Origin of the sequence: Curtobacterium sp. PsM8, assembly GCF_030433875.1 — a bacterium.
Lineage (GTDB): Bacteria > Actinomycetota > Actinomycetes > Actinomycetales > Microbacteriaceae > Curtobacterium.
In genome coordinates this window covers 1-57,671 of sequence record NZ_JARUXD010000004.1, presented here as the reverse complement: position 1 = coordinate 57,671, position 57,671 = coordinate 1, and the positions used below count along the sequence as shown (strand labels likewise).

The following is a 57,671-nucleotide window of genomic DNA, read 5'->3' as shown; positions in this document are numbered from 1 at the left end:
CCGGTTCATGCGGGTGAGGTCGGCCACGACGCCGATGGTGATGGAGAGCACGGCCGTGATGATGAGCACGAGCCCGAGGATCAGCGACTGCAGGTGGTTGCCGCCCGAGTCCGCCCAGAGCAGGACCAGGTACCGCACGAAGGGGATGAGCCCACAGGCGGCGAGCACGGCACTGACCGACGCGAAGAGCGCCATCGGCCGGTACATCAGGTACACCCGGGCGATCGCCGACCCGGACTGGAACATGTGCTGCCAGATGTTCTTGAAGAGCCGGGACTCGCGGGTCTTGGCGTTCGTCGTGATCGGGATGCTCGCGATCGCCAGACGCTTGTAGCCCGCCTGCACGATCGTCTCCATGCAGTAGCTGAAGCGCGTGACGATGTTCAGCCGGATGAGCGAGTACTTCGAGTAGGCGCGGAACCCGCTCGCGGCGTCGGGCAGGTCCAGCCCGGCGGCACGGCTGGCGACGAAGGACCCGAAGCGCTGCATGAGCTTCTTGAAGCCCGAGAAGTGCTCGATCGTCCGCGTCTGGCGGTCGCCGATGACGATCTCGGCGTCACCGCGGAGGATCGGCTGGACGAGGTCCGCGATCTGCGACTGCGGGTACTGGTTGTCGCCGTCCGTGTTGACGACGATGTCCGCCCCGTGCAGCAGCGCGTAGTCCACGCCGTCGCGGAACGACCGCGCCAGACCCATGTTCGTGGTGTGGCGCACGAAGTGCCGGACGCCGAGCGACGCAGCGACCTCGACGGTCCGGTCGGTCGACCCGTCGTCGATGACCAGGATCTCGATCTCGTCGATGCCGGGGATCGACGTCGGGATCGTCTCGAGGACGGACGGGAGCGTCTGCTCCTCGTTGAGGCAGGGGATCTGGACGAACAGTTTCACGAGGTGATGGGTCCCTGGGATGTTCACGGTCGGCGGGTTCCGGCCCGGAAGTCGCGCATCATCCTACGTGGGCGACGCGACGGCACGGGGGCACGGAACGTCGAGTCTACTGAGCCCCTGCCCGACCGCGCGGGGCGTCGCCCCCGCCGGTCCGCCGTGTCACGGGCCGCCGTGTCACCATGGCGACGTGGCTTCCCTCCGTTCGTCCGTCGCCCGCCTCCTCGGACGGGGCGGTGCACCCCGGCCCACGGCCGTCGCCGACCCGACGGGCGTCGCCGCGCCGCCGCCCCTGGTCGGCTTCGTCGTGCACGGCGCCGGCGGCGTGCACCCGGCCTCCGCGCACATCCGCGTCACCGGCCGGATGTCGGCGCTCGCCGCCTCCGGAGCGGCCCGCGTCGCCCAGGTCGAGCCGGTCCGTTGGGCGGACGGGACGGACACGGCCCACCTCGACGTGCTGCTCGTGCAGCGCGACGCCTTCCCGCTCGCCTCGCTCGACGCCGCGATCGAGCGCGCGCACCGCGAGGGCACCCGCATCGTCGCGGAGGTCGACGACGACTTCTTCAGCCGGGAGGCCCGTGCCCGGCTCGTCCGCGCCGAGTACGACCCCGACCGACTCGCGTCCGTCGAGCGCCTGGTGGCGGCCGCCGACGTGGTCGTCACGTCGACGGAGCCGCTCCGCACGGTGCTCGCGGCGTCGGGCATCCCGGCGGTGGTCGTGCCGAACGCCGTCCAGCCGGGGCTGTGGGGGACCGGCCCGTCCCGCCCGGACCCGACCGGCCCTCGCCGGGTCCTCTACATGGGGTCCGCGACGCACGGCGACGACCTGGCGCTGCTCCGGCCCGCCTTCGACGGGATGGTGGACGACGACGGGCGCGCGGTCCGCCTCGAGGTGGTCGGCGTGACGGACTCCGACGCCGACTGGTTCGACCGCCTGGACCTGCCCGAGGGGGCGACGCACTACCCCGAGTTCGTGGCGTTCCTCCGGGACAACGCGCACCGCTGGTCGGCGGGGGTCGCACCGCTCACCGCCGACCCGTTCAACGACGCCAAGAGCGACCTCAAGTTCCTCGAGGTCAGCATGCTCGGGCTGCCGTTCGTCGCCTCGGACCGGCCCTCCTACGCCGGCATCGACGCGCACGGCGGTCTGCTCGTCCCGAACGAGCCGGCCGCGTGGCAGCAGGCGCTGCGGACCGCCTTCCGGGAGGCCGACGACCGGGTGGCGCAGGCCCGGTCGTACGTGCGTGCCGAGCGGCTCGTGACGGCCGACGGCGACTGGCGAGGAGCCCTCGGCCTCTGAGCGCAGCCGTCTTGCTAGGCTGCCCCGGTGCAGATCCGAGAACTGAAGATCCAAGGCGCGTGGGAGTTCACCCCCGTCCAGCACGGTGATGCCCGGGGTGCGTTCCTCGAGGCCTACCGTGCGGACGTGCTCGAGGAGACCGTCGGTCACCCGCTCGACCTCCGTCAGGTGAACATGTCGATCTCGTCGCGCGGCGTCGCGCGGGGGATCCACTACGCCCTGGTCGCACCGAGCCAGGCCAAGTACGTCACGGCCGTCCGCGGTGCCTTCATCGACTACATCATCGACATCCGCGTCGGTTCGCCGACGTTCGGCCAGTGGGACTCCGTCCGGATCGACGACGTCGACCGCCGTGCCGTGTACCTGTCCGAGGGGCTCGGTCACGCCATCGTCGCGCTCGAGGACCAGTCGACGGTGAACTACCTGGTCAGTGCGCACTACGACCTCCAGCGCGAGAAGGGGATCAGCATCCTCGACCCCACCGTCGGGCTCGAACTGCCCGACGGCATCGGTGAGCCGGTGCTGTCCGAGAAGGACACCAGCGCGCCCACCCTCGAGCAGGCCGCCGAGCAGGGGCTGCTCCCCACGTTCGAGGAGTGCCTCGCCTACACCGAGTCCCTCCGGACCACGACGAAGTAAGGACGCACCCCCATGAAGGGCATCATCCTGGCCGGTGGTTCCGGCACGCGCCTCTGGCCGATCACCAAGGGCATCAGCAAGCAGCTCATGCCGATCTACGACAAGCCGATGGTCTACTACCCGCTGTCGACGCTGATGATGTCCGGCATCCGCGAGGTGCTGATCATCACGACGCCGGAGTACAACGACCAGTTCAAGGCGCTGCTCGGCGACGGGTCGGCCCTCGGCATGGACATCCAGTACGCGGTGCAGCCGTCCCCGGACGGGCTGGCCCAGGCGTTCGTCATCGGTGAGGACTTCATCGGCGACGACAGCGTGGCGCTGGTCCTCGGCGACAACATCTTCCACGGCACCGGGCTCGGTACGAACCTCCGCAAGAACACCGAGGTGCAGGGCGCGACGATCTTCGCGTACCACGTGGCCGACCCGAAGGCGTACGGCGTCGTGGAGTTCGACGACGACTTCACCGCCGTCTCCATCGAGGAGAAGCCGGCGGAGCCGAAGTCGAACTACGCCGTGCCCGGCCTGTACTTCTACGACAACAAGGTCATCGAGATCGCCAAGACCATCGAGCCGAGCGCCCGCGGCGAGCTCGAGATCTCGACCGTCAACGAGCGCTACCTCGAGGCGGGGGAGCTCGGCGTGCAGGTCCTCGACCGTGGCACCGCCTGGCTCGACACCGGCACGTTCGAGTCGATGATGCAGGCGTCCGAGTACGTGAAGGTGATCGAGGACCGGCAGGGCTTCAAGATCGGCTGCATCGAGGAGATCGCCTGGCGCAACGGCTGGATCGACGACACGCAGCTCGACGACCTCGCCGCACCGCTCGTCAAGGGCGGCTACGGCGTCTACCTGCAGAACCTGCTGCGCGGCTGACGGTGGCCCGGCCCGGGTGGCGCCGGCTCCTCGGCCGGTCCGACGGCCCTGGCGCGAGCCCGTCGGCGACTGACGGTGCCCCATCGACACCCGACGCGACCCCGTCGGGACCGGTGCCGACGCACCCGGACGAGCCGCGCCTCCCAGTCGACACGTCGCTGGTCACCGGGCCTGCACGAGCCGGTGACCACGGCGTCGACGTCGTCGTCACGGTGGCGGAACCCGCGTTCCGTGACGGCGCCCACCTGCCGGCCGTCCGGGCCGCGCGGGACGCCGGCGCCACGACCGTCGTCGTCAGCGTGTACGACGTGCACGCGGGGCCCACGAGCGTCTACCCGCCGGTCGTCGCCGGGGCGGACCACGTCGTCGCCCGCGCGACCGTCGCGGCGACCTGGGGCGGTGCCGTCGCTGCGGCGCGACCGCTCCTCGGCAGCGCCGTCGTCGTCGTGCAGGACGCGTCCGTGACGATGCCCGTCGGCGGGTACACGACGCTGACGGCGGCACTCGACCGCGCGGCCGTCGCGGTGGGTGTGGTCCGGACCGGTGACGACCTCGTCGCCAGCGCCGGAGCCGTGCTGGTCCGCGGCACCGCGCCGGTCGCCTCCCTGCTGCGCGGACACCCCGCCGAGGACGCGGACCTGCTCGACGGTGCCGAGGTGTTCGCCGCCGACGAGCCCTGCTTCGCCGTCCGCACCCGGGACCTGGCGCTGCCGGTCCGGACCGTCGACACCCGGACCGCCATCGCGCGACTCACGCGGGACAGTGCGGACGCTGCCGACGGGCCCTGCGTCGCCGTCGCACTGGGACGGGTGTACCGGACCAGCGTGCTCCGTGAACGGCGCTACGACACGGATGCGGCAGCGGCGCTCGTGCACTGGCGGACGCGGACCGACGACACCGCGGCTGTGGCCCTCGCCCGCGCCGGACTCGTACCGGGCGTCCCCACCGCCGACCCGGCAGGCGCCCCCGTCGCCCTCCGCGAGCCCGTCGTCCGAGCCGAACGCGGCCCCGAACGGCTGGCGCTGCGTGACCGCGGTGCCCGACTGCGCTGGTCGATCCGGATCGCGGCCCACCCGGGACCCGGTGGCGACGACTGGGGTGACACCTTCTTCGCGCGCGACCTCGCGACGGCGCTGCGGTCGCTCGGACAAGAGGTCGTCGTGGACCACCGCGAGTCGCACGTCCGTCCGTCGTCCGAGCACCTCGACGACGTCGCGCTGACGCTCCGCGGCCTCGACGACACCCCGGTGCACCCCGCGGCGACGAACGTGCTCTGGGTCATCTCGCACCCCGACCTCGTGTCGGCGGACGAACTGGCCCGCTACGACCTGCGTTTCGCCGCAGGGCCGGTGTGGGCGGCCCGGGTCTCCGTGGAGACCGGCCTCGAGGTGGCACCGCTCCTGCAGGCGACGGACCCGGCCCGGTTCCACCCGGGGTCCGCCGCACCGGAGTACGCCGACCTCGACACCGCGTTCGTCGGCAAGACCCGCGAGGTCTTCCGCCCGGTGGTGCGCGACGCGGTGGCCGCTGGACTCGACCTCGCCGTCTGGGGCGAGGGGTGGGAGGGGCTGCTGCCGGACGGGGTGCACCGCGGGGTCTTCGTCGCGAACGACGCGCTGCCGTCGCTGTACCGCAGCGCCCGGGTGGTGCTCAACGACCACTGGGACGACATGGCCCGCGACGGGTTCGTGTCCAACCGGCTGTTCGACGCCGCCGCCACCGGTGCGCTCGTGCTCACCGACCCGGTACCGGGCGTCGACGAGTTGTTCCACGGTGCCGTCCGGAGCTACCGGGGCGTGGACGAACTCCGCGAGCTGGTCCGGCAGGGGGAGACCGCGTCGGCGGCAGACCGGGCCGCACGCGGGGCGCGGGTCGGGTCGGAGCACGCGTTCGTCCGCCGGGCCGAGGTGCTCCTCGACGCGGTGCGCCGGCACCGGGGCGTCTGACGGTCAGCGCTGCACGTAGGCGCAGGACGCCGCGAGCTTCCAGTTCGGATTCGGGGCTGCCGGGATCAGGATCGTCGTGTCGGCGGGCTTGCCGACGCACTGCTCGGTCGCCGTCACCACGCCGTCGCTGAACAGCGGGCCGACGTCGCGGGTGGACCACGGCACCGTGAAGTTGACGACCGCACTGACGACGAGCGTCGCCGTCACCACGCCGCCGAGGACCGGACCGGTCCAGCGGGGCAGTCGGGACCACCGGGTGCCGGCTGCGACGTCGACGACGACGAGCAGCGCCATCATGATGAACATCGACGCGATCGCGGTGTAGCGGACGACGTGGAACTCGCCGAACTGCTCGAGCGTGTAGTGCGCGAAGAGGAACCCGGTCGACGGGGTGATGATGAGCGGCGCCGCCCACGACGCCGCCGATCCGACGACCAGCGAGCCGAGGATGATGCGCTGCGGCGCGACGCCCCGCCAGAACCCGACGGCGACCACCAGGAGCACCACCGCGAAGGGCACCGCGAGGACCCACCAGCCGTGTCGGAAGACGATCGAGCCGACGCGGGCCGCGTCGGTCGTCCACGTGCTGGCGAACGGCTGCACGAGGTAGCCGGCCGCGATGTCGGAGAGGCCGAGGTCGACGTCGTTGCGCCCGGTCCGGGGCGCCAGGTTCAGGGAGATCAGCTGCGTCGCGAGCCCGAGGACGGCACCGACCACGACCGGCGACTTCCGGACCCGGTTGATGCCGATGAGCAGCAGCGGCACGAACAGCAGGGTCTGCGTCTCGGACAGTGTCATGAGCATCGCCGCGACCCCGAGCAGGCCGCCGGAGACCCAGTGGCGCGGGACGAACGCGAACAGGAACGGTGTGGCCACCAGGATGTACCAGTGCAGGTTCGCCAGGTTGCCGGCGGTCTCCATCGGGATCGTCGGGACGAACGCCGGCACCAGGCCGATCAGCACCCGGACCCAGGTGTGGCGGACGAACTGCGATGAGAGCACGAACACCAGAGCGGCGAAGAGCCCGGCGATGCCGCAGGAGACGATGGTGACGTCACGCGCCAGCCCCGCGAAGTCGCCGGCGCGGAGCGCCAGCCACCCGCCGATGCGCGGGACGAACTGCAGGTACCCGCCGTAGGGGATCGTCAGTGACTCGAGCAGACCGACCCGGATGTTCTCGCCGACGAAGCGGGACGCGTCGTCGGCCCACATCGTGTTGCGTGCCGTCTCGGGGATCCGGACGAACGTGACGAGGGCGACCACGACGGCGATGGCGGCGGCGGCGACCGGGGTGAGGACGCGACGGGAACGGGCCTCGAGAGTCAACTGCACCCGATGACAATACCGGCGGCGAGGACGGCTCAGTGCCCGCGGAGGCGGCGCGCCATCGCCTGGGCCTTGTCGGCGTAGCGCACGGCTCGGCGCCCGCGCATCGCGGCGAGCTCCGACTCCAGCCCGGCCGCCCGGTGCAGCGCGGCCTCGGCGCGGTCCCGCTCGAACTGCACGGTGGCCCGCAGCATCTCGGCGGTCTCCTCGCTCGCGCGGAGGGCGTCCTCGAGCGTCTCGATCCGGTGGTCGCGGCCGACGACCGCGTGGCCGACGGCCTGCAGACGGCGCAGCTCGCCCTCCGGCACGACCGGGTCCGGAGCGGCGTCCAGGGCGGTCGACCCGACCGAGCGCAGCACCTCGGCGATGCCGTCGTCACGGGTGAAGGGCCCGGCAGCAGCGTCCTCGTCGGTGACGAAGCGCAGCGCGAAGGTCGCCTGCAGCACGCCCTCCCGCAGGCGGTGGAGGTCCCGCATGCCGTGGTGGCGAGGGCTCGGGGTCAGGTCGGGGTTCGCCTCGTACGCCCGGCCGCTGACGTCGACCCGGTGCTCGTACTGGGCCCAGGACCGCCAGGGCAGGTGCAGGACCTCGAGCCGGAGCCCGTCGGGCACCGGGGCGCCGTTCGCGACGCTGACCTGGTGGTTGCCCTGCACGACGGTCACGTCGGGGTCCCCGACGTGCACGGCGTTGGTGCTCGGGGGACCGATCAGTCCGATCGCCTGGAGCTCGGGCACCGATCGCTCGTCGCGCCAGTGCAGCCGCTCGATGCCGCCGCCGGACTCGGCGAGCATTCCGGTCATGTTGACCACCGGCACCGTGAACGCACCGACCGCCGGGTCCAGACGCTCGAACACCTGGCGCACCGTCAGGGAGCGGTCGACCGGCAGGATGAACTCGTCGGCGTCGGCGTTGACGACCCAGTCGGCGTGGTGCGTGCGTGCGGCGTCGCGGGCCATCCCGGTGACGACGGTGCCCTGCTGCTTCCGGTGCACCGGGTCGTGCCGGAGGTCCACGGTGACGTCGGTGCGCGCGGCGAAGGCGGTGAGGAGTTCCGTGGTGCCGTCGACCGAGCCGTTGTCGGTGATGACGAAGACGTCGAAGCCCTGGGCCACGTGGTGGTCCAGCCAGGCCGGGACGACATCCGCTTCGTCGCGGACCATCAGGGTGACAGCGAGGGTCATGGGTGGGGCTCTTCCGGGTTCAGGGTCGCCGGGGGAGGCGGTCGGATCGAGCGACGATACCGTGTCAGCGGGTCTTCGTGGCGTGGGCGCGCACAGCGAGGGCAGCACGCAGCACGAGCCGGAGCGGCCACAGCCACCAGGCCGGGTACTTCCGCGCCAGGAAGCGGTACGCGCTCTCATGGTGTGCGCGGCGCATCCGCTCGGAGGACCCCTGCGTCGCGGTCCCGCCGATGTGGGTCGCGGTCGCGGCGGGCTCGTACACGTTCCGGAGCCCGAGACGCCCGATGCGCCAGCCGAGGTCGACGTCCTCGAAGTACATGAAGTAGCCCTCGTCGAAGCCGCCGAGCCGGTCGAGGACGTCGCGGCGCACCAGGACGCAGGCTCCGGAGAGCCACCCGGCGTCGCGCTGCCCGTCGTGTTCGCCGTCCTGCCGGTACCGCCGGGTCCACGGGTTGCCGGGCCAGACGTTCGCGAAGACCGCGTGTCCGAGCCCGGTCCGGAGGGACGGCACGAGGCGGGCGGAGGGGTAGACCTCGCCGGTGGGTTCGAGCAGCCGGGGACCGGTCGCACCGATGCCCGGGTCGCTCTCCGCGGTGGCGACGAGCCGGTCGAGCGCGCCCGGCTCGAGGACGACGTCGGGGTTCGACACGAGGACCCACCGCACCGCCGGGTCGAGCGTGGCGACGGCCCGGTTCACGGCGCCGCCGTAGCCGCGGTTCTCACCGAGTGCCAGGAACCGTGCGCCGGCGGCCTCGGTCACGGCACGCAGCGCGTCGGCGTCGGCCGAGTCGTTGTCGGCGACGACCACCGGGACGGCGTCCGTGCTCGCCGCGGGCACGGAGGCGAGGAACGCCGGCAGGACGTCGCCCGAGTTGTAGGAGACGGTGACGATCGCCGCGCGTGCCGCGGCCTCGCCGCTCACCGGTACACCCCGAGGTGCGCGCGGGCACAGGCGGCCCAGGTGAACCCGTCGGCTCGCCGGCGTGCGCGGGCTATCCGGTCGGCCCGGTCGGCGGGGTCGCCGTCGAGCAGTCCGGCCAGCGCGGTGCGGATGGGGCCGGCGTCGGGCTCGGTGTACGTGACGGTGTCCCCGCCGACCTCGGGGATCGCCAGGCGGTCGGTGGTCAGGACGTCGGCACCGGAGGCCATCGCCTCGAGCACCGGCAGGCCGAAGCCCTCCGCGATGCTCGGGTAGGCCACGACGCGCGACCCGCCGAGCAGCGCCCGCAGCTCGTCGACGGGCAGGTACCCGAGGTGGCGCAGCGGTGCTCCCGGACGGTCACCAGCAGCCGTCAGCTCGCGTTCGGCAGCTTCGTCCCAGCCGAGCCCACCAGCGACGAGCAGCGCGGGGACGTCGGACCGCTCGGCGCCGAGCGCCCGGTGTGCCGCGATGAGTTCCGGCACGCGCTTGCGCGGTTCGACGGTGCCGAGGAAGGCGATCCACTCGGCGTCCGCCGCCAGCTCGTGCGCCGCGCGGAAGGCGGCGAGGTCGGCGTCGGTCGGCGGGTGGAACAGCGAGCGGTCGACGCCGAGGTGCGCGACGACGGTCGCGCGACGCGGTCGGCCGGCGAACCGGTCGAGTTCGCGGACGGTCGCCGCGCTGGGCGCGACGGTCGCCCGGGCGAGACGGCGGGCCAGTCGCGTCCACGCGCGGAAGAACCGCACCTTGAGCGTCGAGTGCGCTGCCGGGTCGCTGAAGAAGGTCGCGTCGTGCAGGGTGACGACGGTCCGGGAGGCCCGGATCACCGGGAACGTGTAGTGCGGGCTGTGCAGGACCGCGGCTCCCACCCGCCGGGTCAGGGCGACCAGGCCGGTCTGCTCCCACACGAGGCGCAGCGGCCGGGAGGCGGTCCACCCCGGAGCGGCGTGGTAGCGGTGTCCCGGCGCCAGCCCGCGGAGCCACGCGACGTCGTCCGGCTTCGCCACCACGTCGACGTGCTCGCCGAGTTCGTCGAGCCCTGCCAGGAGCCCGGAGATGTACCGGGCCACGCCGCCGCGGTTCGGTGGGATCGACGTGGCGTCGACCAGCACCGGGAGTCCGCCCAACGTCAGCCCTTGACCTGGCGCTCGGTGGTCTTCGTCCAGGCGATCCCCGACTGCGTGTCCTCGTCGACCACGACGAAGCGGGCGGCCTCGCGCTCCATGACGATGTGCTCGCCGTTCGTCTTCGCCAGGAACACGTGGACGAAGTACTGCCCACCGCCCAGGCGCAGGTCACTGAGGTGCCACTCGACCGTCGCCGTCCCGCGGAGCGGGTCGTGCCGGACCTGGGTCTGGCGGCTGTCGATGCCGAAGGCCGGGTTGCCGAGGTGGTTCTCGATCTTGATGCCGGCACGCCACTCGGGCAGGACGTCCTTGTGCGAGAACGTCGCGCGGATGACGAGGTCGTCGCCGTGGTGGTGCTCGGCGCCGGGCGCACGGCCCGGGATCGAGAGCTCGACGTGCTCGACCTTGCCGGGGTTCGCGTCCGCTTCCGGGTGCGCGGCCTCGGCCTCGGCGATGCGGCGGCCCTCGAGGATCTCGCGGAAGTTCTTCACCGCCAGGCGCGCGGAGCCCTGGAACTTCACCTCGCCGTGGTGCAGCACGACGGCGGAGTCGCAGAGTTCCTGGACCTGTCCCAGGGAGTGCGACACCAGGATGATCGTGCGGCCCTGCGCCTGGAACTCGCGGATCTTGTCGAGGCACTTCTTCTGGAACTGCTCGTCACCGACGGCCAGGACCTCGTCCACGAGCAGGACGTCCGGGTCGGTGTTGATCGCGACCGCGAAGGCGAGTCGGACGTACATGCCGGATGAGTAGAACTTCACCTGGGTGTCGATGAAGTCGCCGATGCCGGAGAACTGCAGGATGTCGTCGAAGCGTGCCTCGGTCTCCTCCTGCGTCTGGCCGAGGATCGCGGCGTTCAGGTAGACGTTCTCGCGACCGGTCAGGTCGGGGTGGAAGCCGGCGCCGAGCTCGATGAGCGCGGCCAGGCGACCGCGACGCTCGACGGACCCGGTGGTCGGTTCGAGGATGCCGCCGATGGTCTTCAGCAGCGTCGACTTGCCGGAGCCGTTCGGGCCGAGCAAGCCGATCGTCGTGCCGGCGGGGATGTCCAGGCTGATGTCCTTGAGTGCCCAGAAGTCCTCGCTGTGGCGGCGTCCGGCGCGACCGAGCGTGACGATGCGCTCCTTGAGGGAGTTGTCCTTGCGGATCGTGAAGCGCTTCGAGACGTTCTTCACCGTGACCACGGCGGGGGCGTCCGAGAACGGGGAGCGGGTCTCCTGCGTCAGGTTGGCGTCGATGGTCATCGGATCAGATCTCCTGGGCGAAGTTGCCCTGCAGCTTGGCGAACACGCGCTGGCACAGCAGCAGCGCGACGAGGCCGACGAGCCCGGCGACGCACAGGCGCAGCAGCAGGTGTGCCGGGTACTCCGAGTCGGGGCCCGCGGTCCAGAAGGCCCGGTGGATGCCGAGCACGGCCAGCGTGATGGGGTTGGACGTGTAGAGGGTGAGGAGCCACTCCGGTGCCCGCGTCGCGACCATCTGCCAGGCGTAGACGATGGGGGAGCCCCACATGAGCAGGAGCACCAGGACCTCGACCAGGTACTGCATGTCGCGCAGGTACACGTTCGCCGCGGCGAGCAGCAGCGCGAACGCGGTGGCCCAGATCAGGATCACCAGGGTCGCGGGGAAGAAGTAGAGCAGGTCGAGCCGCACCCAGGCGAAGCCGCTCTGCAGGATCGCGGCGGCGAGGAGCACGACGAGCTGGACGCCGAAGTTGAACAGCGCCGCGCCCACGCTCGCCAGCGGGTAGATCTCACGCGGCAGGTAGATCTTCTTGATCAGCCCGCCGTTCGAGACGATCGACGCCGTCCCCGCCGCGACGATCTCGCTGAACAGGCCGTAGAGCGTCAGACCCGAGAACACGTAGATCGCGAACTCGGGGATGTTGCGGGACGCGCCGAGGATCTCGCCCAGGACGAAGTAGTAGATCGCCAGCTGCACGAGCGGACGGATCAGCGTCCACGCGAACCCGAGCGCGCTGTCCTTGTACCGGGACTTCAGGTCACGACGGATCAGCAGGTCGAGCAGCTGCCGGTGCGCGAAGACCTCTCGGATCGACCCGATGACGGCGGTGGCCGGGCGACCGGCCGGGATCATCCGCTCCTGGCGGAGCCGATCGAACCGCTCGGTGACGATGTTGCTCAAGGTGTTTCCTCACATTCGACGCGGGCGACGGACAACTGTACATCGGCGGCCACAGGGGGCCGCCGGACGTCAGCGCCCGTTCTTGCTCTCCCGCATGATGCGCACACGGTTCTGGACCTTGTCCCGGAGCCCGGTCACGCCGTTCTCGCGGAGGTACCAGGTGGCCAGGCGCACGTCACGCGAGATGCCGTGCCGGCTGTTCGCGATCTGGTGGAACTGGAGCTCGCGCTGCCGGGCCGGGCTCAGCTGCACGCGCGGGCGTCCGGCTGCGGCGACGGAGCCAGCCGGGACCGCTGCTTCGTGGGCGCGGTCGGCGGCGACGTGCGGGTCCTTGCAGAACTCGACGAGGGGTTCGAGCGCCCGCTCCCAGGTGAAGTCGGACCGGACGCGGCTCACGGCATCGCGGGCAGCCTGGGCGGCCTCGGGGTCGTACAGCATCGACTCGAGCGCAGCGGCGAGTCCGTCGACGTCGCGCTCCTTGACCGCGACGCCCATGCCCTCGGCCGCCACCAGGTCGCCGAAGCTGTCGCCGTCGGTGGTGACGATCGGCAGGTTCGCCCACATGTAGTCGAGGATGCGGGTGCGGAACGAGAACGTCGTCTCGATGTGCGCGAAGTGCGTTGAGACGCCTGCGTCGGCCTCGAGCAGGTAGTTCTGACGGTCGTCGAGTGCGACCCACTGCTCGTTGAAGAACACGTGCTTGTTCGTCAGACCGAGCTGGTCGCTGAGGCGACGGGTCTCGGACACGATCGCCATCTCCGGCACGTCCGGGTTCGGGTGCGCCACGCCGAGGAAGAACAGGCGGATGTCGTCGTGCGTCTCGGCGACCTTGGCGATCGCGCGCACCAGCGACGGGGTGTCGAACCAGTTGTAGATGCCGCCGCCCCAGATGACGACCTTGTCGTCCTCGCCGATGCCGGGCGTGACGCCGCGGATGGCCTTGCGCTCGTGCGCCGGCGGGGTGGAGTCCATGCCGAACGGTGCGATGGCGATGAGCTTCTTCAGGTTGTCGTCGGCCAGGTAGTTGTCCGGGTTGACCCGACCGACCCCGGCGAGCTGTCCGAGCCAGAACAGGCGCTGCCGCTCGGAGGCGCAGAGGAAGAAGTCGCCGCGCTCGAGCTGGCGGTTGATCACCTCGGTCGTGCTGGTCACCTGGTTGCGCCAGCCGACGTCGCCGTTGTCGCGCGCCTGCTCGAGCTGCTCGAGGTGCATCGGGTCGTACAGGTCGACGACCATGACCTTGTTCGAGTTCTGCAGGGTCTGGAAGTGGTGGAGCGCGTAGCCCTGGAAGAAGATGACGTCGGCCCACTCCTCGTGCTCCCGCATGGCGCGCTCGTGCTGGAGCGGGACGCGGGACACCTCGAAGCGGTCGGTCTTGCGGTTCGCGACGTTCCAGGTCACCAGGCGGACGTCGTTGTGCTCGCTGAGGGCCTCGGCGATCTTCCACGCACGCATGCCCGGGCCGGCCATCTTGGCACCCAGGGCGTCACCGGTGATGACGAGCACGCGGGTGCGGTGCATCGGCTGCTCGACGTCGAACGCCTCGATGATGGCCTGGTAGCCCTCGAGGAAGTAGCCGTCCTCGAACAGCGGCTTGAAGGCGTCGCCGAACAGGCGGAAGACCTCTTTGTCGGTCTTGACGCGCTGCCCCTGGATGCGTCGCCGTTCCTCCGACAGGCGGGGGAGGTCGGAGACGAACTGGTCGAGCGCGTACAGCCCGGCCACCGCCTCCTTCGACATCGGGGTGGTCGGGTCGAACTCGTCCGGGGCGCCGGTGAAGCGACGGATGTCGAACTCCTCCGAGTCCCGGCCGCTCTTCGCCACCGCGCGGCGGGCGAGCAGGGCGAGGGCGGCGGGCAGGAAGACGCCGAGGTTCTCGTCGGAGAGGTTCTTGTAGAGCAGGTGCAGGGCGTTCCGCTCGAGCAGGTACATCTCGCGGTGGTCGCCGAACGACTTCATCGAGCCGTGGTGCTTGTGGTAGACGACGGACCGCGGTGCGAACCGGACGCGGTAGCCGAGCAGGTTGAGGCGCCAGCCGAGGTCCACGTCGTCGTAGAACATGAACAGGCCCTCGTCGAAGCCACCGACCTCGAGGAAGACGTCGCGGCGGACGAACAGCGCCGAGCCGGTGCCGAACAGCAGGTCCTGCGGCTCGTCGAAGCGGCCGTCGTCGAGCTCGGCGATGTGGTTCTTGTAGCCCATGCCGAACCAGCTGAGGCCGGACTCGACGAAGTCGATCGTCTTGCCCTCCCAGTCGAGGACCTTGCTGGCGACGGCTGCGACGCGGGGGCTCGGGGCGAACCCGGCGATGCCCTCCTTCACCCAGTTGACGTCCGGCTTGGCGTCGTTGTTGAGGAAGGCGACGACGTCACCGCTCGCCTCACGTGCACCGAGGTTGCTGCCGCCGGTGAAGCCGAGGTTCTCGGCCGACACGATGATCTTCACGTTCGACTGGGCACCGAGCGCGGCCCGGAGCCGCTGTTCGCTGTCGTCGCCGGAGCCGTTCTCGACGACGACGATCTCGAGGCGGTCCGCCGGCCAGTCGACTTCGCTGAGGCGGGCGATGCACTCGAGCGTGTCGTCCGTCCCTCGGAAGTTGATGACGACGACGGACACGCGGGGCGCGGAGGTGGACACGGAACGGACTCCATACGTCGGCTGGCGAAGGTGCCTGCGGAAGGCGGGTACGACTATACCGACGCGATCTCCGGACACCCCTGACCCGGAAGAGGCGAGATGGGAGACTGACGCCGTGGACGTCTCCGTGGTCATCATCGACTGGCACCAGCCCGAGCTCACCCGCCGGGCCGTCGAGTCCGTGCTCTCCCAGCGGGTCGACGCGTCGGTCGAGGTGGTGCTCGTCGTCAACGAGGCCGACGACGCCACGGTCGCCGCGTACCGCGCGGACCTGCCGGACGTCGTCGTGGTGCCGGAGCCCACCAACTCCGGGTTCGCCGGTGGTGTCGTCCGGGGGATCGCCGCCTCCTCGGGCGAGGTCGTCGTGCTCCTGAACAACGACGCGGTGGCCGACCACGGGTTCCTCGACCGCGGCCTCGCCGTCCTCGCGGCGGGCGGGCCACGGGTCGCGGCCGTCGCCGCCACGGTGGTCCTCGAAGGACGGTTCGCCCCGGTCCCCGCCGGTGACCCGCGGTCCGCGGACGACCTCGTCGCACCCGACGGTCGACGCTGGCGACGCGCGGAGGTCGGTCAGACCCTGGTGAACGGCACGGGCGTCGTGCTGGACCGCTCCGGCAACGGACGCGACCGCGACTGGCTCCGCCCGCTCGACGACGGGCCCGAGGCCGCACCGCTGTTCGGCTTCTCCGGCGGTGCGGCGTTCCTCCGTCGCGAGCTCCTCGACGCGGTCGGCGGTTTCGACCCGTCCCTCTTCATGTACTACGAGGACCTCGACGTCGCGTGGCGCCTCCGCCTCGCCGGCTACGAGGTCCGACACGCCCCCGACGCGGTCGTCGTGCACCGGCACGCGGCCAGCTCCGGCAGCGACTCACCCCTGGTCCGCTCGCAGAGCATGCGGAACCGTCTGGCCGTCGTGCTGCGGAACGCCTCGGCCGGGTTCGCCCTGCGGGTCGTGGTCCGGACCGCGGGTCGCCTGGTCAGGGACCTGCTGCGGCCGTCGTCGGCGCAGCTCACGCCGGCCGCGTGGTGGCGGCTCTGCCGGGAGGCTCCTGCCGTCCTCCGCCACGCCCGTCGCGCCCGGCGCGGCGACGGCGTGGGTGCGGCGGTCCGTCGCCGGGTCGAGGCGTCACTCGAGTCGACTGCCTGAACCGATGCTCAGGCGTGCCGGACGCTGGCGGCCGCGGTCCGGAGCGGACGCGACGGGGGTGAGTCGGGCCTCCCGTTCGGGGGCAGGACTGGGGGCTGTGTGATCACTGTGATCCAGGTAGCCTGATGTGACCCGTGTGCACCGGCCGTTCGTCAGGGGTCGACCGACTGCGCAGAGCGCATCGCGCACGCCACCCAACCCCGTCGACGCCAACGGAAGGCCCCACGACGTGAAGAAGGTCGTCGCCATCATCGCGAGCATGCTCGCGCTCACGAGTGTGCTGGTCGGTTTCCAGCTGTCCGGTCCGAACACCGCCCAGGACTCCGCGTCCGCGGTGACGGGATCGTCGTTCTCGGCGGGCAACATCATCTCGGACGCCAACTTCTACGACGGCGCCTCGATGAGCGCCGCGCAGATCCAGTCGTTCCTCAGCACCCAGGTCGGCACCTGTGCGTCGAGTTCCTGCCTCAGCAACGGGAGGTTCAGCATGAACTCCCGCGGCAGCGACCCGATGTGCCGCGCCGTCACCGGGGGGTCGAACCTCTCGGCCGCGGTGATGATCTCCCGCGTCGCCGCCGCCTGCTCGATCAGCCCGAAGGTCATCCTCGTGACGCTCCAGAAGGAGCAGACCCTGGTCAGCGGCGCCACCGCGCGGAACCCCTCCGCCTCCCGGCTCGAGCGCGCGATGGGCTACGCCTGCCCCGACAACGTCGGCGGCCACTGCGACCCGGCCTACGCCGGCGTCGGCAACCAGGTCTACTGGTCGGCGTGGCAGTGGAAGCGCTACGGCAACCCCGCCGGCACCAGCAACTACTTCACCTGGTTCAACCCGGGCGTGCGCCAGATCCAGTACAACGTGCCGACCTCCTGCGGCACCAAGTCGGTCTCGGTCCAGAACAAGGCGACCGCCGCGCTGTACTACTACACGCCGTACACCCCGAACACGGCCGCGCTGAACAACCTGTACGGCACGGGTGACTCGTGCTCGGCGTACGGCAACCGCAACTTCTGGCGGATGTACACGGACTGGTTCGGCTCGCCGACCTCGAACGCCCAGCCCCAGGGGCGCCTGGACGGCGTCACCGGTGGCGCCGAGAGCGTCACCGTCAACGGTTGGGCGATCGACCCGACCGACAAGGCCTCGACCAAGGTCGACGTGACCGTGGACTCCACCGTCACCCGGATCACCGCATCGGCGTCACGCCCGGACATCGGCCGGGCGCACCCCGGCTTCGGCAACGCGCACGGCTTCAAGTCCAGCATCGCGGCGGCGCCGGGCTCCCGGAAGGTGTGCGTCACGGCGCTCGGGACCGACGGCCTGCGCAGCCAGAGCCTCGGCTGCAAGACCGTCACCGTCATCAAGGCGGCCCCGTTCGGTGCCGTCAACGGGGTCACCGCGGTCCCCGGCGGCCTGCGGGTCAACGGCTGGACGATCGACCCGGACAAGAAGGCGACGTCGATCAAGGCCCGCATCGCGGTCGACGGCAAGGCCACCACGGTCACCGCGTCGGCGTCGCGGTCCGACGTCTCCCGCGCCTACCCGGGTGCCGGGGCGAAGCACGGCTTCGACGTCACGGTCCCCGCGGCCGGTGGGACGCGCTCGGTGTGTGTCACCGGTGTGAACGTGGGACCCGGTGCCGACAAGCTCCTCGCCGCGTGCCGGTCGGTGCGCGTGCCGGGCTCGACCCCGACCGGCTCCGTCGACTCGATGACCCCGACCGCCTCGGGCATCGCGCTCCGCGGGTGGACGGTCGACGGTGACGTCACCAGCCCGATCTCCGTCGACGTCTACGTCGACGGTGTCGGACGCCGGATCAGCGCGAACCAGAGCCGCTCGGACATCGCGAAGGTGTTCCCGGTCTACGGCGCAGCGCACGGGTTCTCGACCACCGTCGCCGCGAAGCCCGGTTCCCACCAGGTGTGCGTCTACGCGATCAACGCCGGCGCGGGCACGACGAACCCGGCGCTCAAGTGCGCGACGGTCCAGGTCGGCTCCGCCCCGGTGGGCGCCTTCGACAGCGCCACCGCGGTCAGCGGCGGCATCGCCGTGTCCGGCTGGGCCTGGGACGCCGACACCACGGCGCTCATCCCGGTCGACGTGACCGTCGACGGCAAGGCCACCCGCGTCCAGACCGGCGCCGTCCGCGCCGACGTGGCACGCGCCCACCCGACCGCCGGACGCCTACGTGGGTGGACGACGACGATCACGGCCACCGCCGGGACGCACCAGGTGTGCGCCACGGCGGTGGACGCCTCCGGGTCGTCGGGCACCGCGCTCGGCTGCAAGTCGGTCGTCGTCCGCTGAGTCGTCCGACGCTCCGTGTCACCGTGCCCGTCCGCTCCTGCGGGCGGGCACGGCTGTTCCTCCGACCACCGTGTCTGGCGATCGGACCGTGTCCGGCGATCGGCCTGTGTCGGGCGAATCCGCCTGTGTCGGGCGAATCCGCCTGTGTCTGGCGATCCGGACGCTGTGTCTCCGATCAGACACCCCGGCCCCTCGGGACGGCAACCGGGCCGTGACGCCGTACGATGTCGCGAGGTCGGACGGCAGCGTCCGGTGCGCCGGACCGAAGAGGGGCCCGGCATCCGGGCGGGTGACGCCCGTGCTCGTCCGAGACCGTAGAGAGAACCATGGCTGAATCCGTTTCCCCCCGCACGCTCGTCATCGTCCCGACCTACAACGAGGCCGAGAACGTGACGGACATCCTGGACCGCGTGCTCGGCGTGGTGCCGGATGCGCACGTGCTCGTGGTGGACGACGGCAGCCCGGACGGCACCGGCGACCTGGTCGCCGCACGTGCGACGGACGACGACCGCGTGCACCTGCTGCGCCGGTCGGGGAAGCTCGGTCTGGGGACCGCCTACGTGGCGGGGTTCCGCTGGGGACTGGAGCGCGGGTACGAGTTCCTCGTCGAGATGGACGCGGACGGGTCGCACCCGGCGGACCGGTTGCCGGCGCTGATCGCCGCCGTGGCGGACGCGGACCCGGCCGACGGGGTCATGCTGTCGATCGGGTCGCGGTGGACCGCCGGTGGGTCGGTGGTCGACTGGCCGAAGCACCGCGAACTGCTGAGCCGTGGCGGCAACGCGTACGCGCGGATCATGCTCGGGCTGGACGTGCACGACATCACCGCGGGCTTCCGGGTCTACCGCGCCGACGCGATCGCGCGGATGGCGCTGGACGAGATCGACTCGAAGGGCTACTGCTTCCAGGTCGACATGACGCTGCGGGTGCACGACCTGGGCGGCACGATCGTGGAGGTCCCGATCCGGTTCCGCGACCGGGTGCACGGGGTGTCGAAGATGAGCCAGGCGATCGTGGTCGAGGCGATGCTCCGCACGACGCAGTGGGGCCTGCAGCGCCGGTTCGGGCGCGGGTCCCGTCGGCGCTGACCCGCTCTGACCCGTTCTGGGCTGAGCCTGCGGGTTCGCTCACCCGGGTGGTGCTCCGACATCATGTCGCCATGAGCTCCCTCGTCGCCGAGCCGGCCGGGCCCGCCGATCGCTTCGCCGCACTGTCGCGGGCCGCCCGGCGCGGTCGAGGCGCCCTCCTCCCGCTGCTCGTCGGGGCCGTCGCGTCCGGGCTCGCCTGGTTCCGACTCCTGCCCGGCGCGCGGAACACGCTGTGGGCCGAGGACGCCGCGGTGTTCCTCACCCAGCGCCTGCACTCCGGGCCGCTCGTGTCGCTGGTGCTGCCGTACGACGGCTACCAGCAGCTCGTCCCGCGCCTGCTGACCGACCTCGCGACCGCCGTGCCGGTCCCGGACTACGCCCGGATGGTCACGCTGCTCTGCTGCCTCGTCGTGGGCCTCGCCGCCGCGGGGGCGGCCGTCTGGACCCGGGAGGCGCTGCAGCACACCGCCACGCGGGTCCTGTTCGCCCTGGTGCCGGTGCTGACCCCGGTCGTCGCCTTCGAGGTCCTCGGCAACACCGCGAACCTGCACTCGTTCCTGCTGTTCCTCGTCCCGCTGCTGCTGCTCGTCCGGCCGAGCAGCACCCGCGGCGCGCTGCTGCCGGCGCTCGTCGCGTTCGTCGTCGCGATGAGTGAGATCCAGGCGCTGTTCTTCGTCCCGATGCTGCTGCTCGGGGTCCGGCACCGGCGGTCGTGGCCGATCGGCGGGGCGCTGCTCCTCGGCCTCGTGGTCCAGCTGTCCACGGCCGTGCTGGTGCCGCGCGTCCGCGTCCCGGTGGCACAGCAGCCCCTCGACGTCGTCCGCGGGTGGTTCCTCGAACCCCTGCTCAGCATCGTCTGGCCGCGGGTCGGGCCCGCGGTGACCCGGCTCGTGCAGGTCGGACCCGTGCTGCTGGTCGGTCTGGCCCTCGTCCTCGTCGCCGCCGTGGTCGTCGCCCTGTCCGGCCGGTGGCGGCGTGACGACGGACTCTGCACGCTCCGGACCCTGACGCTCGCGCTCGTGGTCGCCTCACCGCTGGTGTGGTGCGTCGCCCTGGCGGTGAACCCCACGTCACGGATCGACTTCACGCACCACGGCGTCGAGCTGCTCGCGGCCGCCGGCTACCTGCGGTACGCGGCCGTGCCGTCGATGTTCGTCCTGGGCGTCGTCGTCCTCGCCGCCGAGCGCCTCTTGCGGGTGCGGCGCCGTGCGGCGACGGCTGCCGGTGTGGTGGTCCTGGCACTGCTCGTCGGGCTGCTCGGATGGCGCGCGCTGCCGGGCGAGAGCGCTCGCACGGGGGCGCCGAGCTGGTCGGCCGAGTACCGCGCCGCCCGTCGGCACTGCGCCGAGGGGGCGACGGAGTACCGGTTCGACCAGGCACCGCAGGGGTGGAACGTGACGCTCGGGTGCGCCACCGTCCGGCGGGGTGCGTTCCCGACCGCCGAGCGCTGACGCACCCGACGTCGACCGGTCAGACGCAGCTGACGTTCCGGTCGATCCCGCCCGCGACGTACTGCGTCATGACGACCTTCCCGCCGCCGGTCAGGGGGGAACCGGAGCACGCCCGCTGTGCGACGGCCGGCGACGACGCCCCGGTGGCGACCCAGCTCGGCAGACGGTACAGGGAGCTCGAGGACGGGACCGGACCGGTCACGAGCCCGAGCTGGTAGCTGGTGGAGTAGAGACCGACCTGCGCGCCGATCCCCGAGAAGTACGCGGTCATCCCCTCGAGGTCCGCGCGGTTCTGCGCCGTGTCGGTCTGCCAGGTGCCACCTGTGGGGCCGCCGATCTCGACGTCGAGCCACCACCGGTACGCGGACGGCGACGTGATGCCACGGGAGGTCGCGTCCTCGTAGGCCCGGGTGTAGCCGTAGACGTACGAGCAGGGCTTGTCGAACCCGCCCGTGCAGGTGCCGTAGGGGTTGCGCACGGTCGGCCCGCCGGGGATGGTGTTGCTCCTCGGCCAGACGCTGGCCTTGCTGCCGGGGTTCGCGGTGTTCACGTAGAGCTGCACCTTCGGCTGGTTGGTGCCGCCACGGGATGCGGTGGCCCACGCCAGCTCGGGGGCGAGGCAGCTGTTCGTCTGGTTCGCCAGACCGCCGTTGACGCCGACGACGCCGAACGCCTGGTCCGACGGGACGGACCCGGAGATGGCGGCGGAGCCCTGCGCGGCGCACTGCGGCGAGGAGATGTCCGCGCCGAAGCCCGACCCGGAACTGCCGTCGAGGAAGTACCCGGAGACGTCGACGAACACGGTCGCGGTGCCGGCGCTCACCTTCGCCTGCACCCGGCGGTCGACGCTGCTGCCGACGACCTTGGGCATGGTCAGCGCCGAGATCTCCTGCCCGCGGACGTGGTCCTGGGTCGCGACACGGGCGTCCTGGCCCGACGGCGTGACGCGGAGGTAGCCGGTCGCGGTCGGGGCCGAGACCTCGACGTTCGCGACGACGGCGGTGGCGGTGCCGGGGACGCCGGCGGTCCCGGTGACCCGGACGGTCCGCGGCGTGGTGGACACCGCGGTGGTGGCGACGCGGACGGTGTCGACCGGCACGAAGACGGAGCCGGTGGTGGACGGGGAGTAGTACCCGACGACGTCCATGAACACCGTCGCGGTGCCCCGCGAGACCTTCACCTGCGCGGCGCCACCGGTGAGCCCGACCACGACGAGGTTCGACACGGCGGTCCCACGCTGGTAGACCTGCGCGGCGACCGAGGGGTCCTTGCCCGCAGCGGTGACCCGGACGTACCCGTCGGCGGTCTGCTGCTCGACGGCGACGTTCACGGCCACCGCGGTGGCGTTCGAGGGCACCCCGCCGGTGCCGGCGAGCGGGACCCGGACGGGGCTCGTGCCCACCTTCGACCCCGCGAACACCCGGGCCGCGTCGACCGGCGTGTACGTCGACCCCGCTCCGGAGCCGTAGTACCCCGAGACGTCGAAGTGCACGGTCGCGGAACCGGCCGAGAGCTTCGTCTGCACCTTGCCGCCGGTCAACTTGACGGTGGTGAGGTTCGAGATGGTCTGGCCGGCCCGGAACTCCTGGGTGGCGACGCTCGGGTCGGAGCCGGCGGGCGTGACCCGGACGTACCCGGCACGGGTGGGCACGTCGACCTCGACGTTGAGGACGACCGCGGTCGCACCGGCCGGGACGCCGTTCCGCCCGGCGATCGTGACGGCCTTCGGGGTCGTGCCGACCGTGCCGCTGAACGCGCGCGCGGTGGCGACGGGGAAGTAGCGGCCGGTGGTCGGTGCGGCGGCCTCGGCGGCCCCGGGAGCGACGACCACGAGGCCGGTGACGACGAGGACGATGCCCAGGCCGAGGACGAACAGGTGGTGCAGGCGCGACATCGCGTTCCTCCGGGTCGACGGCCGTCCCCCTGACGACCTGGCTGGCCTCGCGGCCACGAGCAGCTTAGGGGTGCTCGAGGCGTCGCCGCCAGGACCGTCGACGCGCCGACACGACCAGCACGGTCACGAACACCATCAGTCCGGCCCCGTGCAGCAGGGTGCTCTCGGCGGCGCTGGTCACCCCGAGCAGCACGAGGACCGCGGCGGGCCAGACGTAGGCCACGCCCGGGTACGTCGTGGCGGTGACCCAGGCGCGGGCGAACGCGAGCAGGGCGGCCGCGACCAGCAGCAGCATGCCCGCCAACCCGACCTGCAGCCAGGCGTCCACGACGACGTCGAGGCCCGACGTGAACCGGACGCCGGCCGGGTCCACGAAGGTGACGTAGGGGACGACGGGTTCGCTCGGCCACGACCCGACCCAGCCCCAGCCCTGCACCGGGTGCTGTTCGATGAAGTCGCGGATCTGGGACCAGAGCGCCAGCCGGGTGGACGTCCCACCGGCGGCCCCGATCTCGGGCAGGACCCGGTTCCGGGCGACCACCAGGACCGTCCCGATGGCGAGGACGAACACCCCGAGGACGGTGTTGATGACCGGGCGGGACGTGGCCGGTGCCCGCCGGAGGGACCACATCGCCAGGGCGGTGACGGTGAGGGCGATCATCGCGAGCCCGGTGATGGGGGACTGCACGAGCATCAGCGTGACGACGGCCAGGGCGGTGGAGCCGATCGCGCGCCAGTGCGGCACGGATCGGGTGAGGTACTCGACGACGAAGGTCACGAGTGCCGTCGCGGCGATGAAGCCCATCACGTTGCGGGTGCCGCCGATGCCCTGGATCGGGCCGCCGTACGCGATGTCGCCGTGGATGCCGAACGCGGGGAACGGGACGTCGATGACCAGGCCGGAGAGGACCTCCAGGGCGAGCGCGACCACCAGCAGGATCCGGAACGCGTCGCCGCACGCCCGGATGACCTGCACGAGGTCGCGGCCGAGGGCCAGGTAGAGCCCGAGCCCGACGAAGCCCAGCGTCTCGGCGAACCCGCGGAGGGCGACCCAGGAGTACTCGCTCCACAGCACGCTGAGCCCGCAGTACCCGATGAAGGCGAGCAGGGACAGCGGCAGCACGCCGTGCCACTCGATCCGGTAGCGCTGCCCGAGCAGGCTGAGCCCGGCGAGGACGACGAGCGTGACCAGGACGGCCCAGGTGCCTGCGGTCCCGACGAGCACCCGCACCGTCGGCTCACCGAAGGCGAAGAGGACGATCGCGGTCGCCAGCGCCTGACTGAACCGTCCGCCGGCCGAGAACCCGATCCACGCGGACAGGTACCGGCGCGCGAGGGTGAGTCGCGTCGTCCCGGCATCCGTCATCCGTCCATGATGACGCAACCCGCGGGGAGGGTCCGACGCATCGCGGTGCGTCGATATCGCGGATCGTCGTCATCGCACTACCGTCGAGCGCGATGGGACACACGCGGCGGGGCCGGGAGACCGCACTCGCCGCGACGGTCACGGCGCTGCTGGTGGGTGCGCTCGCCGCCGCGACCGCGTGGCTGCGGCTCGGACCGGTCGCCCGCGGCACCGTCTGGGCCGAGGACGGCGGGGTCTTCCTCCGCGAGCACTTGGCACTCGGACCGGTCGCGAGCCTGGTCCACCCGTACGCCGGGTACCTGCACCTGGTCCCGCGGCTGGTCGTGGACCTGGCGCTGTCCTTCCCGGTCGCGGACTATGCCCTCGTGGTCGCCGCGACCTCGTGCCTGCTCGCCGGTGCGGTCTGCGCGGCGGTGTTCCTGCTGGCGCGCGACGTCGTGCCGTCGTGGCCGCTCCGGCTGGTGCTCGCCGTGGTCCCGGTCGTCCTGCCCACCGCGCCGTGGGAGGTCTCCGGCAACGCGGCGAACCTGCACACCTTCGCGCTGTTCCTCACGCCCTGGCTGCTCGCCTACCGGAGCCGGACCTGGTGGGGTGCCGCGGGTCTCGCCGTGGTCACCGTCCTCGCCCTCGGCACCGAGGTGCAGGCCGTCCTCTTCCTCCCGCTCCTCGCGCTGGCCTGGCTGCCGACGCGGACGCCGTCCCCCTCGGGCCGGCTGGCCGGAGCGCAGCCCCACCGCCTCGTGCCCCTGCCCGTGACCCTGGCGGCCCTCGCCACGGGGACCGCGCAGGTCGTGACGGCGCTCACCACCACCCGGGTCGCCCGCCCGGGTGACCCCACCGCCGCCGACGTCGTCGCCGGCTGGCTGCTGCAGACCGTCGGCGGGCTCTGGGACGCGGACCTGGCGGCGGTGGCCGGCACCGTCGTCGACCACGGATGGTGGGTGCTCGTGGTGCCAGCCGCCCTCGTGCTCGTCGTCGTGCTCCTCGGCAGCGTCGTCGCGCTGCGCAGCGGCCGCTGGCGGGCCGCGGTGCTCGCCGTGTCGCTCCTGGTCGGCACCGGCGTGGTCTGGACCGCGGCGCTCCTGGCGAACCGTTCGGCGGACGGCCGGTGGTCGACGGCCCCGCCGACGGCGCTGGTCACCGCCACGCCCTCCCGGTACGCGGCCGCCGCCGGCATGCTCCTCACCGCGGCCGTCGTGGTCGCCGCCGCCGTCCTGGTCGAGCGTGTGGTCGCGTCGGGCCGCAGCGGTCGTCGCGGGGTGGGTCGGGCCTCCCGGTCTGGAGGCGCGGCACACGTCGTCCGGTCGGCCGTCGGCTGGTGCGTGGTCGCGGTCCTGGTGACGACGTGGGTGGCGAACGCGTCCACCGTCACGCGCCGGGACGGCGGACCGGAGTGGCAGCCGCAGTTCCGCGACGCGGTCGCGACCTGCCGGGCGGACCCGACAGCGGTGTTCGACGTCCGCACGGCCCCGTGGACCGCAGCGGTGCCGTGCAGCCTCGTGCTCGGCGTCCGCTGAGTCCGGCGTCCGGTCGCCTCGGCGGCCGTCGGTCGTCGGTCGTCGGGTCAGCCGGTCGGCCGGGAGGCCCGGCGTCTCAGGGGTTCGCCGCCCACCGGAACGCGCGCTTCGCGATCGGCGTGCGTGGGCCGTCGCCGACCGACGGGGGCTCCTCGGTGACCAGGACGATGCGTGACTTGATCGCGAGAAGGGCGAACAGCACCCAGTTGCCCTGGTAGAGCAGCCGCGACTCCGCGATCGCCTGCACCAGCAGGGCGACGACGACCAGCAGCGGGAACAGCCCCACCGCGTCGAACGGCCGCGGCGCCAGGTCGGGGCCGAAGCCGACGCGGGTGGCGCCCGCCCAGGAACGGCTGAGCGTCGTCACGACGTAGACCGCGAAGAGCACGAGACCGACGAGCCCGGTCTGCATCCAGACGTCGAGCGCCGCGTCGTGCGCCTGCAGGTAGGTGACGCCGTTGCGCGGCGCGAGGTGCGCGAGCAGCGGGATGTCCGGCCACCAGTAGCCGATCCAGCCGAACCCGAGGACTGGGTGCTGCTCGATGAGCCCCCAGACGGCCTTCCAGATCGTCCCGCGACCCGTGAGGTCCGAGGAGCGACCGAGCACGGCGACCAGGGAGTCCTTCGCCAGCACCACCCCGACGACCACGACCACCAGACCGAGGGCGATCGCCCCGTACCGCGGCGCCCGGCGCTCGGTCGGGACCCGACGCATCCCGAGCGCGAGCGCCAGGACCACGAGCACGACGAACGCGGCGACGAGCACGGTGCTCGATCGGGTCAGCGCGGTCACCAGCACGGCGACCACGAGCCAGCCGATCGCCCGCATCCGGCGCATCCGGCCCTCGGCGAGCTGCACGGCCACGACGATCGCCGCGAGCAGGGCGACCATCGCCAGCAGGTTCGCGTTGCCCGGCAGCCCCTGGATGCGACCGCCGGTGAAGAGCTCGGCCCGCGAGAAGTAGAACGCGTCCGGGATGTCCCGGTCGCCGTAGTCCGTCCAGATCGGTGCGATCGGGTGCCGGACGACGACGGCGACGACGGCCTCGAACAGCAGGGACAGCCCGAGCACCCAGCGGAACGCCAGGCTCATCGCGTCGAGGATCCGCCGCCAGGTCAGGGTCGACGCGATCGCGAAGGCGACCAGCGCGCACAGCACCTGCGCCACGGTGCTCGCCAGCGTCGCCGGCCGCCAGTGCGACCAGAGCACGGACACCAGGCACCATGCCAGGAAGAGCCAGAGCGCGCGGGGGGTGCGCGTCAACGGCGGACGCGCCCGGACCACGACGCTGACACCCCAGGCACCCTCGAGCGCCCAGACCGCCGCGGCACCCCACCAGGTGATCGTGTTCGGGACGGCGTCGCCCGCCGACAGCGTCAGCAGGACCGTGGCGGCGAGGGCGAAGGCCTCTCGTTCGGGCACGGAGCCGCGCGCCAGTGGCCAGGTGTTCGTCACGGAGGACAGGTTAGTGCCGCGCATCGCCGGATACGCTCGACCCATGTTCCTCGGCATCACGAACACCCCGCGCGACTACGCCTGGGGGTCCGTCTCCGCGATCCCCGAACTGCTCGGACGGACCGTCACCGGCGTCCCGCAGGCCGAACTCTGGCTCGGTGCCCACCCCGGCAGCCCGAGCGTCGTGGTGAACCCCGCCATGGTCGGCGGCGCGGACACCGTCCTCGACTGGATCGACGCCGAACCGCAGACCGCCCTCGGCGACGACCGGACCGGCCTGCCCTTCCTGCTCAAGGTCCTGGCCGCCGCCGCCCCGCTCTCCCTGCAGGCACACCCGACGCCCGAGCAGGCACGCGAGGGCTTCGACCGTGAAGAAGCCGCGGGCGTCCCGATCGACGACCCGGCCCGCAACTACAAGGACCCGTTCCCGAAGCCCGAACTCGTCGTCGCGCTGAGCGACCGGTTCGAGGCCCTCAGCGGCTTCCGCCCCGTGGCCGACGCGCTCGCCGAGGTCGAGACGCTCGACGCCGGGTCCGGTCGACTCGGCCCGCTCGTCGTGCACCTGCAGCAGGGGCTCGAGGACACCGTGCGCTGGCTCGAGGAGACCGACGACTCCGCTGGCGCCGTGATCGGTGCGGTCGGGCACCTGGCCTCAGCGGCCGTGGACGCCGCCACCGCCGCCGACACCACCGTCTCGCCGAACACCGCGACCGCCGCCGACCTCGCCCGGGCCTACCCGGACGACCCCGGCGTCGTCGTCTCACTGCTCATGCACCGTGTGACGCTGACCCGCGGCGAGGCGATGTACCTGCCCGCCGGCAACATCCACGCGTACCTCGACGGCCTGGGCATCGAGCTGATGGCCCCGTCCGACAACGTGCTCCGCGGCGGCCTCACCCCGAAGCACGTGGACGTCCCCGAACTGCTGCGCGTCCTCGACTTCACGGCGTACCCGGCACCGCTGCTCGAACCGGAGCACCTCAGCCCGGTCGTCGACCGCTTCGCCCCGGAGGGCGTCGGGTTCGCCCTGGTGCGCGTCACGAGCGACGGTCGGCCGGTCGGACTCACGACGGGCGGGACCGCGCCGCTGTCGGGTCCGTCGATCGCGATCTGCACCGAGGGGGTCGTCACGCTCGTCGGGGCGCACTCGGCGACACTGCTCCGCCAGGGGGAGTCCTGCTACATCACCCCGGACGAGGGCGACGTGTCGGTCGAGGCGGACGCCGGCAGCGGCCGCACCGCGACGGTCTTCATCGCGACCGGCGCCTAGGGGAGCGCACCGGACGCCCGGGGCGGCCGGCCGGTCCGCTAGCGTGGCGGCATGAGTTGGTTGGTCACCGGCGGTGCCGGGTACATCGGGTCCCACGTCGTCCGAGCGCTGGTCGCGGCGGGTCTCGACACGGTCGCGTTGGACGACCTCTCGAGCGGCTTCCGCGCGTTCGTGCCGGAGAGCGTGCCCTTCGTCGAGGGCACCATCCTGGACGGCGAGCTCCTCGCCCGCACGCTCCGTGAGCACGAGGTCACGGGTGTCGTCCACGTCGCGGGCTTCAAGTACGCGGGCGTCTCGGTCGAGCGGCCGCTGCACACCTACGAGCAGAACGTGACCGGCATGGCGACCCTGCTCCGTGCCGCCGCCGACGCCGGTGTCGACAAGGTCGTGTTCTCCTCGAGCGCGGCCGTGTACGGCACGCCGGACGTCGACGTGGTGGTCGAGGAGACCCCGAAGGCCCCGGAGTCCCCGTACGGCGAGTCGAAGCTCATCGGTGAGTGGCTGCTCCGGGACATGGAGGTCGCCGCGGGCTTCACGACGACCTCGCTCCGCTACTTCAACGTCGTCGGGTCGGGGGAGCCGGACCTCTACGACGCCAGCCCGCACAACCTCTTCCCGCTCGTCTTCGACGCCCTGCTGGCCGGTCGGACGCCGCGGATCAACGGGGACGACTACGCGACGCCGGACGGCACCTGCGTCCGCGACTACGTGCACGTCGCCGACCTGGCGCACTCGCACGCGGTCGCCGCCCGCAAGCTCGAGGCGGGGGAGCCGCTGCAGCGCGCGTACAACCTCGGCAGCGGTGACGGCGTGAGCGTCCGCCAGATCATGGACGCGATGGCCCGGGGGACCGGCATCGACTTCCGCCCCGAGGTCGCCCCGCGTCGCGCCGGCGACCCGGCCCGCATCGTCGCCACCGGCGAGGCGGCCGGTCGGGACCTCGAGTGGGCGATGCGGCACACGCTCGACGACATGGTGACGAGCGCCTGGGAGGCCCGGCAGCGCGCCGCGTAGACAGCGTCAGACCGCCACGCCCCGCCTCCACCCCGGACGCGGGGCGTCGCTGTCCCCCGAAAGGCCCGCAGACACGCCGCGACACGCCCGAATGGGGGACATGCCACGGCAGAAGCCGGAGCGGCTTCTATGATCCGCGACTTGACTCCGGGGAATCACACCGATGTAATTACACCGACGACACCGTCGTCAGGGACCCGAACCGAGACGTCAAGGGGTGATCAGGGTGAGCGCATCCGACTTCGAAGCCGGAGTGCCGGACGACTGGCACGTCGATCCCGTCGCCCTCGGCGTCCCGGGGGTCCGACGGTCGACCGAGGCCGACGAGGAGAACCCGCTCTCGTGGCAGGTTGACTCGCTCTGCGCCCAGACCGACCCCGAGGCGTTCTTCCCCGAGAAGGGCGGCTCCACCCGCGAGGCGAAGAAGATCTGCACCTCGTGCGAGGTCCGCTCCCAGTGCCTCGAGTACGCACTCGAGAACGACGAGCGGTTCGGCATCTGGGGCGGCCTCTCCGAACGCGAGCGTCGCAAGCTCCGGAAGCGCGCCTGAGGCTCCCACAGGTTCACGCCGCGCCGCCGTCGGCGGCCGGCACCGCGCCTCCCGGCCCGTAGAGTCGCTCCCGTCATGCAGCCCAGTGCCTCCACGCCCCGCGTCACCGCGATCCTCGTCGCAGCCAACGGGTCGGACCATCTCGACCGCACCCTGAACGCCCTGGCGGCCCAGACCCGCCCGCCGGAGGGGCTCGTGGTGGTCGACGTCGGCTCGACCGACGGGTCCACCTCGGAACTCTCCTTCGGTGGCAGCGCCCAGCTCTCCCGCATCGCGGCCGGTCGCCCGTTCGGCGAGGCCGTCCGGCACGGCGAACAGGTCGCACCGCGCGCCGAGGCCGGGGACGGCGTCGACGAGTGGCTGTGGCTCCTGGGCCACGACAACAGCCCCACGCCCGGCACACTGGCCGCCCTCCTCGGCGCCGTCGAGATCGCCCCCTCGGTCGCGATCGCCGGCCCGAAGCTCGTCAACGTCGACGACCCGGCCCGCATCGCCGCGTTCGGCGAGAGCATGACCCGGATGGGCCGCTCGATCACCCTCGTCCAGGACGAGCTCGACCAGGGCCAGCACGACCGGCACACCGACGTGCTCGGGGTCTCCGCCGGCGGCATGCTCGTCCGCCGTTCGGTCTGGAACAGCCTGGGCGGGTTCGACCCGGCCCTGCCGGACGTCGACGCCGCGCTGGACTTCTCGGTACGCGCACGCCTGGCCGGCCACCGTGTCGCCGTCGTCCCGGAGGCCCGCGCGACCAGCGCCGGACCGATCGAGGAGTTCGGCCGCGCCAAGGTCTCCGAGCGTCGCCGCGTGCGGATGCACCGCCAGGCGCAGCTGCACCGCCGAATGACCTACTCGTCCGCCGGGGTCCTCTGGATCCACTGGCTGACCCTCCTGCCGTTCGCCCTCGGCCGCGCGATCGGCCACCTCGTCGCGAAGCACCCGGCCGCCGTCGGTGGCGAACTCGCCGCGGCGTTCGCGGTCGCGTTCGGCGGCGGCGTCGGTCGTGCCCGGAAGACCCTGGCGGCGAACCGGAAGCTCGGCTGGGCCGCGATCGAACCGCTCCGGATCAGCTGGCGGCGGGTGCATGAACACCGCACGACCTCCCGCGACGTCGAGCTCGCGCGGGTCGAGGACGCGCCGATCGCCCGCGCCTCGTTCCTGGCCGACGGCGGCATCTGGGTCGTCCTCGCGGCGGCCGTGCTCAGCGTCGTCACGCTCTTCCCGCTGCTCGGGTCGCCCGCGCTCACCGGCGGCGGACTGCTGCCGCTGAGCACCGACGTCGGCGACCTCTGGCGGAACGTCGGGTTCGGCTGGCACTCCCTCGGGACCGGGTTCACCGGCCCGTCGGACCCCTTCGCCGCGGTCGTCGCGGTGCTCGGCTCGATCACGTTCTGGTCGCCGTCCACCTCGGTCGTGGTGGTCATGCTGCTGTCCTTCCCGCTCGCCGCCCTCGGTGCGTGGGCCGCGGTGCGCAAGGTGACGACGCGCACCTGGGTGCCGGTCATCGGCGCGGTCCTCTACACAGTCGCTCCCGCGCTCGTCGGTGCGGTCACCACGGGTCACCTCGGCGCCGTGATCGCCCACGTGCTGCTGCCCTGGTTGTTCCTGACCCTCGTCGAGGCGCACCGCTCCTGGGCGTCGGCCTCGGGCGCCGCCCTGCTCTTCGCCGTCATCGCCGCCTCGGCACCGTCACTCCTGCCGGTGCTGCTCATCGGCTGGCTCGTCGCCCTCGTGGTCGGCTGGCGGCACGCACACCGACGCGTGTTCGTGCCGGTGCCCGCCGCGGTGCTCTTCGTCCCGCTCGTGCTCGCGCAGATCGCCCGGGGCAACCCGCTCGCGGTCTTCGCCGACCCGGGCGTCCCCTCCGCCACGCCCGCGCCGAGCGCCCTGCAGCTCGCGATCGGGCAGCCGCTGCCGGACTGGAACGGCTGGCTGTCCGCGGTCGCGCCGCTCGGCCTCGGTGACGCGGTGCTGCCCATCGTGATGGCGGTGCTGGCCCTGCCGGTCGCCGCCAGCGCCGTCGGAGCCGTCCTCGGTCACCGCTGGTCGCTCGCCGGCACCGCGCTGGTCGCCGCACTCCTCGGCTACGCGACCGCGTTCGGCGCCACGCACCTGGCCGTCACCGGCGTCGGGTCCACCACCACGATCGTCTGGCCGGGCAGTGCGCTGTCGGTGTTCGCCCTCGCGATCGTCGTCGCCGCCTGCATCGGTGTCGACACCGTCCCCCGGGCCGCACCGGTGGTCGGACTCGTCGCGACGGTGTTCGCCGCCGTCGCGGTCGCCCCGGCCTTCGCCGCCTTCTACCTCGACCGCGCGGCCATCCAGCCGACCTCGGGCCGGGTGCTCAGCGCCTACGTCAACGCCGAGGCGCAGGCGAACCCCGACGTCGGCACGCTCGTCGTCCAGCCGCAGACCGACGGCTCGCTCGCGGTCGCCCTCGAACGCGGCCAGGGTTCCACGCTCGACGACCAGTCCACCCTCGACGCCACCGCGCTCTCGCTGAGCCGGTCGGGCAGCCGCCTGGCGACCCTGGCCGGCAACCTCGCGAGCCGCAGCGGCTACGACCCCGAGCCGGCGCTCCGTGACCTCGGCGTCAGCTTCGTCCTGCTCGACGACGCCCCTGCCGACCCGGAGGCCCGCGCCGTCCACGACCGTGCCGCCGGTGCGATCGGTCAGGACGCCCGCTTCACGAGCATCGGCGAGACCACCAACGGGTCGCTGTTCCACTACGAGGGCGCCGTCGACCGGACCAGCACCGGCTCGGCCGCCGCGAAGGCCACGCACGTGCTCTACCTCGTGGTGATCGGCGTGGTGTTCGGCGCTGCCGCACTGCTCGCCGTGCCGACCGCGCCGCGCCGCCGCCGTGCGACGTCGAACGTCCTCGAGGCCGACGAACCCGCCACCACCTTCGACGAGGAGCGCGACGAATGAGCACGAGCACCGCGCGCCGCTGGGCCCTCCGCGGCACCGCCACCGCCGTCGCCGTGATCGTCGCGGTCGGCACGATCGCCGCCGCACACACGATCGGCACCACCGAGGACCCGGGACACCCCGCCGGTCGGACCGTCACCCCGGTGCCGGCCGCCGCGGAGCGCGTCTGCGCCGGCAGCGCCCTGCGTCTGTCCGACGACGCCGGCAACGACGCCACCCGCGCGAGCACCATCGGGTCGCCGCAGATCGCCACGGCCACCACCGGCGACCGGGTCGACCGCAGTGAGCTCGGCAGCGCGAGCACCGGCAGCAGCGCACCGACGCTCCTCACCGCACCGGCGGGGGAGACCGCGCCGCAGGTCGCGGGCAGCAGCTACCAGAGCGTGTCCGACGGCGACGTCGTCGGCGTGGGCGCAGCCTCCTGTGACGACCCGTCGCAGTCGACGTGGTTGGTCGGCGGATCGACCGAGACCGGCCGCACCAGCCTGGTCACGCTCAGCAACCCGACCGACGTCAACGCGACCGTCGACCTGACCATCGCCGACGCCACCGGCATCGTCAGTGCCCCGGGGACCACCGGCATCGTGGTCGCCCCGAACTCGCAGAAGGTCGTGCCGCTCTCCGGCTTCGTCACCGACCAGGGCTCGACCGTCGTGCACGTCACCTCGTCCGGCGGCCAGATCGTCGCCCACATGCAGGAGACCGTCGTCCGGACGCTCACCCCCGGCGGGTTCGACATCGTGTCCGGCGGGGCGGCACCGTCGCGCAGCCAGGTCATCCCCGCGGTCGTCCTCGACGACGCCGAGGGTGCCCAGCGCGGTGAGGACACCGCCGACGCGGGCCCGGTCCTCCGCCTCTACGTGCCGGGCACCGAGGTCGCGCGCGTCACCCTCGGCATCACCACGGCGGACGGCGGTGGTACGACGGTCGACGCCACCGCCGAGCCGGGCGTCGTCACCGACGTGCCGCTCGACGACTTCCCGGACGGGCGCTACTCGTTCACGATCGACTCGTCGGTGCCGATCGTCGCGGGCGCACGCACCACGACCCCCACCGACGACGATCGGACCGACCTGGGCTGGTTCGCCTCGGCCGAGCCGCTCTCGGGCACCACGGTCACCGCGGTCGCCGCCGGCTCGGGGGCGCGGCTGAACCTCGTCAACCCGACCCGGCAGGACGCGACCGTCACCGTGCGCTCGGGCGACGACTCGCAGGAGGTGCAGGTCACCTCCGGTTCGACCGCCACGGTGAAGGTGCCGACCGCACAGCAGGTCACGATCAGCGGCGCGGACGGGCTGGTCGCCGGGGTCACGTACCAGGGGGACGACGGCATCGCCGGGTTCCCGGTGCGGCCGGAGACCGAGGTCTCGAGCCCGGTGCGCATCTACCCCTAGGGCTCGGCCCGGTCCGTCACCAGTGGCGGTAGCGGTCCGGTGCCAGGTCCCACGGGTCCTTGTCGAGCAGCTCCGCTACCGCGCGGAACACCGCGGTCTCGACGACGATCCGCCGGTCCACGTCGTCCTTCTCGGGGCTGTGGGTGACCCGCTCGACCGGGATCCGGAAGACGGTCACCCGACGGTCGTCGCGCTCGATGCGCCACCGGGGCAGTTCGTCCGGCAGGCCGGTGTCCGTCGGCATGTCCGCGACCTGGAACACCACGCCCGCCAGTTCTCCCGGCCAGAGTCCGACCAGGTAGTGGGCGGTGTCGCCGACGATGCGGTCGAAGGTCTCGGCACGGGTGATGACCGGCGCGAGCTCGGGTCCGGTCACGCTCGACCGGTGGCCGCGGCCGTGGCGGGAGCGTCCGCGTGCACGGTCGACCGGGGTGACGATCCTGGGCTTGCGGCGCATCCGGCCATCGTACGCGGCCGCACCCCGGGCAGGGTCCCCGGGACACGGCCGGTAGGGTCGTCTCCGGTATGGACGTACGGATCTGCAGCAAGGTCGCCTGTGGCGCGGGCGCCTCGGCGACCCTGACGTACGACTACGCCGACTCGATGGTCGTCGTCGGGCCGCTCTCCGGTCGCGTCGAACCGCACGGGTACGACCTCTGTGCCCGGCACGCGGCGACGCTGCGGGTCCCGCAGGGCTGGCGGGTGATCCGCCGCGACCCACCGCCGCGGACGCCGGAGCGTCACCCCTCCTGACGGGAGGCCCGTCCAGCGCTCTCCTGCACCGGCGGCCGTTCCCGTGGCGCTGTCCACGGACGTCACGAGACCCCACCGTCGTCGGCGGCGCGTGGAAGACTGACGGGCATGCCGACCGACACCCGCGCCGCCGTCCCGTTCCGCGTCGCCGACCTCTCGCTCGCCGAGGCCGGACGCCACCAGATCCGTCTCGCCGAGAACGAGATGCCCGGCCTGATGGCCCTCCGCGACGAGTTCGGTGCCGCGCAGCCGCTCGCCGGGGCCCGCATCGCCGGCTCCCTGCACATGACCGTGCAGACCGCGGTCCTCATCGAGACGCTGGTCGCCCTCGGGGCGCAGGTCCGCTGGGCCAGCTGCAACATCTTCTCCACGCAGGACGAAGCCGCGGCCGCCGTCGCCGTCGGGCCGACCGGCACCCCGGACGCCCCCGTCGGCATCCCGGTGTTCGCCTGGAAGGGCGAGACCCTCGACGAGTACTGGTGGTGCACGAACCAGGTCTTCGACTGGAGCGCCGAGGCCGCAGCGTCCGGCGCCGACTGGACCGGCCCCAACCTGATCCTCGACGACGGCGGCGACGCCACGATGCTCGTGCACACCGGCGTGGACGCCGAAGCCGCCGGTCGCGTGCCGGACGCCGAGCCGGACGCCAGCGCCGAGTGGAAGATCGTGCTGGCCACGGTCGCGTCCTCGCTCGAGCAGTCCGCCGACCGCTGGACCCGGATCGCCGCCGACATCGAAGGCGTGACCGAGGAGACCACCACGGGCGTGCACCGCCTGTACGAACTGGCGCGCACCGGTGAGCTGAAGTTCCCGGCGATCAACGTCAACGACTCGGTCACCAAGTCGAAGTTCGACAACAAGTACGGCATCCGGCACTCGCTGCCGGATGGTCTGAACCGCGCGACCGACGTCCTCATCGGCGGCAAGGTCGCCTTCGTCGTCGGCTACGGCGACGTCGGCAAGGGGGCGGCCGAGGCCCTCCGCGGCCAGGGTGCCCGCGTCATCGTCAGCGAGGTCGACCCGATCTGCGCGCTCCAGGCAGCGATGGACGGCTACCAGGTCGCCCGGCTGCAGGACGTCGCCGACCAGGTGGACATCGTCGTGACCTGCACCGGCAACCTCGGCGTCGTCGGGGTGGACGACATGCTCGCCCTGAAGCACCTGGCGATCGTGGCGAACGTCGGGCACTTCGACAACGAGATCGACATGACCGGCCTCGAGTTGATGGCCGGTGCCGAGAAGGTCGAGATCAAGCCGCAGGTGCACGAGTGGCGCCTGCCGAACGGCCGCTCGATCCTGGTGCTCAGCGAAGGCCGCCTGATGAACCTCGGCAACGCGACCGGGCACCCGTCCTTCGTGATGAGCAACTCCTTCACCAACCAGGTGCTGGCGCAGATCGAGCTGCACACCCGGCTCGACCAGTACCCGATCGGCGTGTACGTGCTGCCGAAGCACCTGGACGAGAAGGTCGCGCGGCTGCACCTCGACGCCCTCGGGGTCCGGCTCACCGAACTCCGGACGGAGCAGGCCGCGTACATCGGCGTTCCGGTCGACGGCCCCTACAAGTCGGAGCAGTACCGCTACTGAACCCGGACCGGTGCGCAGCGTCGTTCGGGCGTCCGGGCGTCCGGGCGTCCGGGCGTCAGCGCGGGAAGCCCGGCGGACGCGCCCCCGCGGCGACGCTCGCCCGCTCGAGGGTGCGCGCCCGCCCGGTGAACGCCCGCAGGTCACGGGCACGGCGCAGGGCGACCACCCCGGCGAGGAACTCCTCGGCCGGCACCGTCGGCACCGGCTGGGCGTAGTCGGCGACCTCCGCCGCCAGGGCCCGGGCCACCTCGGCGCGCAGGCCGGGCTGAACCGACCCCGCACCCCGGAAGAACGCGGCGATCCGGTTCTCCAGCCGCTGCGGCAGCCGGCGGACGTCCGCGACGCCGGCCCATCCGACGAGCGACGGCGGCAGCGTCACGACCGGATCGACCGACCGCCGCAGGCGCTCGTGCTGCACGACGGTGCCGGCCAGCAGGTCGCCGAGTCGCCGAGGGCGGGACCCGAACAGGGCGACGAGCAGCGCCAGCGACCCCACGGTCAGCCAGAGCTCGAGGAGCCCGACGAGCGCCCGGGTGAACGCGTGCCGGAACGACACCGCGCCGCCGTCGACCCGCACCACCCGGGTGCCGAGGGCGTACCGGCCGACGCTCCGGCCACGCGTCACGGTCTCGACGGCCGCCGGTACGAGCACGAAGATGACGACCATCACGACGATCTGGGTCGCGGCGGCCCAGCCGGAGTCGATGTCGGCCGGCATGACGCGCGACAGCCCGAGCAGCAGCATCACGAGGAGCGCGACGAGGCACAGCGCGTCGAGCAGGGCCGCCGCGCCCCGCAACACGATGCTCGCGGGGACGACGTCGAGGGCGACCGCCTCCCCGACGACGAGGGCGTCGTCGGTGTCGTCGAGGGCGCGGACGAAGCGGCGGTCCGCGAGGTCCCGGGGCGTGGCGCGCTTCGGCATGGGATCATTCTGTCGGAACACGACCACGAGCGGTCGGGGACCCGGAGCGCGGCTCCGACCAGCACGAGGGGGAGCGCATGGACCTGGACGCCTACGCGGAGACACATCGTGCGCGGTGGGACGAACTCGACCGGCTCGCACGGCGTCGTCCGACCTCCGGTGACGACGTCGACCGGATGCTCGCGGACTACCAGTCGGCCGCGACGGACCTCGCCCGCATCCGGCAGGTGTCCCCACGCTCGGCGACCGGGGACCGGCTGTCGCTGACCCTGCACCGTGCGCGGCTCCGCTTCACGGGCACGCCGGTCGACCCGGTGACCGCCGTCGTCGGCTTCTTCGCCCTGCAGCTGCCGGCTGCGCTGTACCGGATCCGCTGGGTGACGATCTGGGTCGCCGTCGCGACCGTCCTGATCGCCGCCGTCACGGCCGTCTGGATCACCTCGACGCCCGGTGCCGTCGCGACGTTCGGCTCGGACTCGGCGCTCCGCCGGTACGCCACACAGGACTTCGTCGACTACTACTCCGACCACGGGCTCGGCGCGTTCACGGCGCAGGTGTGGACGAACAACGCGTACATCGCCGCGAGCATGGTGGCGTTCGGCATCACCGGGCTCTTCGTGCCGTACTCGATCGTGCAGAACGCGGTGAGTCTCGGCGTCTCGGCGTCGATCATGCACTCGCAGGGGCGGCTCGGGGACTTCTTCCTCTACATCGCACCGCACGGGCAGCTCGAGCTGTACTCGATCTTCCTGGCGGGTGGTGCCGGCCTGATGATCGCGTGGTCGTGGATCGCCCCGGGACACCGGACCCGCGCGCAGGCCCTCGCCGAGGACGGCCGCGCGCTCATCACGGTCGCGATCGGCCTCGTGCTCACCCTGCTGCTCTCCGGGATCGTCGAGGGGACGGTGACCCGGCAGGACTGGCCGTGGCCGGTCAAGATCGGCATCGGCACGGTGGCGCTCGCGCTGGTCCTGACGTACCAGTGGGTGGTCGGCGGGCGCGCGCACCGTGCCGGGGAGCGCGGCGACATTGACGAGTTCGACCGGGGAGCCTCCGAGATCGTCGCCGGCTGACAGTGCCGACCAGCGCCTCCCGGCCGGCGCCTCCCGATCAGATCAGAGCCGCCCGGCCGCCTTCGCCCGCAGGTACGCGTCGGCGGTCCGCGGCGGGACCTCCTCGGGCAGACCACGGATGACCTCCGCGCCGGCGCGACGGGCGACGTCCGCGACGCCGTCGGCGTCGAGCAGCGACCGTTCCGCGGCCGCGCGCCGGTACACGTCGACCGACCCGTGGGTCGCAGCGGTCCCGGTCGGGAGGCCCGCCTCGCTCCCGCCCCGCCGGTCGCCCTCGCCGGTCGCCGCCATCCGCGCCACGGCCGGGTCCTCGACGGACGTCACGACGACGGCATGACGCCGAGCGAGCAGGGGAAGGACCGTCAGCAGGTCGCCGGAGGCGCCCACCGAGTCGAGGCTGGTCGCGAGCACCACGAGGGCGCGCTGCGTGGTCACGGCGTCGACGATCCCGGGGACCGCGGCCCAGTCGGTCGGCCGGAGTTCCGGCTCGGCCAGCGCGAGGGTCTCGCCGAACCGCTGGACCACGTCCGAGCGGGTCGCGCTGTGCACCCGCCCGCGTACGGCGTCGTCGAGCACGACGAGGTCGACCCGGTCACCGGCGGCTGCCGCGAGGGCACCGACGAGGAGCGCCGTCTCGATGGCGGTGTCCAGGCGGGGTTCGTCGTCGACCCGGCCGGCGCCCGCGCGTCCGGCGTCGACGATGACGACGACGCGGCGGTCGCGCTCGGGGCGCCAGGTGCGGACGACCAGGTCCTGGCGGCGCGCGGTGGCCCGCCAGTCGATGGAGCGGACGTCGTCACCGCGGACGTAGTCGCGGAGGGAGTCGAACTCGGTGCCGTGTCCACGGAGCTGCAGCGTGGTCTCGCCGTCGAGTTCGCGGAGCCGGGCGAGTCGGGACGGCAGGTGGCGCCGGGACCGGAACGGCGGCGTGACGACGAGTTCGCCGGGGGCCGGGACGACCCGCTGGCGGGCGACGAGGCCGAGTGGACCCGAGGCCCGGACCGCGATCCCGGTGGTGGTCCGTCGTCCGCGGCGGAACGGGGTGAAGCGCATCCGGGCGGTGCGGCGTTCGCCGGACGGCACCGTCAGACGGACGCGACGCGGTTCCTGGCCGGCCGACGGCTCCCACATGTCCCGGACGAGGGCGCGGAGGACGCGGCTGCCGTCGTTGGTCAGGACGAGCGTGCCCTCCGCCGCGGTGTCGCGACGCGCGAGTCGCGGCATCCGGCGGTCGACCCGGACGCGGGTGAGGTCCGCGGCGAGCAGCAGGTCGACGGCGCTCGCCAGGAGCAGCAGGCCGATCCACGCCAGGGCGCCCCATCCGCTGCCGAGCAGCACGGTGGGGACGACGGCGACCGCCAGGAGCGCGACGAACCGACCCGAGACCGCCACTAGATCGGCACCCGGACCTGTTCGAGGACCTGCTGCAGCACACCGTCCGCGTCGACGCCCTCGAGCTCGGCGTCGGCGGCGATCCGCAGTCGGTGCCGCCACACGGGCAGCAGCATCGCCTGGACGTGGTCGGGCGTGATCGCGTCGTAGCCGGTCAGCCACGCCCACGCCTTCGCGGCCGCCAGCAGCGCGGTGGACCCGCGCGGGCTGACGCCGATCCGGACGGAGGGGGCCCGGCGGGTGGCGCGGGCCAGGTCCACGACGTAGGCGAGGACGTCGTCCCGGGCACCGACGGCACGCACCGCGCGCTGCGCGGCCCGGACCTCGTCGACGCCGACCACGGGGACGATCCCCGCCGAGCGGACGTCGCGCGGCACGAACCCGTCGGCGTGGCGGCGGAGGACCTGCCACTCGACCTCGCGGGGCGGCAGGTCGAGCGTCAGCTTCATGAGGAACCGGTCGAGTTGTGCCTCGGGGAGCGTGTAGGTGCCCTCGAACTCGATCGGGTTCATCGTGGCGGCGACGAAGAACGGGTCGGGCAGCATCCGCGCTGCGCCGTCGACGCTGACCTGCCGTTCCTCCATGGCCTCGAGCAGGGCGGACTGCGTCTTCGGCGGGGTCCGGTTCACCTCGTCCGCCAGCAGCACGTTCGTGAACACCGGCCCCTCGCGGAACGGGAAGGTGCCGGTCGAGGCGTCGTAGACGAGCGAGCCGGTGACGTCGCCGGGCATCAGGTCGGGCGTGAACTGGATGCGCTTGGTGTCGAGCGACATCGCCGCGGCGAGGCTGCGGACCAGCAGGGTCTTCGCGACACCGGGGACGCCCTCGAGCAGCACGTGGCCCTGGGCGAGCAGCCCGACGATCATGCCGGAGACGGCGCCCTCCTGCCCGACGACGGCCTTGCCGACCTCGGTGCGGACACGGCCGAGCACCTCGCGGAGCGGGTCACCGCCCGGGGTCGGCCCGGCGGCAGGCACGGCGGCAGGCTCGGAAGCAGGCACGGCGGCCTTGCCGGAGGGCGGGGTGGTGGGCAGGTCGGTCACGATCGTCCTCCTGGTCGTTCGGGCGTGGTCGGTGGTGTCGGTTGCGCAGGTGCGTCGGGCGCCGGCCGGGAGGCCCGTCCCGCGTCCCCGGAGCGGGCTCGGCGGACCGCGTGCTCGAGTTCGTCCAGGGCGGCTGCCCCGTCGACGAGCGCACGGTCGTCATCGGTGCTGCCGCCGACGAGCACGGCGCCGACGCGGTCGGCGGACCGCCCGGTCACGGCGGCGGTGCGCCGGACGACTTCGTCGACGTGGGCCGACCGGGGGAGCCCGAGGCTGCGTCCGATCCGCCGGACGGCCGCGAGTCGGAGGGTGTCGAGGGCGTGGGTGCGGTCGCGGACCCGGGCGTAGAGGCGGGCGCGTCCCTCGGTGGTCTCGGCGGCACGGACGACGACGGGCAGGCGTTCGACGACCAGGGGCCCGAGCCGGCGGCCGCGCCAGAGTGCGGCCGCGACCGCGACGAGCCCGAGGACGGCGATGGCGCTCGGCAACCACGGCGGCGCGAGGTCACCGAGGGACGGGGCCGCGTCGCTGCCCGCGGCGGTGGGGACGTACCAGACCAGGCGGTCGCCGCTGCCGAGCAGACCGAGCGCGAGGGCGGCGTTGCCGGCACGGGTGACGGTGTCGTTGCGGAGGACGCCGGTGGTGCCGAGGAGGGTGACCCGACCGTCCGCCGTGGTGGTCCGGAGCAACCCCCAGTGGGTGTCCGCCCCCGTGCCGGACGGTGCACAGCGTTCCACCGTCGGGTCGTCGGTGTCGTAGGTGGCACCGACGACGGTGACGGAGCCCGCGGTCCGCGCCGCCGGGATCGGGCAGGACGCGGTCGAGGCCACGCGGGTCGACGAGGTGCTGCCCGCCGGACGGGCGTCGACGTCGAAGGACTCCAGGACGCCCGGGTCGTTCGTCACGAGCACCACGTCGGGAGCCGTCCGTGCGATGCGACGGGCCACGCCACGGTCGAGCACCCCGGCGGAGTCGTCGACCAGGACCGTGTCACCCGTGCCGACGTCGAGCGCGTCGGCGTCGTGGACCACGTCGACCCGGGTGCCCTGCTGTTCGAGGACCCGGACCACGGCCCGGGACCCGCTGGTCGCCGTCGAGGTCGGGTCGAGCGGGACGGGTCGCTGCGGGTCACCCTGGCCCACCGCGGCGGTCAGGGCGGCGAGCAGCAACCCGACCACGACGACCGCGATCCAGCCGACGACGCGGAGGACGCGGTCCGAGCGCGGCTTCCGGTCCTCGCCAGCGGCGGTCGCGGCAGCGGGGACCCCGGTCGGTGCCGCTGCCTCTGCCGGTGCCGTCGGGGCGCTCACGCGGGGACCGCCGGCCGGTCCGTGGGGGTGGGGCGGGCCTCCCGGACGGCGCGCTCGGTCTCGAGGACGCGACGGGCGGCGGACTCGTCGGCTTCGGCGCCCAGGTAGCGGACGGCGTCGAACGTGTCGGAGGCACCGCGGAGCACGTCGCCGAACTGCGGGAACGGGACGGTGGCGCGGTCGGCGATCGCGCGCGCGGTGGCACCCGGCACGACGAGGACCAGGTCGCGTTCGCCGAGCCCGCGGGCGAGGGCGCGGTACCCCTCGAGGACGGCGGTCGCCCAGTCCCCGGCGCGGAACGCGGCCGAGGCGGCGGCGGACACGACCTGTGCCGAGCGGAGGTCGTCGTCGTCGAAGACGCCGCCGGGTGCCGTCGGCCGGAGGCGGGCACGGCGGCGGGGGAGGCCTCGTGTGACCACGACCAGGACGACCACGGCGACGAGCACGAGGACGGCGATGACGAGCAGGGTGCGGCCGACGCCGGGGGAACCGACACCGTCCGGGGCCAAGGAGCCGAGCCAGTCGAGGAACGACCGCGAGGCCCGGTCCCACCACGTCTCCTGCGCGCCGCGGTACTCCCGGTGGGCGAGTTCCTGCTCGAGCAGTCGGCGCGCCTCGTCGGGCCCTGGGGTGCTCATCCGCGGGTGTCCGGCGGCTGCGGGGTCCAGGGCTGTGGCGGCTGCTGTGGTTGCTGGGGCTGCTCGGGCTGCCAGCCCTGCTGCGGTTGCGGGGGCTGCTGCGGGCTCCACGGCTGCTGCTGCGGCTGCGGCTGCTGCTGCGGCCAGCCCTGCTGGGGCTGCCACGGCTGCTGGGGCTGCCACTGTTGCTGCGGCTGCTGCCACGGCGCGCCCGGCGTCCACGGCGGACGCGCCACCGGGGCGTGCGGCGCGAACGGGTCCGCGGGCTGCCCGGTGTCCAGGTGCGATGCGATGCGCTGGTCGAGCGCCTCGGTGCGGATGCGGCGGTCGATCGCCAGGAAGGTCACGACGGAGGCGCTCAGCACGTCCGTCACGGACTGCACCGCGATGACGAGCAGGCTGCCGATGACGAGGGCGATGACGCCGCCGACCGACGGGCTGCCGCTCGTGGACGCGGTCTGCCCCAGCGGGTCGAACACGCCGGAGAACAGGCTCAGCCCGAGGGTGAGCGGGATGCTGGCGATGCTGCCCGCGATCCCGAGCACGACCTGCACGAGCAGCAGGATGCCGAACGTGCGCCAGAACGCGCCGCGGGTGAGCCGCCACGACTGTCCGGCCGCCGAGAAGACCCCGCGTCCCTCGAGCGCGATCGTCGGCACCGTGAAGGCGAACCGGGTGACCAGGAAGGCCAGGAGCACCGTGAACCCGAGGGCCATGACGACGATCGCCAACACGTACCAGCCGGCCGAGCTCCGGCCCGCGGCGAGGGCGGCCACGAACGCGATCACGACCACGACGAAGACGACGGCGACCGCGATCCCGGCGACGAGCTGCAGGACGATCCAGCCGATCACGGCACCACGGCGCCCGGCGAGCAGCGACCACAGGCCGCGGAACGTGCCACGCCGGCCGAGCACGCGCTGCCCGGTGTCGACCGCGACCGGGGCGACGAGGAACCCGCGCGCCAGGTAGGTCAGGAAGGGCAGGCCGATCGACAGCACCGCGTACAGGGTCACCGTGCCGGCGATGATGCTGTCCGTCTCCCCACGGGCACCGCCGTCGACGGCCGAGAGCACACGGCTCTGCAGGATCCGCTGACCGGCCGTGGTGCCGAGGGTGGCCAGCAGCCCGAGGACACCGGAGAGCAGGACGGCCCAGAGGAGCAGCACGCGGGCGTTGCGGCGGAAGACCGTGAAGGCGCCGGCCAGCACGTCCGCGAGACCCAGCGGCCGGAGGGGGATCACCGGGCGGGACGCGGGCGGTAGTGGGGCCGGCCCACCGATGGGCGGGACGGGGAAGCCGGGGGCGGGCGTGCCTCCCGGCTGTCCGACCGGGCCCCAGGCCGTCGGGTACGGCGAGGCCGTCGGGTACGGCGATGCTGTCGGGTACTGCGGTGCCTGCGGTTGCGGCGTCAGCGGCGGCTGCGCACCGCCACCGTGCTGCGGCCCGTTCGCCCCCGGGACCTGCCATCCGTCGTCGACCATCGAACTGCCCCCTCGCCTGGTCGCTGCCGGAACAGCGCGACCGTGTCCATCCTGTCGGAAAACCTCCGATGACGGGGCCTCGGCTATCGTGAGCGGAGAGCACCCGTCCCTGGGTGCCCACCCTGCCCTCCGGAGTCCGCATCCCATGACACCGCGCATCCTCGTCGTCGACGACGACCAGGCCCTCGCCGAGATGATCGGCATCGTCCTCCGGTCGGAGGGTTACGAGCCCGACTTCAGTGCCGACGGCAACGACGCCGTCGAGGCGTTCCACGCGACGAAGCCCGACCTCGTGCTGCTCGACGTCATGCTGCCCGGTATCGACGGCATCGAGGTGTGCCGACGGATCCGGGCCGAGAGTGGCACCCCGATCATCATGCTCACCGCCAAGGGCGACACCGCCGACGTCGTCGCCGGGCTCGAGAACGGTGCCGACGACTACGTCGTGAAGCCGTTCAACCCGAAGGAGCTCGTCGCCCGGATCCGGACCCGCCTGCGGCCGACCGCGACCGACGCGACCGTCCTGCACGTCGGTGACCTGGTCGTCGACGTCCCCGGGCACGAGGTCCGCCGGGGCGACGCGGCCATCGCCCTCACCCCGCTGGAGTTCGACCTGCTCCGGGCGCTCGCCGAGAAGCCCAGCCAGGTGTTCACGCGCGAGATGCTCCTCGAGCAGGTCTGGGGCTACCACTACAAGGCGGACACCCGCCTGGTGAACGTGCACGTGCAGCGCCTCCGCGCCAAGATCGAGCACGACCCGGACAACCCGCGCATCGTGACCACCGTCCGCGGGGTCGGGTACCGGGCCGGCGCGCAGAGCTGACGTCCGTGCCGTCGTCGTCGGCTCCGGCGCCGTTCCGCCGCGTGCGCCGGCGGGTCCGCACCTGGCTCCGCCGGATCTGGCGCGGGATCGCGTACCTCTGGCGTCGCTCGCTGATGGTCCGCTCCGCCGCGATCACCGTCGCGACCACCGGGCTCGCCGTCGCCGTGATCGGCACCGCGGTCATGGTGAGCATCTCGAACAACGTCTACGCGCAGCGCCGCGACCAGATCGAGGCCGAGTCGGCGCGCGCGACGATCGTCGCGCAGAACATCTTCGACGCGGCGACCGCGGCCGAGGACAACAACCAGACCGAACTCGAGTCGCTGCAGAGCGAGGCGCAGAACGCGATCCTCTCGAACACGACCAGTCCGGGTGGGACGAGCATCGCGATCGAACGGACACCGGGAGCCCGGACCCCGCAGATCCTGCAGAACGTCGCCAGCACCGGGTTCCCCGACTCCGTGATCACCGACGACCTGCGGAAACGGGTCGCCGCCGACACCGGTGAGCTCAGCCTGCAGCCCGTGCGGCTCGACGGGCCGGGCGGCCGGGGGCCGGGACTCGCCGTCGGGTCCACCCTGCAGATCCCGAGCGCCGGGCAGTACGAGCTCTACATCGTGTACGACCTGTCCGACGCGCAGCAGACGCTCGACTTCGTGTCGCAGACCCTGTCGATCGGCGGTGTCGCCCTCATCGTGCTCATCGCCCTCGTCACCTCGCTCGTGGTGCGCCTGGTCGTCGTCCCGATCCGCGGCGCTGCCGAGACCAGCCGCAAGATCGCCGCCGGCCGCCTGGACGAACGCATCCCGGTCCGGGGCGAGGACGACATCGCGACGCTGGCCCGGAGCTTCAACGACATGGCCGACGCCGTCAGCCGGCAGATCACCCAGCTGGCCGAGCTCTCGCGCGTCCAGCAGCGCTTCGTGTCCGACGTCTCGCACGAGCTCCGCACCCCGCTCACCACGATCCGCCTGGCCGGCGATCTGCTGTTCGACGCCCGCCACGCCTTCGAGCCGTCCGTCGCCCGCTCTGCGGAACTGCTGCACGCCCAGGTCGACCGGTTCGAACTGCTGCTCGCCGACCTGCTCGAGATCTCCCGGTACGACGCACAGGCCGTCGAACTCGAGACCGAACCGGTCGTCCCCGCCGCGCTCGCCGCCGACATCGTCGAGGAGTTCCGCCCGCTCGCCGACCGCGCCGAGATCGAACTGCGCCTGGCCACCCCGGGCGGACACACCACCATGCAGCTCGACGCCCGTCGGATCCGCCGGGTGCTCCGGAACCTCGTCGGCAACGCCATCGAGCACGGGGACGGCCGCCCGGTCGACGTCGTGGTCGACAGCGACTCCCGGTCCGTCGCCATCGCGGTGCGTGACCGAGGAGTCGGGATGCCGGCGGAGGACACCGCGCGCGTGTTCGACCGCTTCTGGCGGGCCGACCCGAGCCGCAAGCGCACCATCGGCGGCACCGGACTCGGGCTCGCCATCAGCCTCGGCGACGCCCAGCTGCACGGCGGCCGCATCGACGTGTGGTCCCGACCAGGCGAAGGGTCCGCGTTCGTGCTCACCCTGCCCCGCCGGAGCAGTGAGGCCCCGCCGACCTCCGCGATCCCGCTGCCCGCACTCGACGAGTCCTACGAGGGACCGACCGGAACGGAGGAACCGGCATGACCCGGACCCGCACCACGCGCCTCCGGCTCGTGCTCACGGCCGCGCTCGCCGCCGTGACGCTGCTCGGCGCCACCGCCTGTGCCGCGATCCCGACCGGCGGCCCGGTCCGCTCCGGGCAGTCGATCACCGACGAGTCGCCTACGGGCGGCGTCGACTACCGCCCCACCGGGCCGGAGGACGGCGCGAACCAGACCGACCTGCTCACGCAGTTCATCGACGCCGCCACCGGTGCCCAGAACGACTACGCGGTCGCCCGCGAGTTCCTCAGCAGCGGGTTCTCGCAGAAGTGGAACCCGCGCCAGGGCGTCACCATCCGGCAGGGCGACGGCGACGTGGAACGGGTCGGGGACGAGGAACTCACCTACACCCTGACGGCAAGTGCCTCGGTCGACGCGGACGGCGAGTACACCCAGGCCGTCCGGCCGACGTCCTCGACGCTGACGTTCCAGTTCGTCCGCGAGGACGGCCAGTGGCGCATCAGCTACGCCCCCGACGGGATCATCCTGTCGCCGGTCAACTTCACCTCGGTGTTCCAGCCGCACGCCCTGTACTTCTACGACCCGACCTACCGGTTCCTCGTCCCCGACGAACGGTGGTTCCTGGCCCGGTCTTCGACGAGCACCCGCATCGTCAGCGCCCTGCTCGCCGGACCCGCCGAGTGGCTCGAGGGCTCGGTCGTGTCCTCGTTCCCCGAGGGCACGCAGCTCTCGCTGAACGCCGTCACGATCGAGAGCGGCAGCGCGCAGGTCGACCTGTCGAGCGAGGCGCTCCGGGCGAACACGGTCGAGAAGGTCCGGATGCGCGAACAGCTCACCGACTCGCTCTCCTCCGTCGCCACGATCTCGTCGGTCGACCTCACGGTCGAGGGCGTCCCCGTCCCGTTGCCCGACTCCAGCGGCACGAGCGCGCAACGCAACCCCGACGTCGACGCCCGTCCACTCGTCGTGCAGGACCGGGTCACGGGGTACGCGACGGCCGGCACCGGAGACGTCACCGCGCTCGGCGGCGGCCTCAGCGACCGCATCGCCGGGCTCCGACCGCAGTCCCTGGCCCTCTCCGCCTCCGGCTCGGTCGCCGCCGTCGGCAACGACGACGGCGTGTTCGTCGTCCGGTCCGGCAAGGACCCCCTCCGCATCGACACCCGGGAGGACCTGGTCGCCCCGAGCATCGACGACCAGGGCTTCGTCTGGGTCGCCCAGCAGTCGGACACCCGGTCGATCACCGCCTACGGCCTCGGCGGCGACCCGCACACCGTCACCTCGACCCTGCCGGACGGGAAACTCGTGTCATTCCAGGTGTCCCGCGACTCGACGCGCGCCCTGGCCCTGCTCGACACCGACGACGGAGCAGCGCTCTACGTCGTCGCGATCACCCGGGGGTCGGACCGGGCACCGACCTCACTCGGACCGCCGGTCCGGGTGCAGGCCGCCGAGGGCGACCCCGTCGGAGCCGCCTGGGTCGACGAGCTCGACGTCGCCTCGGTCGGACGCACCAGCGCCGGTTCGAGCGTCGTCCGCACCACCGTCGGCGGCCAGTGGGACACGCTCGCCAAGCCGGACGGGCGGGCCACGGGGATCGTCGGTGGGAGCGGCAGCGCGATGCTGCTCCGGATGTCGGACGGGTCGGTGCTGCAGTCCACCGGGGGCGCGTGGGACACCACCGGCGTCGAGGCGTCGGTGCTCGGCGTGCAGCGCTGACCGTCGGGTCGGTGCTGGTCCGGCCGGTGCTGGTCGGCGTGCAGCGCTGACCGCCGGGTCGGCGCTGGTCGGGTCGGTGCTGCTCCGGTCGGTGCCGGCTGGTCGCCTCGTCCTGCACATCCGGCCCGGCCGGGAGGCCCGTCCACAGTCCGTCCCGCCGGCCCACGCCCGGTGGTCCGCGCCGGGCACCATCGGGTCATGCCGACGCTCCAGACGCCCGCCGTCCCGCCACCCGCCGTCCCGTCACCCGTGCCCTCGCCGCGCCCACCGACACCACCGCGCTGCGCGGACCGGCCCTGGTCCGATGCCGCCGCCACGGTCCTCGCCCTCGTCCTGCCCGTCGTCTGCGTCGGCTGCGGCGCCGCGGACCGAGCCCTGTGCCGCGCCTGCCGGTCAGCACTCGACGCCCTCCCCACGCGGACCCGGCTCGTCGCCGGGGTCCGGCTCGACGCCGCCCACGAGTACGACGGTCTCGTCCGCACCCTCGTGCTCGAGTGGAAACTGCGGGGGCGGGTGGACGTCGTCCGCGGGCTCACCCGACGGACCGCGGACCTCGTCCGGTCGGCGCTCGCCGCAGCGCCCGCGGGCACGGTGGTCCTCCGGGTCCCGCCCTCGCCGCGCGGGCACCGGCGACGCGGGTTCGACCCGGTGGTGACGGTGCTGCGGCGTGCGGGCGTCCGTCGCGCACGAGCCCTGCGGCGGGTCCCGCTGTCGGATCCGGTGCGGGGTGACGGACCGCACGCGGCCGGGGCAGCCGGCCGGGGGCAGAAGGAACGGACCGCGATCGAGCGCGTGGCGGCCACCGTCGGCACCCTCGCCGCGGACGGGGTGGACGGCCAGGACGTCGTGCTCGTGGACGACGTCGTCACCACCGGCGTGACGATGGCCGAGGCGATCCGGGCCGTCCGGGCCGCCGGTGGCCGTGTCGTCCGCTGCGTGGCCGCCGCCACGGTCGAGGTGTGAGCGTGCACGCCGACGACCAGCACGAGCGCCCGGCCGCGGAGATGGACGTCGCCTGGGCATCCGGTGGAGGTCTCCGGCACGCGGGCCCGCACCGGCACGGGTCGAGCCCGCAGGGTCTAGCCTCGCGGCAAGGCGTTGGTGTTCGCCGGACGCAGGCGAACCGCCGAATGTGGATGGGAGCCGCCATGGACGTGACGATCACGGGCCGCAACGTCGGGGTCACCGACCGATTCCGGGCCTACGTGGAGCAGAAGTCCGAGAAGATCGACGTGCTCGCCGACCGGGCCCTCGCCTTCGAGGTGCGGGTGAGCCGGCACCACGAGAAGAGCAGCGGGGCGCAGGGCGAGGACCGCGTCGAACTGACCCTCATCGGACCCGGACCGCTCGTCCGGGCCGAGTCCGCCGCGTCGGACAAGTACGCCGCCTTCGACCTGGCGTTCGCGCGCATCGCCGAGCGCCTGCGCCGGGCACGTGACCGCAAGAAGGTGCACCGCGGGCGTCACCGTCCGACCTCGGTGGCCGAGGCCTCGGGTGCGGCGTTCGAGGGCATGGGCGTCGAGCCCGCCGACGGCAGGCTCATCGAGACCGTCGCCACCGGTGCCGTCCCCGTGGTCGACGCCGACCAGGAAGCCGGGCGTGACGAGGAAGACGCCGCGTACTCGCCGGTCGTCATCCGCCAGAAGGTCTTCGAGGCCGCACCGATGACGGTCGACGACGCGCTGTACCACATGGAGCTCGTCGGGCACGACTTCTACCTGTTCGTCGACTCGGAGACCCACCGCCCGAGTGTCGTGTACCGCCGCAAGGGCTGGGACTACGGCGTCATCGGCATCGACGAGAACCCGGGCGCCGACGCCCGGGGGAGCGAACACGTCCTCGTCGAGGAGTCCGTGTCCGCCACCGCGTAGTCGACGCGACGCACCACCTCCGAGTGCGCACGGTCCCGTCCGGGGTCGTGCGCACTCGCGCTGCTCCCAGCGCCGGACCCCGGCGGGTTGCTAGCATGACTGGCTGATCGGGCGCGTCGACCGCGCACGACGACTTCGTAAGGAGCTCACGTGGCAAACGTGTTGGAGAAGGTCCTCCGCATCGGTGAAGGGCGGACCCTCCGTCGGCTGAAGGCGTACGCCTCGGCGATCAACGACCTCGAGGACGACTTCGCGAGCCTCACCGACGAGGAACTCCAGGAGGAGACGACGGAGCTCCGCGAGCGGTACGCCAACGGCGAGACCCTCGACGACCTCCTGCCGGAGGCGTTCGCCGCCGTCCGTGAAGCCTCGAAGCGAACCCTGGGCATGCGGCACTTCGACGTGCAGCTCATGGGTGGCGCGGCGCTGCACCTCGGCAACATCGCCGAGATGAAGACCGGTGAGGGCAAGACCCTCGTGGCGACGACCGCCGCCTACCTCAACGCGATCCCGTCGCGCGGTGTGCACGTCATCACGGTCAACGACTTCCTCGCGTCGTACCAGTCCGAGCTCATGGGCCGCGTGTTCCGTGCCCTCGGCATGACCACCGGCTGCATCATCGCCGGGCAGTCGCCGATCGAGCGTCGCGAGCAGTACGCCGCGGACATCACGTACGGCACGAACAACGAGTTCGGCTTCGACTACCTGCGCGACAACATGGCGTGGCAGGCCTCCGACATGGTCCAGCGCGGCCACTTCTTCGCCGTGGTGGACGAGGTCGACTCGATCCTCATCGACGAGGCCCGCACGCCGCTCATCATCTCCGGCCCCTCGTCTGGTGAGGCGAACCGCTGGTTCACCGAGTTCGCGTCCATCGCGACCCGGCTCACCCCGGGCGAGGACTACGAGGTCGACGAGAAGAAGCGCACCGTCGGTGTCCTCGAGCCCGGCATCGAGAAGGTCGAGGACTACCTCGGCATCGACAACCTCTACGAGTCCGCGAACACCCCGCTGATCTCGTTCCTCAACAACTCGATCAAGGCGTCCGCCCTGTTCAAGCGCGACAAGGACTACGTCGTGATGAACGGCGAGGTGCTCATCGTCGACGAGCACACCGGTCGAATCCTGATGGGCCGTCGCTACAACGAGGGCATCCACCAGGCGATCGAGGCGAAGGAAGGTGTCGAGGTCAAGGCCGAGAACCAGACCCTCGCCACCGTCACGCTGCAGAACTACTTCCGCCTCTACCAGAAGCTCTCCGGCATGACCGGTACCGCTGAGACCGAAGCGGCCGAGTTCATGTCGACCTACAAGCTCGGCGTGGTCCCGATCCCGACGAACCGGCCGATGCAGCGCATCGACCAGACCGACCTCGTCTACAAGAACGAGCAGGCCAAGTTCGAGCAGGTCGCGAACGACATCGAAGAGCGCCACCACAAGGGCCAGCCGGTCCTGGTCGGCACCACGAGCGTCGAGAAGTCCGAGTACCTGTCGAAGCTGCTCGCCAAGAAGGGCGTCAAGCACGAGGTCCTCAACGCGAAGAACCACGCGCGGGAAGCCGCGATCGTCGCCCAGGCCGGTCGTGCCGGTGCCGTGACCGTCGCCACGAACATGGCCGGTCGTGGTACCGACATCATGCTCGGCGGCAACGCGGAGTTCCTCGCCGTGCAGGAGATGCACGCCAAGGGCCTCTCGCCGACCGAGACCCCGGACGAGTACGAAGCCGAGTGGGACAAGGTCTTCACCGCGATGAAGGCCGCGGTCGAGCAGGAGAGCGAGAAGGTCCGCGACGCCGGCGGCCTCTACGTCCTCGGCACCGAGCGCCACGAGTCCCGTCGTATCGACAACCAGCTCCGTGGACGCTCCGGCCGTCAGGGTGACCCGGGCGAGAGCCGGTTCTACCTGTCGCTCACCGACGACCTGATGCGCCTGTTCAACTCCGGTGCAGCCGAGAGCCTGATGGGCCGCGGCAACGTGCCGGACGACCTGGCGATCGAGAACAAGCTCGTCGGCCGTGCAATCCGTTCCGCCCAGTCGCAGGTCGAGGGCCGCAACGCCGAGATCCGCAAGAACGTCCTGAAGTACGACGACGTCCTGAACCGCCAGCGCGAAGCGATCTACAGCGACCGCCGGCACATCCTCGAGGGTGACGACCTGCACGAGCGTGCGCAGTCGTTCCTCAAGAGCGTCATCGACGACGTCATCGACACCCACACCGGCGACGGCTCCCCGGACGACTGGGACCTCGACGCCATGTGGACCGAGCTCGGGACGCTGTACCCGATCTCGATCACCATCGACGAGGTCATCACTGAGGCCGGTTCGAAGGGCAAGGCGACGCGGGAGTTCCTGGCTCGCGAGATCCTGTCCGACGCGCAGCTCGCCTACAAGAACCGCGAAGAGGCCCTCGGCGACGAGGCGATGCGCGAGCTCGAGCGTCGCGTCGTCCTGTCGGTGATCGACCGCCGCTGGCGCGACCACCTCTACGAGATGGACTACCTCAAGGACGGCATCGGCCTCCGGGCGATGGCGCAGCGCGACCCGCTGGTCGAGTACCAGCGCGAGGGCTACGCCCTGTTCCAGACGATGATGGGGCAGATCCGCGAAGAGTCGGTCGGCTTCCTCTTCAACCTCGAGGTCCAGGTGCAGTCCGACGGCGAGAGCGCGGTCATCGAGGCGAAGGGGCTCAACGAGGAAGGCGAGAACGCCGGGCTCGAGTACTCCGCTCCGTCGATCGACGGCGAGGTCGAGGTCCGCGACGAGGCCGGGCGCCTCGAGCAGGCCGCGACCGCCCGTGCGCAGCGCGCGCAGGCCGAGCAGGAAGAGGCCGCCGGTCCCGAGAAGGGTTCCGCCTTCGGCTCGGCGGCGACCGCGTCCGGCCAGGCCGACGCGAGCAACCGCGCCGAGCGCCGGGCGGCAGCCAAGAAGGGCTGACACACAGCCCCATCGTGACGGGAGGCCCGGTACCAGCTGGTACCGGGCCTCCCGTCACGTCGTCGGCGAAACACCCGATCACGGGTCGCCGCGACCGTCAGAGCACGCCGATCGCCGTGGCCCGCCACCGTCCTTTGCGTTCCTCGAGCCGGATGGCGACCGCGCGGGCGTGGCTGCGCGTGTGCACGACGACGGCAGCCTCGGCGACGCCGACACGCGGCACGCTGACGACGACGCTGCCGACCCGGATCACCGGGCGGTGTCGGCGCCGACGAGCCGCCGAGCGAGCGCGGGCCGCCAGCGCGGCACGGTGTTGCAGGTGTCGTTGGACCTCTTCGGTGATCCAGCGCGAGATCGTCTCGACCTCGCGCGCCCCGGTCAGGATCTCCGCCACGCAGAGCGCCAGCGACCGTGCGGTCTCGCCGGGGTCCGGCAGTTCCACCCCCGATGCGGGCGGCCCGTTCTCGTGCTGTTCATCGTGTCCCTCGTGCTCCGCGTGCTCGTCGTGGCGGCCTTCCGGCCCCGCGTCCGCTCCGTGCGTGTCCGGCTCGTCTTCGATCCGTCGTGCGTTCTCCGCCACTCCGGCCCCTTTCATCAGGCCGAGCGTAGGGTTCGTGGAACATCACATACGGTCAATCGGACCGACCTGTGGACAGACCGTTCTCGTGCACAGCGGCGCGTGGTCGGCCTCGGGAGCCACACCTAGACTGGTCGGGTGTCGACCCTCAGTGACCTCGTCCTCGCACAAGGCCGTTCCTCCGAAGCCGACGTCGAGTGGCTGCACCTGCTCGTCGGTGACTGGCAGTTGCTCGCCGACCTGTCCTTCGCCGACATGGTGCTGTGGGTGCCGACCCGCGACGACTCGACCTTCGTCGCCGTCGCGCACGCTCGTCCGTCGTCCGCGGCGACGCTGTTCTACCGCGACATCGTCGGACAGGAGATCCGCGAGGAGTGGCGTGACCAGGTCACCCAGAGCTTCACGGGCAGCCGGGTCGTCGACTCGGCCGAGCCGGACTGGTACGAGGACACCCCGACCCGGGTCCGTGCGATCCCGGTGCTCCGTCGTCTGACCGCCAAGAGCGCGCAGACCACCGACCGCCCGATCGCCGTCGTGACCCGACACTCCAACCAGGACGAGTCGCGCACGCCGAGCCGTCAGGAACTGAACTTCACCGCGAGCGCGAACGACCTGTTCGGGATGATCGCCACCGGCGACTTCCCGGACCTCGGCGCCCCGGCAGGTCCGCGTCGTGGGGCGCCGCGTGCCAGCGACGGTCTGCTCCGGCTGGACACCGACGGCGTCGTCACCTTCGCCAGCCCGAACGGCCTCAGCGCCTTCAACCGGATGGGCTTCGACGGCGAACTCGAGCGCAAGTCGCTGGCCGAGGTGACGACCGAGCTCCTCGGTGCGCAGCTGGACGTCGACGAGTCCCTGCCGCTCGTGGTCACCGGGCGGGCTCCCTGGCGTGCCGACATCGAGGCGAAGGGCGTCACCGTGACGCTCCGGTCGATCCCGCTGCGTGACCACGGCGAGCGGATCGGGGCGGTCGTCCTCTGCCGCGACGTCACCGAGATGCGCCACCAGGAGCGCGAGCTCATCACGAAGGACGCGACGATCCGTGAGATCCACCACCGCGTCAAGAACAACCTGCAGACCGTCGCGTCCCTGCTCCGCATCCAGGCCCGCCGGACCCACTCGGACGAGGCCCGGACGTCCCTGCAGAACGCGATGCGCCGTGTCGCCGCGATCGCCGTCGTGCACGACACCCTGTCGACGGGCCTCAGCCAGACGGTCGACTTCGACGAGGTGTTCGACTCCGTCCTCAAGCTCGTGACCGAGGTCGCCGCGTCCCACAACACGACGGTCCACCCGAAGAAGACGGGGGAGTTCGGCGTCCTGCCGTCCGAGGCGGCCACCCCGCTCGCCCTCGGGCTCACCGAACTCGTCACGAACGCCGTGGAGCACGGGCTGGACGGACGCGATGGCGAGGTCGAGATCGTCGCGAACCGCCACGAGGACCACCTCGAGATCCAGGTGCGCGACAACGGTGTCGGCCTGCCCGAGGGCAAGGTCGGCTCGGGTCTCGGTACCCAGATCGTCCGCACCCTCATCCAGGGCGAGTTGGGCGGCACCATCGACTGGCACACGCTCACGGGCAGCGGCACCGAGGTCACGATCTCGATCCCGTTCCGCTGGCTGACGGCCGGGACGGCCGCGTAGCGACGCCGATGGCACCACGGCGCCGGGCGCGACGACGCCCGCCGGCCCCGAGGGGCGCGGCGGGCGTCAGACGGTCTCGTGGCCCCGCGGTGTCAGGAGGCGCGGCGGGCGCGGGCAGCGCGGCGCTTGAGCGCGCGACGCTCGTCCTCGCTGAGGCCACCCCAGACGCCCGAGTCCTGGTTGTTCTCGAGTGCGTACTGGAGGCACATCTCGGTCACGGTGCATCGAGCACAGACCGACTTGGCCTTCTCGATCTGGTCGACGGCCGGGCCGGTGTTCCCGACGGGGAAGAAGAGCTCGGGGTCCGCGGTGAGGCAGGCTGCCTGGTCACGCCAATCCATGTGGTGGTGCTCCTTGCGTTAGATGCTCGAACGGCAGGCCGGGGCCGTGACTCGGGGGATCGGGACTCTGCACATGCTCATGTGATGTACGGGAGGCTTCCTGTGGGGAGGAGCCCGCTCGGAGAGAGTTCGACGCCCGCAGAACGCTCGGGGGAGGAGCGTCGAACCACGGGAGACGCACACCACATCGTGCCGTCCAAACGACCTCGAACATCGTTCCATACTGGTATGGCCAAATCAAGGGTTTCACTGCTGGAGGATCGCTGTGCCTGACACCATCCCGGACGACCAGGTCGTCCCCCGGGGGCGGCCTGCTGCGCTCCTCGTGCTCATCGTCGTCGTCGGACTCGAGTTCCTGGCGATGGCAGCGGTGACCGTCTTCCTGCTCGTCGAGCTCCTCACGGCCCCCGCGGCGAGCGTGGCCTCAGCGGTCGCACTGCTCGTGTTGGCCGTCCTCGCGACCCTCTGGCTCGGCGCCATGGTCGTCGGCCTGCGGCGCGGCCGGGCGTGGGTGCGCAGCGGGGTCGTCGTCTGGCAGGTCCTGCAGGGGGCACTCGCGATCGGCGCGTTCCAGGGCGTGTTCCGCGTCCCGGCCGTCGGCTGGGCGCTGCTCGTCCCCGCGCTGCTCGCGATCACCCTGGTGCTCTCGAGGTCGGTGACCGCGGTCCTCGCACGACGCGACTGAGGCAACTGCCGCAGCAGCGCCGCGCGACGACAGCGGCGCAGCGCGGTCAGACCAGCCCGAGCTTCTTCCGCAGGCTCGCGACGTGTCCGGTGGCCTTCACGTTGTAGAGCGGCAGCTGTACCGAGCCGTGCTCGTCCACGACGATCGTCGACCGGATCGTGCCCGTGACGATCTTGCCGTAGTTCTTCTTCTCGCCCCAGGCGCCGTACGCCCGGTGCACGGCGAGGTCCGGGTCGCTGAGCAGTGGGAAGCTCAGGGCCTGCTCGTGGTGGAACCGCTGCAGGGCCGGCAGGTCGTCCTTGGAGACGCCGAGGACCTCGTACCCGGCGGCCTGCAGGGACGACATGTTGTCGCGGAAGTCACACGCCTCGGTCGTGCACCCGGGGGTCGAGGCGGCGGGGTAGAAGTACACGATGACCTTGCGCCCGCGGAGGTCGCCGAGCGCGTGCTCGGTGCCGTCCTGGTCGGGGAGGGTGAAGTCGGGTGCGGTGTCGCCGACGGCGAGACGGTCGCTCAAGGGGGGCTCCTGTTCGTTGGGCGCCCCGAGTGGTCAGGGGCACGCAGAAGTCATGCTATTGTTGATTCCCGTCGCGGGGCGCACGCCCAAGCGGCCAGACAACTCAACACTCGCACCTCTAGCTCAATTGGCAGAGCAACTGACTCTTAATCAGTGGGTTCTCGGTTCAAGTCCGAGGGGGTGCACCACACGAAGACCCCGACCGATCCGGTCGGGGTCTTCTGCGTTGAAGGTCGATCGCCGCTGGAGCACCGACTGATCCGCGCCACGCCCGAGGCGCGGACAGCCCCCAACGTGCTGGCCGACGCACCTGTGCAACACGGCAGGCGGGTGCTCCGGACCGGAG

General features: G+C 72.3%; 46 protein-coding genes and 1 tRNA gene (1 of these 47 running past the window's edge). 26 read left to right on the top strand and 21 right to left on the bottom strand.

The window, feature by feature from the left end; all coding sequences use genetic code 11:
• Nucleotides 1–888 carry the 5' portion of a glycosyltransferase family 2 protein gene (locus QCD68_RS01615; RefSeq protein WP_221849653.1) on the bottom strand. 54 nt of this gene lie to the left of the window's left edge, so only the first 888 of its 942 coding nucleotides appear in the window; it begins with the start codon at nucleotides 886–888; its stop codon lies off the left edge, out of view.
• Nucleotides 889–1,075: 187 nt separating this feature from the next.
• Between QCD68_RS01615 and QCD68_RS01610 the strand changes: the two genes are divergently transcribed.
• From QCD68_RS01610 to QCD68_RS01595, 4 genes are all read left to right on the top strand, one after another.
• The gene (locus tag QCD68_RS01610; protein WP_301221774.1) at nucleotides 1,076–2,185 is read left to right on the top strand and encodes a glycosyltransferase; all 1,110 of its coding nucleotides are present in this window, start codon (nucleotides 1,076–1,078) and stop codon (nucleotides 2,183–2,185) included.
• Nucleotides 2,186–2,212: 27 nt separating this feature from the next.
• A complete protein-coding gene (locus QCD68_RS01605; protein ID WP_301221773.1) occupies nucleotides 2,213–2,824 on the top strand; it encodes a dTDP-4-dehydrorhamnose 3,5-epimerase family protein in 612 nt (203 codons plus the stop codon).
• Between the two features lie 12 nt (nucleotides 2,825–2,836).
• Nucleotides 2,837–3,700 (top strand): glucose-1-phosphate thymidylyltransferase RfbA, encoded by an 864-nt coding sequence (gene rfbA, locus QCD68_RS01600; RefSeq protein WP_301221772.1) that lies wholly within the window; start codon nucleotides 2,837–2,839, stop codon nucleotides 3,698–3,700.
• A gap of 113 nt (nucleotides 3,701–3,813) precedes the next feature.
• On the top strand, nucleotides 3,814–5,646 hold the full coding sequence (locus QCD68_RS01595) for a glycosyltransferase family protein (protein ID WP_301221771.1): 1,833 nt from the start codon (nucleotides 3,814–3,816) through the stop codon (nucleotides 5,644–5,646).
• A 3-nt stretch (nucleotides 5,647–5,649) separates the two neighbouring features.
• Here QCD68_RS01595 and QCD68_RS01590 read toward each other — a convergent pair whose 3' ends face one another.
• From QCD68_RS01590 to QCD68_RS01560, 7 genes are all read right to left on the bottom strand, one after another.
• A complete protein-coding gene (locus tag QCD68_RS01590; protein ID WP_301221770.1) occupies nucleotides 5,650–6,978 on the bottom strand; it encodes a hypothetical protein in 1,329 nt (442 codons plus the stop codon).
• A gap of 29 nt (nucleotides 6,979–7,007) precedes the next feature.
• Nucleotides 7,008–8,153, bottom strand: coding sequence for a glycosyltransferase family 2 protein (locus QCD68_RS01585; RefSeq protein ID WP_301221769.1), 1,146 nt, complete (start codon nucleotides 8,151–8,153; stop codon nucleotides 7,008–7,010).
• Between the two features lie 64 nt (nucleotides 8,154–8,217).
• Complete coding sequence (locus QCD68_RS01580; protein ID WP_290157531.1) at nucleotides 8,218–9,075, bottom strand: glycosyltransferase family 2 protein; 858 nt, start codon at nucleotides 9,073–9,075, stop codon at nucleotides 8,218–8,220.
• A complete protein-coding gene (locus tag QCD68_RS01575) occupies nucleotides 9,072–10,199 on the bottom strand; it encodes a glycosyltransferase family 4 protein (RefSeq protein ID WP_221849648.1) in 1,128 nt (375 codons plus the stop codon). Before QCD68_RS01575 ends, QCD68_RS01580 begins: the two co-directional genes overlap by 4 nt.
• 2 nt (nucleotides 10,200–10,201) lie before the next feature.
• Nucleotides 10,202–11,443: an ABC transporter ATP-binding protein gene (locus tag QCD68_RS01570; RefSeq protein ID WP_221849647.1), complete on the bottom strand. Its 1,242-nt coding sequence runs from the start codon at nucleotides 11,441–11,443 to the stop codon at nucleotides 10,202–10,204.
• A gap of 4 nt (nucleotides 11,444–11,447) precedes the next feature.
• Nucleotides 11,448–12,344, bottom strand: a complete 897-nt coding sequence (locus QCD68_RS01565; RefSeq protein WP_258376656.1) for an ABC transporter permease — start codon at nucleotides 12,342–12,344, stop codon at nucleotides 11,448–11,450.
• A 69-nt stretch (nucleotides 12,345–12,413) separates the two neighbouring features.
• The gene (locus QCD68_RS01560) at nucleotides 12,414–14,981 is read right to left on the bottom strand and encodes a glycosyltransferase (protein WP_221849646.1); all 2,568 of its coding nucleotides are present in this window, start codon (nucleotides 14,979–14,981) and stop codon (nucleotides 12,414–12,416) included.
• A gap of 115 nt (nucleotides 14,982–15,096) precedes the next feature.
• Here QCD68_RS01560 and QCD68_RS01555 point away from each other — a divergent pair, with 115 nt between their 5' ends.
• The 4 genes from QCD68_RS01555 (at nucleotide 15,097) to QCD68_RS01540 (ending at nucleotide 20,972) form a co-directional block, all read left to right on the top strand.
• Nucleotides 15,097–16,128: a glycosyltransferase family 2 protein gene (locus QCD68_RS01555; protein WP_301221768.1), complete on the top strand. Its 1,032-nt coding sequence runs from the start codon at nucleotides 15,097–15,099 to the stop codon at nucleotides 16,126–16,128.
• Nucleotides 16,129–16,357: 229 nt separating this feature from the next.
• Nucleotides 16,358–18,433: a hypothetical protein gene (locus tag QCD68_RS01550; RefSeq protein WP_301221767.1), complete on the top strand. Its 2,076-nt coding sequence runs from the start codon at nucleotides 16,358–16,360 to the stop codon at nucleotides 18,431–18,433.
• Between the two features lie 326 nt (nucleotides 18,434–18,759).
• The gene (locus QCD68_RS01545) at nucleotides 18,760–19,521 is read left to right on the top strand and encodes a polyprenol monophosphomannose synthase (protein WP_301221766.1); all 762 of its coding nucleotides are present in this window, start codon (nucleotides 18,760–18,762) and stop codon (nucleotides 19,519–19,521) included.
• Between the two features lie 71 nt (nucleotides 19,522–19,592).
• Nucleotides 19,593–20,972: a hypothetical protein gene (locus tag QCD68_RS01540; RefSeq protein WP_301221765.1), complete on the top strand. Its 1,380-nt coding sequence runs from the start codon at nucleotides 19,593–19,595 to the stop codon at nucleotides 20,970–20,972.
• A 19-nt stretch (nucleotides 20,973–20,991) separates the two neighbouring features.
• On the opposite strand, the gene QCD68_RS01535 is transcribed toward QCD68_RS01540, so the two are convergent.
• Together QCD68_RS01535 and QCD68_RS01530 are read right to left on the bottom strand one after the other, a co-directional pair.
• Nucleotides 20,992–22,866, bottom strand: a complete 1,875-nt coding sequence (locus QCD68_RS01535; protein WP_301221764.1) for a hypothetical protein — start codon at nucleotides 22,864–22,866, stop codon at nucleotides 20,992–20,994.
• 64 nt (nucleotides 22,867–22,930) lie between these two features.
• Entirely contained in the window at nucleotides 22,931–24,232 is a 1,302-nt protein-coding gene (locus QCD68_RS01530) for an exopolysaccharide production protein (protein ID WP_301221763.1), read from the bottom strand.
• Between the two features lie 92 nt (nucleotides 24,233–24,324).
• Here QCD68_RS01530 and QCD68_RS01525 point away from each other — a divergent pair, with 92 nt between their 5' ends.
• Nucleotides 24,325–25,749, top strand: a complete 1,425-nt coding sequence (locus QCD68_RS01525) for a hypothetical protein (protein ID WP_301221762.1) — start codon at nucleotides 24,325–24,327, stop codon at nucleotides 25,747–25,749.
• Between the two features lie 76 nt (nucleotides 25,750–25,825).
• On the opposite strand, the gene QCD68_RS01520 is transcribed toward QCD68_RS01525, so the two are convergent.
• Complete coding sequence (locus QCD68_RS01520) at nucleotides 25,826–27,205, bottom strand: O-antigen ligase family protein (RefSeq protein WP_221849639.1); 1,380 nt, start codon at nucleotides 27,203–27,205, stop codon at nucleotides 25,826–25,828.
• 43 nt (nucleotides 27,206–27,248) lie between these two features.
• On the opposite strand from QCD68_RS01520, the gene manA reads away from it, so the two are divergent.
• The 5 genes from manA to QCD68_RS01495 all read left to right on the top strand — a co-directional run bounded on the left by manA (nucleotide 27,249) and on the right by QCD68_RS01495 (nucleotide 34,361).
• Nucleotides 27,249–28,475 (top strand): mannose-6-phosphate isomerase, class I, encoded by a 1,227-nt coding sequence (gene manA / locus QCD68_RS01515; RefSeq protein ID WP_301221761.1) that lies wholly within the window; start codon nucleotides 27,249–27,251, stop codon nucleotides 28,473–28,475.
• Nucleotides 28,476–28,526: 51 nt separating this feature from the next.
• Nucleotides 28,527–29,489, top strand: a complete 963-nt coding sequence (gene galE, locus QCD68_RS01510; protein ID WP_111074225.1) for a UDP-glucose 4-epimerase GalE — start codon at nucleotides 28,527–28,529, stop codon at nucleotides 29,487–29,489.
• Between the two features lie 217 nt (nucleotides 29,490–29,706).
• On the top strand, nucleotides 29,707–30,039 hold the full coding sequence (locus QCD68_RS01505; protein WP_374107134.1) for a WhiB family transcriptional regulator: 333 nt from the start codon (nucleotides 29,707–29,709) through the stop codon (nucleotides 30,037–30,039).
• A gap of 75 nt (nucleotides 30,040–30,114) precedes the next feature.
• The gene (locus QCD68_RS01500; RefSeq protein WP_301221760.1) at nucleotides 30,115–32,967 is read left to right on the top strand and encodes a glycosyltransferase; all 2,853 of its coding nucleotides are present in this window, start codon (nucleotides 30,115–30,117) and stop codon (nucleotides 32,965–32,967) included.
• Nucleotides 32,964–34,361 (top strand): DUF5719 family protein, encoded by a 1,398-nt coding sequence (locus tag QCD68_RS01495; protein WP_301221759.1) that lies wholly within the window; start codon nucleotides 32,964–32,966, stop codon nucleotides 34,359–34,361. Before QCD68_RS01500 ends, QCD68_RS01495 begins: the two co-directional genes overlap by 4 nt.
• 16 nt (nucleotides 34,362–34,377) lie before the next feature.
• On the opposite strand, the gene QCD68_RS01490 is transcribed toward QCD68_RS01495, so the two are convergent.
• A complete protein-coding gene (locus QCD68_RS01490; RefSeq protein ID WP_111074221.1) occupies nucleotides 34,378–34,818 on the bottom strand; it encodes a metallopeptidase family protein in 441 nt (146 codons plus the stop codon).
• 68 nt (nucleotides 34,819–34,886) lie between these two features.
• Between QCD68_RS01490 and QCD68_RS01485 the strand changes: the two genes are divergently transcribed.
• Both QCD68_RS01485 and ahcY read left to right on the top strand, forming a co-directional pair.
• A complete protein-coding gene (locus QCD68_RS01485) occupies nucleotides 34,887–35,114 on the top strand; it encodes a DUF3499 family protein (RefSeq protein WP_110904719.1) in 228 nt (75 codons plus the stop codon).
• Nucleotides 35,115–35,222: 108 nt separating this feature from the next.
• Nucleotides 35,223–36,701: an adenosylhomocysteinase gene (gene ahcY, locus QCD68_RS01480; RefSeq protein WP_301221758.1), complete on the top strand. Its 1,479-nt coding sequence runs from the start codon at nucleotides 35,223–35,225 to the stop codon at nucleotides 36,699–36,701.
• Nucleotides 36,702–36,756: 55 nt separating this feature from the next.
• Here the strand turns inward: ahcY and QCD68_RS01475 are convergent, their stop codons facing one another.
• Nucleotides 36,757–37,626: an RDD family protein gene (locus QCD68_RS01475; protein ID WP_301221757.1), complete on the bottom strand. Its 870-nt coding sequence runs from the start codon at nucleotides 37,624–37,626 to the stop codon at nucleotides 36,757–36,759.
• A gap of 77 nt (nucleotides 37,627–37,703) precedes the next feature.
• On the opposite strand from QCD68_RS01475, the gene QCD68_RS01470 reads away from it, so the two are divergent.
• Complete coding sequence (locus QCD68_RS01470) at nucleotides 37,704–38,699, top strand: stage II sporulation protein M (RefSeq protein WP_301221756.1); 996 nt, start codon at nucleotides 37,704–37,706, stop codon at nucleotides 38,697–38,699.
• A gap of 42 nt (nucleotides 38,700–38,741) precedes the next feature.
• On the opposite strand, the gene QCD68_RS01465 is transcribed toward QCD68_RS01470, so the two are convergent.
• The 5 genes from QCD68_RS01465 to QCD68_RS01445 are packed head-to-tail and all read right to left on the bottom strand — an operon-like array spanning nucleotide 38,742 to nucleotide 44,566.
• Nucleotides 38,742–40,091: a DUF58 domain-containing protein gene (locus tag QCD68_RS01465; RefSeq protein ID WP_301221755.1), complete on the bottom strand. Its 1,350-nt coding sequence runs from the start codon at nucleotides 40,089–40,091 to the stop codon at nucleotides 38,742–38,744.
• Nucleotides 40,091–41,092: an AAA family ATPase gene (locus tag QCD68_RS01460; protein ID WP_441005162.1), complete on the bottom strand. Its 1,002-nt coding sequence runs from the start codon at nucleotides 41,090–41,092 to the stop codon at nucleotides 40,091–40,093. The genes QCD68_RS01465 and QCD68_RS01460 overlap by 1 nt, the downstream gene beginning before the upstream one ends.
• 38 nt (nucleotides 41,093–41,130) lie before the next feature.
• Nucleotides 41,131–42,444, bottom strand: a complete 1,314-nt coding sequence (locus tag QCD68_RS01455; RefSeq protein ID WP_301221754.1) for a DUF4350 domain-containing protein — start codon at nucleotides 42,442–42,444, stop codon at nucleotides 41,131–41,133.
• Nucleotides 42,441–43,082, bottom strand: coding sequence for a DUF4129 domain-containing protein (locus QCD68_RS01450; RefSeq protein WP_111074215.1), 642 nt, complete (start codon nucleotides 43,080–43,082; stop codon nucleotides 42,441–42,443). Before QCD68_RS01450 ends, QCD68_RS01455 begins: the two co-directional genes overlap by 4 nt.
• On the bottom strand, nucleotides 43,079–44,566 hold the full coding sequence (locus QCD68_RS01445; RefSeq protein WP_301221753.1) for a glycerophosphoryl diester phosphodiesterase membrane domain-containing protein: 1,488 nt from the start codon (nucleotides 44,564–44,566) through the stop codon (nucleotides 43,079–43,081). The genes QCD68_RS01450 and QCD68_RS01445 overlap by 4 nt, the downstream gene beginning before the upstream one ends.
• Nucleotides 44,567–44,711: 145 nt before the next feature.
• On the opposite strand from QCD68_RS01445, the gene mtrA reads away from it, so the two are divergent.
• From mtrA to secA, 6 genes are all read left to right on the top strand, one after another.
• Nucleotides 44,712–45,389, top strand: a complete 678-nt coding sequence (gene mtrA / locus QCD68_RS01440; protein ID WP_110904734.1) for an MtrAB system response regulator MtrA — start codon at nucleotides 44,712–44,714, stop codon at nucleotides 45,387–45,389.
• A gap of 5 nt (nucleotides 45,390–45,394) precedes the next feature.
• Entirely contained in the window at nucleotides 45,395–47,059 is a 1,665-nt protein-coding gene (gene mtrB, locus QCD68_RS01435) for an MtrAB system histidine kinase MtrB (protein WP_301221752.1), read from the top strand.
• Complete coding sequence (locus QCD68_RS01430; RefSeq protein ID WP_301221751.1) at nucleotides 47,056–48,756, top strand: GerMN domain-containing protein; 1,701 nt, start codon at nucleotides 47,056–47,058, stop codon at nucleotides 48,754–48,756. The genes mtrB and QCD68_RS01430 overlap by 4 nt, the downstream gene beginning before the upstream one ends.
• Before the next feature lie 198 nt (nucleotides 48,757–48,954).
• Nucleotides 48,955–49,719 (top strand): ComF family protein, encoded by a 765-nt coding sequence (locus QCD68_RS01425; RefSeq protein WP_301221750.1) that lies wholly within the window; start codon nucleotides 48,955–48,957, stop codon nucleotides 49,717–49,719.
• A 185-nt stretch (nucleotides 49,720–49,904) separates the two neighbouring features.
• Entirely contained in the window at nucleotides 49,905–50,627 is a 723-nt protein-coding gene (gene hpf, locus QCD68_RS01420) for a ribosome hibernation-promoting factor, HPF/YfiA family (RefSeq protein ID WP_301221749.1), read from the top strand.
• 150 nt (nucleotides 50,628–50,777) lie between these two features.
• Nucleotides 50,778–53,561: a preprotein translocase subunit SecA gene (gene secA / locus QCD68_RS01415; RefSeq protein ID WP_221849624.1), complete on the top strand. Its 2,784-nt coding sequence runs from the start codon at nucleotides 50,778–50,780 to the stop codon at nucleotides 53,559–53,561.
• Between the two features lie 97 nt (nucleotides 53,562–53,658).
• On the opposite strand, the gene QCD68_RS01410 is transcribed toward secA, so the two are convergent.
• Nucleotides 53,659–54,156, bottom strand: a complete 498-nt coding sequence (locus QCD68_RS01410) for an Rv3235 family protein (protein ID WP_221849623.1) — start codon at nucleotides 54,154–54,156, stop codon at nucleotides 53,659–53,661.
• Nucleotides 54,157–54,276: 120 nt separating this feature from the next.
• On the opposite strand from QCD68_RS01410, the gene QCD68_RS01405 reads away from it, so the two are divergent.
• Complete coding sequence (locus QCD68_RS01405) at nucleotides 54,277–55,782, top strand: sensor histidine kinase (protein WP_290157806.1); 1,506 nt, start codon at nucleotides 54,277–54,279, stop codon at nucleotides 55,780–55,782.
• Nucleotides 55,783–55,874: 92 nt separating this feature from the next.
• On the opposite strand, the gene QCD68_RS01400 is transcribed toward QCD68_RS01405, so the two are convergent.
• On the bottom strand, nucleotides 55,875–56,123 hold the full coding sequence (locus QCD68_RS01400; RefSeq protein WP_022904217.1) for a WhiB family transcriptional regulator: 249 nt from the start codon (nucleotides 56,121–56,123) through the stop codon (nucleotides 55,875–55,877).
• A 265-nt stretch (nucleotides 56,124–56,388) separates the two neighbouring features.
• Here QCD68_RS01400 and QCD68_RS01395 point away from each other — a divergent pair, with 265 nt between their 5' ends.
• Nucleotides 56,389–56,808, top strand: a complete 420-nt coding sequence (locus QCD68_RS01395) for a hypothetical protein (RefSeq protein ID WP_301221748.1) — start codon at nucleotides 56,389–56,391, stop codon at nucleotides 56,806–56,808.
• A gap of 46 nt (nucleotides 56,809–56,854) precedes the next feature.
• Here QCD68_RS01395 and bcp read toward each other — a convergent pair whose 3' ends face one another.
• On the bottom strand, nucleotides 56,855–57,325 hold the full coding sequence (gene bcp / locus QCD68_RS01390; RefSeq protein ID WP_301221747.1) for a thioredoxin-dependent thiol peroxidase: 471 nt from the start codon (nucleotides 57,323–57,325) through the stop codon (nucleotides 56,855–56,857).
• 112 nt (nucleotides 57,326–57,437) lie between these two features.
• Between bcp and QCD68_RS01385 the strand changes: the two genes are divergently transcribed.
• A tRNA-Lys gene (locus QCD68_RS01385) sits at nucleotides 57,438–57,513 on the top strand.
• The last annotated feature ends 158 nt before the right edge of the window (nucleotides 57,514–57,671 follow it).

Coding starts and splice junctions, on each gene's coding strand:
- rfbA (WP_301221772.1), top strand. CDS start 2,837: ATGAAGGGCATCATCCTGGCCGGTGGTTCCGGCACGCGCCTCTGGCCG.
- QCD68_RS01585 (WP_301221769.1), bottom strand. CDS start 8,153: ATGACCCTCGCTGTCACCCTGATGGTCCGCGACGAAGCGGATGTCGTC.
- QCD68_RS01570 (WP_221849647.1), bottom strand. CDS start 11,443: ATGACCATCGACGCCAACCTGACGCAGGAGACCCGCTCCCCGTTCTCG.
- QCD68_RS01545 (WP_301221766.1), top strand. CDS start 18,760: ATGGCTGAATCCGTTTCCCCCCGCACGCTCGTCATCGTCCCGACCTAC.
- QCD68_RS01540 (WP_301221765.1), top strand. CDS start 19,593: ATGAGCTCCCTCGTCGCCGAGCCGGCCGGGCCCGCCGATCGCTTCGCC.
- QCD68_RS01535 (WP_301221764.1), bottom strand. CDS start 22,866: ATGTCGCGCCTGCACCACCTGTTCGTCCTCGGCCTGGGCATCGTCCTC.
- QCD68_RS01530 (WP_301221763.1), bottom strand. CDS start 24,232: ATGACGGATGCCGGGACGACGCGACTCACCCTCGCGCGCCGGTACCTG.
- QCD68_RS01525 (WP_301221762.1), top strand. CDS start 24,325: ATGGGACACACGCGGCGGGGCCGGGAGACCGCACTCGCCGCGACGGTC.
- manA (WP_301221761.1), top strand. CDS start 27,249: ATGTTCCTCGGCATCACGAACACCCCGCGCGACTACGCCTGGGGGTCC.
- galE (WP_111074225.1), top strand. CDS start 28,527: ATGAGTTGGTTGGTCACCGGCGGTGCCGGGTACATCGGGTCCCACGTC.
- QCD68_RS01500 (WP_301221760.1), top strand. CDS start 30,115: ATGCAGCCCAGTGCCTCCACGCCCCGCGTCACCGCGATCCTCGTCGCA.
- QCD68_RS01495 (WP_301221759.1), top strand. CDS start 32,964: ATGAGCACGAGCACCGCGCGCCGCTGGGCCCTCCGCGGCACCGCCACC.
- QCD68_RS01490 (WP_111074221.1), bottom strand. CDS start 34,818: ATGCGCCGCAAGCCCAGGATCGTCACCCCGGTCGACCGTGCACGCGGA.
- QCD68_RS01485 (WP_110904719.1), top strand. CDS start 34,887: ATGGACGTACGGATCTGCAGCAAGGTCGCCTGTGGCGCGGGCGCCTCG.
- ahcY (WP_301221758.1), top strand. CDS start 35,223: ATGCCGACCGACACCCGCGCCGCCGTCCCGTTCCGCGTCGCCGACCTC.
- QCD68_RS01475 (WP_301221757.1), bottom strand. CDS start 37,626: ATGCCGAAGCGCGCCACGCCCCGGGACCTCGCGGACCGCCGCTTCGTC.
- QCD68_RS01470 (WP_301221756.1), top strand. CDS start 37,704: ATGGACCTGGACGCCTACGCGGAGACACATCGTGCGCGGTGGGACGAA.
- QCD68_RS01450 (WP_111074215.1), bottom strand. CDS start 43,082: ATGAGCACCCCAGGGCCCGACGAGGCGCGCCGACTGCTCGAGCAGGAA.
- QCD68_RS01445 (WP_301221753.1), bottom strand. CDS start 44,566: ATGGTCGACGACGGATGGCAGGTCCCGGGGGCGAACGGGCCGCAGCAC.
- mtrA (WP_110904734.1), top strand. CDS start 44,712: ATGACACCGCGCATCCTCGTCGTCGACGACGACCAGGCCCTCGCCGAG.
- QCD68_RS01430 (WP_301221751.1), top strand. CDS start 47,056: ATGACCCGGACCCGCACCACGCGCCTCCGGCTCGTGCTCACGGCCGCG.
- QCD68_RS01425 (WP_301221750.1), top strand. CDS start 48,955: ATGCCGACGCTCCAGACGCCCGCCGTCCCGCCACCCGCCGTCCCGTCA.
- hpf (WP_301221749.1), top strand. CDS start 49,905: ATGGACGTGACGATCACGGGCCGCAACGTCGGGGTCACCGACCGATTC.
- QCD68_RS01410 (WP_221849623.1), bottom strand. CDS start 54,156: ATGAAAGGGGCCGGAGTGGCGGAGAACGCACGACGGATCGAAGACGAG.
- QCD68_RS01400 (WP_022904217.1), bottom strand. CDS start 56,123: ATGGATTGGCGTGACCAGGCAGCCTGCCTCACCGCGGACCCCGAGCTC.